The sequence below is a fragment of the Cupriavidus sp. GW822-FHT03E04 genome, from assembly GCF_058801495.1.
The window spans coordinates 113,588-167,817 of the sequence record NZ_JBXANI010000016.1; the positions used below are offsets into that span (position 1 = coordinate 113,588).

Annotated in this window: 59 protein-coding genes and 1 tRNA gene (2 of these 60 running past the window's edge); 30 read left to right on the plus strand and 30 right to left on the minus strand. The window is 65.1% G+C overall.

Annotated elements, in window-relative coordinates:
• Both AC1RQC_RS23645 and gpmA read right to left on the minus strand, forming a co-directional pair.
• Positions 1-573: the 5' end (the start) of a S41 family peptidase gene (locus tag AC1RQC_RS23645; RefSeq protein ID WP_492374370.1), read on the minus strand. It extends 1,017 nt beyond the left edge of the window; the window shows 573 of its 1,590 coding nt (coding positions 1-573); the start codon lies at positions 571-573; the stop codon falls past the left edge of the window.
• 161 nt (positions 574-734) lie between these two features.
• On the minus strand, positions 735-1,481 hold the full coding sequence (gene gpmA, locus AC1RQC_RS23650; protein WP_416047507.1) for a 2,3-diphosphoglycerate-dependent phosphoglycerate mutase: 747 nt from the start codon (positions 1,479-1,481) through the stop codon (positions 735-737).
• A 140-nt stretch (positions 1,482-1,621) separates the two neighbouring features.
• Here gpmA and AC1RQC_RS23655 point away from each other — a divergent pair, with 140 nt between their 5' ends.
• From AC1RQC_RS23655 to AC1RQC_RS23675, 5 genes are all read left to right on the plus strand, one after another.
• Positions 1,622-2,035 (plus strand): rhodanese-like domain-containing protein, encoded by a 414-nt coding sequence (locus AC1RQC_RS23655; protein ID WP_150989682.1) that lies wholly within the window; start codon positions 1,622-1,624, stop codon positions 2,033-2,035.
• 105 nt (positions 2,036-2,140) lie between these two features.
• Complete coding sequence (gene grxC / locus AC1RQC_RS23660; protein WP_492374369.1) at positions 2,141-2,398, plus strand: glutaredoxin 3; 258 nt, start codon at positions 2,141-2,143, stop codon at positions 2,396-2,398.
• A 164-nt stretch (positions 2,399-2,562) separates the two neighbouring features.
• The gene (gene secB / locus AC1RQC_RS23665) at positions 2,563-3,081 is read left to right on the plus strand and encodes a protein-export chaperone SecB (protein WP_043343340.1); all 519 of its coding nucleotides are present in this window, start codon (positions 2,563-2,565) and stop codon (positions 3,079-3,081) included.
• A 131-nt stretch (positions 3,082-3,212) separates the two neighbouring features.
• Complete coding sequence (locus AC1RQC_RS23670; RefSeq protein ID WP_492810463.1) at positions 3,213-4,229, plus strand: NAD(P)H-dependent glycerol-3-phosphate dehydrogenase; 1,017 nt, start codon at positions 3,213-3,215, stop codon at positions 4,227-4,229.
• Between the two features lie 7 nt (positions 4,230-4,236).
• Complete coding sequence (locus tag AC1RQC_RS23675; protein WP_492374367.1) at positions 4,237-5,229, plus strand: Bug family tripartite tricarboxylate transporter substrate binding protein; 993 nt, start codon at positions 4,237-4,239, stop codon at positions 5,227-5,229.
• A 21-nt stretch (positions 5,230-5,250) separates the two neighbouring features.
• Here AC1RQC_RS23675 and trmL read toward each other — a convergent pair whose 3' ends face one another.
• Both trmL and AC1RQC_RS23685 read right to left on the minus strand, forming a co-directional pair.
• Positions 5,251-5,721: a tRNA (uridine(34)/cytosine(34)/5-carboxymethylaminomethyluridine(34)-2'-O)-methyltransferase TrmL gene (gene trmL, locus AC1RQC_RS23680; RefSeq protein ID WP_492374366.1), complete on the minus strand. Its 471-nt coding sequence runs from the start codon at positions 5,719-5,721 to the stop codon at positions 5,251-5,253.
• 93 nt (positions 5,722-5,814) lie between these two features.
• Positions 5,815-6,597 (minus strand): double zinc ribbon domain-containing protein, encoded by a 783-nt coding sequence (locus AC1RQC_RS23685; RefSeq protein WP_492374365.1) that lies wholly within the window; start codon positions 6,595-6,597, stop codon positions 5,815-5,817.
• Between the two features lie 81 nt (positions 6,598-6,678).
• Between AC1RQC_RS23685 and AC1RQC_RS23690 the strand changes: the two genes are divergently transcribed.
• The 8 genes from AC1RQC_RS23690 (at position 6,679) to AC1RQC_RS23725 (ending at position 13,500) form a co-directional block, all read left to right on the plus strand.
• Entirely contained in the window at positions 6,679-7,692 is a 1,014-nt protein-coding gene (locus AC1RQC_RS23690) for a methyltransferase domain-containing protein (RefSeq protein ID WP_492828759.1), read from the plus strand.
• Positions 7,693-7,957: 265 nt separating this feature from the next.
• Positions 7,958-8,467, plus strand: coding sequence for a DUF2244 domain-containing protein (locus tag AC1RQC_RS23695; protein WP_253929796.1), 510 nt, complete (start codon positions 7,958-7,960; stop codon positions 8,465-8,467).
• Between the two features lie 57 nt (positions 8,468-8,524).
• Positions 8,525-9,787, plus strand: coding sequence for a cytochrome c oxidase subunit II (gene coxB, locus AC1RQC_RS23700; protein WP_492374363.1), 1,263 nt, complete (start codon positions 8,525-8,527; stop codon positions 9,785-9,787).
• Between the two features lie 23 nt (positions 9,788-9,810).
• Complete coding sequence (gene ctaD / locus AC1RQC_RS23705; protein WP_150989700.1) at positions 9,811-11,415, plus strand: cytochrome c oxidase subunit I; 1,605 nt, start codon at positions 9,811-9,813, stop codon at positions 11,413-11,415.
• 77 nt (positions 11,416-11,492) lie between these two features.
• Positions 11,493-11,624 carry a cytochrome oxidase small assembly protein gene (locus tag AC1RQC_RS23710; RefSeq protein ID WP_006159470.1) on the plus strand — a complete coding sequence of 44 codons (132 nt, stop codon included), beginning with the start codon at positions 11,493-11,495 and terminating at the stop codon, positions 11,622-11,624.
• Between the two features lie 17 nt (positions 11,625-11,641).
• Positions 11,642-12,256 (plus strand): cytochrome c oxidase assembly protein, encoded by a 615-nt coding sequence (locus AC1RQC_RS23715; protein WP_150989703.1) that lies wholly within the window; start codon positions 11,642-11,644, stop codon positions 12,254-12,256.
• A 34-nt stretch (positions 12,257-12,290) separates the two neighbouring features.
• Positions 12,291-12,503 carry a DUF2970 domain-containing protein gene (locus AC1RQC_RS23720; RefSeq protein ID WP_035861042.1) on the plus strand — a complete coding sequence of 71 codons (213 nt, stop codon included), beginning with the start codon at positions 12,291-12,293 and terminating at the stop codon, positions 12,501-12,503.
• Positions 12,504-12,639: 136 nt separating this feature from the next.
• Positions 12,640-13,500 carry a cytochrome c oxidase subunit 3 gene (locus AC1RQC_RS23725; RefSeq protein ID WP_006159467.1) on the plus strand — a complete coding sequence of 287 codons (861 nt, stop codon included), beginning with the start codon at positions 12,640-12,642 and terminating at the stop codon, positions 13,498-13,500.
• A gap of 161 nt (positions 13,501-13,661) precedes the next feature.
• Here AC1RQC_RS23725 and AC1RQC_RS23730 read toward each other — a convergent pair whose 3' ends face one another.
• Entirely contained in the window at positions 13,662-13,871 is a 210-nt protein-coding gene (locus tag AC1RQC_RS23730; RefSeq protein WP_492374362.1) for a twin transmembrane helix small protein, read from the minus strand.
• Positions 13,872-13,949: 78 nt separating this feature from the next.
• Between AC1RQC_RS23730 and AC1RQC_RS23735 the strand changes: the two genes are divergently transcribed.
• The 5 genes from AC1RQC_RS23735 to AC1RQC_RS23755 all read left to right on the plus strand — a co-directional run bounded on the left by AC1RQC_RS23735 (position 13,950) and on the right by AC1RQC_RS23755 (position 18,295).
• Entirely contained in the window at positions 13,950-14,711 is a 762-nt protein-coding gene (locus AC1RQC_RS23735) for an SURF1 family protein (protein ID WP_492374361.1), read from the plus strand.
• Between the two features lie 109 nt (positions 14,712-14,820).
• Entirely contained in the window at positions 14,821-15,477 is a 657-nt protein-coding gene (locus AC1RQC_RS23740; RefSeq protein ID WP_492374360.1) for an SCO family protein, read from the plus strand.
• Positions 15,478-15,484: 7 nt separating this feature from the next.
• A complete protein-coding gene (locus tag AC1RQC_RS23745; RefSeq protein WP_492374359.1) occupies positions 15,485-16,588 on the plus strand; it encodes a COX15/CtaA family protein in 1,104 nt (367 codons plus the stop codon).
• A complete protein-coding gene (locus tag AC1RQC_RS23750; RefSeq protein ID WP_492374358.1) occupies positions 16,585-17,520 on the plus strand; it encodes a heme o synthase in 936 nt (311 codons plus the stop codon). The genes AC1RQC_RS23745 and AC1RQC_RS23750 overlap by 4 nt, the downstream gene beginning before the upstream one ends.
• 148 nt (positions 17,521-17,668) lie before the next feature.
• Positions 17,669-18,295 (plus strand): SCO family protein, encoded by a 627-nt coding sequence (locus tag AC1RQC_RS23755; RefSeq protein WP_492374357.1) that lies wholly within the window; start codon positions 17,669-17,671, stop codon positions 18,293-18,295.
• A 99-nt stretch (positions 18,296-18,394) separates the two neighbouring features.
• On the opposite strand, the gene rpoH is transcribed toward AC1RQC_RS23755, so the two are convergent.
• On the minus strand, positions 18,395-19,291 hold the full coding sequence (gene rpoH, locus AC1RQC_RS23760) for an RNA polymerase sigma factor RpoH (RefSeq protein WP_220810654.1): 897 nt from the start codon (positions 19,289-19,291) through the stop codon (positions 18,395-18,397).
• 397 nt (positions 19,292-19,688) lie between these two features.
• On the opposite strand from rpoH, the gene AC1RQC_RS23765 reads away from it, so the two are divergent.
• Positions 19,689-20,564 carry a pirin family protein gene (locus AC1RQC_RS23765; RefSeq protein WP_492374356.1) on the plus strand — a complete coding sequence of 292 codons (876 nt, stop codon included), beginning with the start codon at positions 19,689-19,691 and terminating at the stop codon, positions 20,562-20,564.
• A gap of 24 nt (positions 20,565-20,588) precedes the next feature.
• Here AC1RQC_RS23765 and ybiB read toward each other — a convergent pair whose 3' ends face one another.
• The 5 genes from ybiB to AC1RQC_RS23790 all read right to left on the minus strand — a co-directional run bounded on the left by ybiB (position 20,589) and on the right by AC1RQC_RS23790 (position 25,956).
• Entirely contained in the window at positions 20,589-21,608 is a 1,020-nt protein-coding gene (gene ybiB / locus AC1RQC_RS23770; protein WP_492374355.1) for a DNA-binding protein YbiB, read from the minus strand.
• 126 nt (positions 21,609-21,734) lie between these two features.
• Positions 21,735-22,538, minus strand: coding sequence for an ABC transporter ATP-binding protein (locus AC1RQC_RS23775; protein WP_492884802.1), 804 nt, complete (start codon positions 22,536-22,538; stop codon positions 21,735-21,737).
• A 60-nt stretch (positions 22,539-22,598) separates the two neighbouring features.
• Positions 22,599-23,537: a nitrate ABC transporter permease gene (gene ntrB, locus AC1RQC_RS23780; protein WP_492374354.1), complete on the minus strand. Its 939-nt coding sequence runs from the start codon at positions 23,535-23,537 to the stop codon at positions 22,599-22,601.
• Between the two features lie 85 nt (positions 23,538-23,622).
• Positions 23,623-24,942: a CmpA/NrtA family ABC transporter substrate-binding protein gene (locus AC1RQC_RS23785; protein ID WP_492374353.1), complete on the minus strand. Its 1,320-nt coding sequence runs from the start codon at positions 24,940-24,942 to the stop codon at positions 23,623-23,625.
• A gap of 360 nt (positions 24,943-25,302) precedes the next feature.
• Positions 25,303-25,956: an ANTAR domain-containing response regulator gene (locus AC1RQC_RS23790; protein ID WP_492810476.1), complete on the minus strand. Its 654-nt coding sequence runs from the start codon at positions 25,954-25,956 to the stop codon at positions 25,303-25,305.
• Between the two features lie 208 nt (positions 25,957-26,164).
• Between AC1RQC_RS23790 and AC1RQC_RS23795 the strand changes: the two genes are divergently transcribed.
• Together AC1RQC_RS23795 and maiA are read left to right on the plus strand one after the other, a co-directional pair.
• Positions 26,165-26,866, plus strand: coding sequence for a fumarylacetoacetate hydrolase family protein (locus AC1RQC_RS23795; RefSeq protein ID WP_492884804.1), 702 nt, complete (start codon positions 26,165-26,167; stop codon positions 26,864-26,866).
• Positions 26,867-26,870: 4 nt separating this feature from the next.
• Positions 26,871-27,518, plus strand: coding sequence for a maleylacetoacetate isomerase (gene maiA, locus AC1RQC_RS23800; protein ID WP_441632303.1), 648 nt, complete (start codon positions 26,871-26,873; stop codon positions 27,516-27,518).
• An 89-nt stretch (positions 27,519-27,607) separates the two neighbouring features.
• On the opposite strand, the gene ftsY is transcribed toward maiA, so the two are convergent.
• The gene (ftsY, locus tag AC1RQC_RS23805) at positions 27,608-28,753 is read right to left on the minus strand and encodes a signal recognition particle-docking protein FtsY (RefSeq protein WP_492884806.1); all 1,146 of its coding nucleotides are present in this window, start codon (positions 28,751-28,753) and stop codon (positions 27,608-27,610) included.
• A gap of 60 nt (positions 28,754-28,813) precedes the next feature.
• On the opposite strand from ftsY, the gene AC1RQC_RS23810 reads away from it, so the two are divergent.
• From AC1RQC_RS23810 to AC1RQC_RS23830, 5 genes are all read left to right on the plus strand, one after another.
• Entirely contained in the window at positions 28,814-30,337 is a 1,524-nt protein-coding gene (locus tag AC1RQC_RS23810) for a M16 family metallopeptidase (RefSeq protein WP_492828754.1), read from the plus strand.
• A 24-nt stretch (positions 30,338-30,361) separates the two neighbouring features.
• Positions 30,362-31,723 carry a M16 family metallopeptidase gene (locus AC1RQC_RS23815; protein ID WP_492810481.1) on the plus strand — a complete coding sequence of 454 codons (1,362 nt, stop codon included), beginning with the start codon at positions 30,362-30,364 and terminating at the stop codon, positions 31,721-31,723.
• 77 nt (positions 31,724-31,800) lie between these two features.
• On the plus strand, positions 31,801-32,430 hold the full coding sequence (rsmD, locus tag AC1RQC_RS23820; protein ID WP_183032820.1) for a 16S rRNA (guanine(966)-N(2))-methyltransferase RsmD: 630 nt from the start codon (positions 31,801-31,803) through the stop codon (positions 32,428-32,430).
• Positions 32,431-32,647: 217 nt separating this feature from the next.
• Positions 32,648-33,136, plus strand: coding sequence for a pantetheine-phosphate adenylyltransferase (coaD, locus tag AC1RQC_RS23825; protein WP_043343402.1), 489 nt, complete (start codon positions 32,648-32,650; stop codon positions 33,134-33,136).
• Positions 33,137-33,205: 69 nt separating this feature from the next.
• On the plus strand, positions 33,206-33,466 hold the full coding sequence (locus AC1RQC_RS23830) for a YfhL family 4Fe-4S dicluster ferredoxin (protein ID WP_150991846.1): 261 nt from the start codon (positions 33,206-33,208) through the stop codon (positions 33,464-33,466).
• 99 nt (positions 33,467-33,565) lie between these two features.
• Here the strand turns inward: AC1RQC_RS23830 and pth are convergent, their stop codons facing one another.
• The 7 genes from pth to AC1RQC_RS23865 all read right to left on the minus strand — a co-directional run bounded on the left by pth (position 33,566) and on the right by AC1RQC_RS23865 (position 39,913).
• A complete protein-coding gene (pth, locus tag AC1RQC_RS23835; protein ID WP_043343405.1) occupies positions 33,566-34,159 on the minus strand; it encodes an aminoacyl-tRNA hydrolase in 594 nt (197 codons plus the stop codon).
• A 344-nt stretch (positions 34,160-34,503) separates the two neighbouring features.
• Entirely contained in the window at positions 34,504-35,106 is a 603-nt protein-coding gene (locus tag AC1RQC_RS23840; RefSeq protein WP_150991842.1) for a 50S ribosomal protein L25/general stress protein Ctc, read from the minus strand.
• Between the two features lie 121 nt (positions 35,107-35,227).
• Positions 35,228-36,181, minus strand: a complete 954-nt coding sequence (locus AC1RQC_RS23845) for a ribose-phosphate pyrophosphokinase (RefSeq protein ID WP_017229695.1) — start codon at positions 36,179-36,181, stop codon at positions 35,228-35,230.
• Positions 36,182-36,277: 96 nt separating this feature from the next.
• A tRNA-Gln gene (locus AC1RQC_RS23850) sits at positions 36,278-36,354 on the minus strand.
• 60 nt (positions 36,355-36,414) lie between these two features.
• Positions 36,415-37,293: a 4-(cytidine 5'-diphospho)-2-C-methyl-D-erythritol kinase gene (ispE, locus tag AC1RQC_RS23855; protein WP_492828752.1), complete on the minus strand. Its 879-nt coding sequence runs from the start codon at positions 37,291-37,293 to the stop codon at positions 36,415-36,417.
• Complete coding sequence (gene lolB / locus AC1RQC_RS23860; RefSeq protein WP_492375317.1) at positions 37,290-37,910, minus strand: lipoprotein insertase outer membrane protein LolB; 621 nt, start codon at positions 37,908-37,910, stop codon at positions 37,290-37,292. Before lolB ends, ispE begins: the two co-directional genes overlap by 4 nt.
• A 119-nt stretch (positions 37,911-38,029) precedes the next feature.
• Complete coding sequence (locus AC1RQC_RS23865; RefSeq protein WP_492810489.1) at positions 38,030-39,913, minus strand: tetratricopeptide repeat protein; 1,884 nt, start codon at positions 39,911-39,913, stop codon at positions 38,030-38,032.
• A 141-nt stretch (positions 39,914-40,054) separates the two neighbouring features.
• On the opposite strand from AC1RQC_RS23865, the gene mutM reads away from it, so the two are divergent.
• The 3 genes from mutM to mutY all read left to right on the plus strand — a co-directional run bounded on the left by mutM (position 40,055) and on the right by mutY (position 44,457).
• A complete protein-coding gene (gene mutM / locus AC1RQC_RS23870) occupies positions 40,055-40,936 on the plus strand; it encodes a bifunctional DNA-formamidopyrimidine glycosylase/DNA-(apurinic or apyrimidinic site) lyase (protein ID WP_459372766.1) in 882 nt (293 codons plus the stop codon).
• A 284-nt stretch (positions 40,937-41,220) separates the two neighbouring features.
• Positions 41,221-43,164, plus strand: coding sequence for a dynamin family protein (locus AC1RQC_RS23875; protein WP_492375320.1), 1,944 nt, complete (start codon positions 41,221-41,223; stop codon positions 43,162-43,164).
• Positions 43,165-43,287: 123 nt separating this feature from the next.
• Positions 43,288-44,457 (plus strand): A/G-specific adenine glycosylase, encoded by a 1,170-nt coding sequence (gene mutY / locus AC1RQC_RS23880; protein WP_492375321.1) that lies wholly within the window; start codon positions 43,288-43,290, stop codon positions 44,455-44,457.
• A gap of 6 nt (positions 44,458-44,463) precedes the next feature.
• Here the strand turns inward: mutY and AC1RQC_RS23885 are convergent, their stop codons facing one another.
• The 11 genes from AC1RQC_RS23885 to AC1RQC_RS23935 form a co-directional block, all read right to left on the minus strand.
• A complete protein-coding gene (locus tag AC1RQC_RS23885; protein ID WP_492375322.1) occupies positions 44,464-45,141 on the minus strand; it encodes an LON peptidase substrate-binding domain-containing protein in 678 nt (225 codons plus the stop codon).
• Between the two features lie 66 nt (positions 45,142-45,207).
• Entirely contained in the window at positions 45,208-46,125 is a 918-nt protein-coding gene (rapZ, locus tag AC1RQC_RS23890; RefSeq protein WP_492375323.1) for an RNase adapter RapZ, read from the minus strand.
• A gap of 119 nt (positions 46,126-46,244) precedes the next feature.
• Complete coding sequence (locus tag AC1RQC_RS23895) at positions 46,245-46,568, minus strand: PsiF family protein (RefSeq protein WP_459570989.1); 324 nt, start codon at positions 46,566-46,568, stop codon at positions 46,245-46,247.
• Positions 46,569-46,756: 188 nt separating this feature from the next.
• A complete protein-coding gene (gene hprK / locus AC1RQC_RS23900) occupies positions 46,757-47,728 on the minus strand; it encodes an HPr(Ser) kinase/phosphatase (protein WP_006159437.1) in 972 nt (323 codons plus the stop codon).
• 35 nt (positions 47,729-47,763) lie between these two features.
• Complete coding sequence (gene ptsN / locus AC1RQC_RS23905; RefSeq protein ID WP_006159436.1) at positions 47,764-48,219, minus strand: PTS IIA-like nitrogen regulatory protein PtsN; 456 nt, start codon at positions 48,217-48,219, stop codon at positions 47,764-47,766.
• A 384-nt stretch (positions 48,220-48,603) separates the two neighbouring features.
• Positions 48,604-48,954: a ribosome hibernation-promoting factor, HPF/YfiA family gene (gene hpf, locus AC1RQC_RS23910; protein WP_006159435.1), complete on the minus strand. Its 351-nt coding sequence runs from the start codon at positions 48,952-48,954 to the stop codon at positions 48,604-48,606.
• Between the two features lie 49 nt (positions 48,955-49,003).
• The gene (locus AC1RQC_RS23915; protein ID WP_043343436.1) at positions 49,004-50,479 is read right to left on the minus strand and encodes an RNA polymerase factor sigma-54; all 1,476 of its coding nucleotides are present in this window, start codon (positions 50,477-50,479) and stop codon (positions 49,004-49,006) included.
• Positions 50,480-50,614: 135 nt separating this feature from the next.
• Positions 50,615-51,400, minus strand: coding sequence for an LPS export ABC transporter ATP-binding protein (gene lptB / locus AC1RQC_RS23920; protein WP_150991814.1), 786 nt, complete (start codon positions 51,398-51,400; stop codon positions 50,615-50,617).
• A 46-nt stretch (positions 51,401-51,446) separates the two neighbouring features.
• The gene (gene lptA, locus AC1RQC_RS23925; protein ID WP_174425621.1) at positions 51,447-52,091 is read right to left on the minus strand and encodes a lipopolysaccharide transport periplasmic protein LptA; all 645 of its coding nucleotides are present in this window, start codon (positions 52,089-52,091) and stop codon (positions 51,447-51,449) included.
• A 54-nt stretch (positions 52,092-52,145) separates the two neighbouring features.
• Positions 52,146-52,772, minus strand: a complete 627-nt coding sequence (gene lptC, locus AC1RQC_RS23930) for an LPS export ABC transporter periplasmic protein LptC (RefSeq protein ID WP_492375332.1) — start codon at positions 52,770-52,772, stop codon at positions 52,146-52,148.
• Positions 52,773-52,787: 15 nt separating this feature from the next.
• Positions 52,788-53,771, minus strand: coding sequence for a KpsF/GutQ family sugar-phosphate isomerase (locus AC1RQC_RS23935; protein WP_492375324.1), 984 nt, complete (start codon positions 53,769-53,771; stop codon positions 52,788-52,790).
• Positions 53,772-53,922: 151 nt separating this feature from the next.
• Here AC1RQC_RS23935 and AC1RQC_RS23940 point away from each other — a divergent pair, with 151 nt between their 5' ends.
• On the plus strand, positions 53,923-54,230 hold the 5' end (the start) of the coding sequence (locus AC1RQC_RS23940; RefSeq protein WP_492375325.1) for a monovalent cation:proton antiporter family protein. 1,672 nt of this gene lie beyond the right edge of the window; the window shows 308 of its 1,980 coding nt (coding positions 1-308); its start codon is at positions 53,923-53,925; its stop codon lies beyond the right edge, outside the window.

Consider the following 54,230-nt stretch of genomic DNA (forward strand, 5'->3'; position numbering starts at 1 on the left):
CTTGACCGACTGCACGCGGATCTCCGCACGCGTGATCGACACCGGGAAGGTGCGCTCGTCGCTCTTGCGATAGATGGTCAGCGTGACCTTGGTGCCCGGCTCGCCGCGCATGCGCTTGACTGCCTGCTCCAGTGGCAGGCCGCGCACAGGCTTGTCGTCGATGCGGGTGATCAGGTCGCCGGGCTGGATGCCGGCGCGGAAGGCGGGGGTGTCTTCGATCGGGTTGATCACCTTGACGAGCCCTTCTTCCTGCGAGATTTCGATCCCCAGGCCGGCGAAGCGTCCGCGCGTGCCTTCCTGCAGTTCCTTGAAGTCCTTCTCGTCCAGATAGGCCGAATGCGGATCCAGGCTGGCGACCATGCCTTTGATGGCTTCGGTCAGCAGCTTCTTGTCATCCACCGGCTCGACATATTCGCGCTTGATCTGGCCGAAGATGTCGGCCATCAAGCGCAACTGCTCCAGCGGGAGCGGCCCCGGCGAATTCTGCGCCGTGGCCGATAGTTGCAGCGTGGCGAGCACGCCGGCAACGAGTCCGGCAGTAACAAGACTGATGTTCTTGAGCGTCTTACGCATGAGGGCTGCCTGAACGTGTGAGGATTGTGCTGTGTCGGAGCCGGCCTGGCGCATCGCACCGGCCGGATTTGTCCGACAGTATAAGAGGGAGCAGCAAAAAAGGCCTGGTCCACTGCCTGAGACGGCCGGGCGAGCCTCGCGGCGCGCGCCCGGCCTGGGCCTCAGTTTGCCTTGCCTTGGTTCGCCACGGCGGCCAGGGAGGCCGCGATCGCTTCCTGGTCGCCCAGGTAGTAATGACGCAGCGGGCGCAGGTCTGCGTCCAGCTCGTACACGAGCGGGGTGCCATTGGGGATGTTGATGCCAACGATGTCGTCATCCGAGATCTGGTCCAGGTACTTCACCAGCGCGCGGATGCTGTTGCCATGGGCGGCGATTACCACGCGCTTCCCCGCTTTGATGTCGGGGGCGATGGATTCGTTCCATAGCGGCAGCACGCGCTCGACCGTGTCCTTCAGGCATTCGGTCAGCGGAATCTGCTCGCGCGGCACTTGCGCGTAGCGCGGATCGTCGTAAGCCGCACGCGGATCGTCCGCGTCGAGCGCCGGCGGCGGGGTGTCGTAGCTGCGGCGCCATACCAGCACCTGCTCGTTGCCGAACTTGGCGGCGGTCTCGGCCTTGTTCAGGCCGGACAGCGAACCATAGTGGCGTTCGTTCAGGCGCCATTCGTTCCGGACCGGAATCCACATCAGGTCCATTTCGTCCTGCACGTGCCACAGCGTGCGGATGGCACGCTTCAACACCGAGGTGTAGGCTACATCGAAGGCCAGCCCTGCCTCGCGCAGCAGCTTGCCGCCCAGCTTGGCCTGGGCCACGCCGGTGTCGGTCAGGTCGACGTCGACCCAGCCGGTGAAGCGGTTTTCGAGATTCCACGTGGATTCGCCGTGGCGGATGAGAACGAGTTTGTACATGCTGCTTCCAAAGCGTGAGAAACCTGTGTGCGCCCTGCCACATACCGCCGCACATGTGTCAACTAGGAGACAATAGCGGGTCGCGGGCGCCAAACCGTCTATTTTATAATGCCGCCGACTCAACCCACCGGAATGCCAACGTGAATTTCTTCGCCGACTACAACAACCTTGCCTTGATCGCCCTCGCCGTCGTGTCGGGCGGCCTGCTGGCGTGGCCCGCCATCTCGCGCGGAACCTCCGGCAAGACCGTCAACCCGGCCGCCGCTACCCAGCTGATCAACAAGCGCAATGCCGTGGTTGTGGATATCCGGGAAGCCACCGAATACGCCAAGGGCCACCTGCCGCAAGCCAAGAGTGCGCCACTTTCCGACCTGGCAAGCCGTGCCGCCAGCCTTGCAAAGGACAAGTCCGTCCCCATCATCGTCGTGTGCCAGACCGGCCAGCGCTCGGGCAAGGGTCAAGCAGCCCTGAAGGAAGCCGGTTACAGTGAGATCTATTCGCTCGAAGGTGGCCTTGCCGCCTGGCAGCAAGCCGGTCTGCCCGTGGTCAAGTAAGCGGCGCAGGCAAGCGGCGCTGGGGGCACGTCCTCCGTTGCCGCCGCTGTCCCGGCTTGCGAGCACCCGACCAACCTCCGGATTCCGTTTTTCAAGGAGATGCGCATGGCCCGCGTTGTAATGTACAGCACGGTAGTTTGTCCGTATTGCCAGATGGCCGAGCGCCTTCTGAAGGCCAAGGGCGTCGAGGCGATCGAGAAGATCCTGATCGACCGCGAGCCCGGCAAGCGCGAGGAAATGATGAGCCGCACCGGTCGCCGCACCGTGCCGCAGATCTACATCGACGAGACCCATGTCGGTGGCTTCGACGACCTCTCGGCGCTCGATCGCCAGGGTGGCCTGGTGCCGCTGCTGGGCGCCTGAAGCGCAGCCTGTCTCGCCGCGGGTGAATTCGCCACCCGCGTCATGTACCATATACGTTTTCCAACCGGGTGCCGACCCGGGCCGTTCACCCTGGGCCAATCCCGCCCATGGTGCCAATGTCCCGCTCGCCTGGCCCCCAACGCCCATTTTTCCGGAAGCCTTTCATGAGCGACCAGCAGAACAATCAGCAGGAAGACCAGCCGTTCTTCAACATCCAGCGCGTGTACCTGAAGGACATGTCGCTCGAGCAGCCGAATTCGCCCGGCATCTTCCTCGAGACCGAAGCGCCGGCCGTGGAAGTGCAGGTGAACGTAGGTGCCTCGCAGCTCCAGGAAGGTATCTTCGAAGTCGTGGTGACCGGTACCGTGACCACCAAGGTGCAGGACAAGGTTGCCTTCCTGGTGGAAGCCCACCAGGCCGGCATCTTCGATATCCGCAACGTGCCGGTGGAGCAGCTCGACCCGCTGCTGGGCATTGCCTGTCCGACCATTCTCTACCCGTACCTGCGTAGCAATATCGCCGACGTGATCACCCGCGCCGGCTTCCAGGCCATTCATCTGTCGGAAATCAACTTCCAGGCCCTGTACGAACAGCGCCTGCAGGCCGCGATGGAAGAAGCGGAAACCGCGCAAGGTGGCAACAGCGGCATCGTGATGCCCGACGGCAGCCAGGCTCGTCACTGATCCTGCTGCAGGATGTCGCAAAGACGGGGCTTCGGCCCCGTTTTGTCTTTCCGGTTCGCGTCATTCGTGGCGCGCAAGGCTTAAGGCTCAGGGCTTAAGGTTTCGAGGCCGAACAAGCGAGGCAAACCGCCATGAATATCACTGTCTTCGGTGCAGGTGCCTGGGGCACCGCGCTCGCCAGCCATGCCGCCGCGGCCCACGATGTGGTGCTGTGGGGGCGTGATGCCGCCCAGCTGGCCGCTATCGGCGCCGACCGCGTCAATGCTACCTACCTGCCCGGCGTGCCGCTGTCCGGGCGGCTCGTGGTGGAACCCGATTTCGAGCGGGCCGCGGCGCATGCCGATGTCGAACCCGATGGCCTTGTGATCGTCGCCACGCCGGTTTCGGGCCTGCGCGAAATGACGCGCAGGCTGGCCGCGAGCCAGGCCGGGGGCTTGCGCATGCTCTGGCTGTGCAAGGGCTTCGAAGCAGGCACCAATGCGTTGCCGCACCAGATGGTGCGGGAAGAACTCACCGTCGCCGGCCGTCTCGCCGACACCAGCTACGGCGTGCTGACCGGGCCTAGTTTTGCCCGTGAAGTGGCGCTGGGCCAGCCCTGCGCGCTGACCGTGGCGGGCACTTCGCCGGCGCTCTCCGAGTTCGCTCAGCAGGCATTCCATCACCATGCCATGCGCATCTACGGCAGCGATGACCTGGTCGGCGCCGAGGTGGGGGGCGCAGTCAAGAATGTGCTGGCGATTGCCACCGGCGCCAGCGATGGCCTGGGCCTTGGCCTGAACGCGCGCGCCGCGCTGGTGACACGCGGCCTGGCCGAGATGACCCGGCTCGGCATGGCATTGGGAGGGCGCGTCGAAACCTTCATGGGCCTGGCCGGTATGGGCGACCTGATCCTGACCGCCACGGGCGACCTCTCGCGCAATCGCAAGGTTGGCCAGCAACTGGCGCAGGGCAAGACGCTGGCGCAGATTCTGGCCGAGCTTGGCCATGTTGCCGAAGGCGTGCGCTGCGCGCAGGCCGTGGCGGCGCTGGCCGCGGCCAAGGGCGTCGACATGCCGATCACGCGCGCGGTATGTGCCGTGCTCTTCGAGGGGCTGCCCGCCGCCGATGCGGTGGCGCGGCTGCTTCAGCGCGATGCACGCGATGAGTGAGCGCGCAATGGAAGATCGTCGCCGCGTCCTGAAGGCCCTTGCGGTCTGTGCCATGCCTGGCGTGGCTGGCACCGCGCTGGCTGCGCCCGCATCCGCCCAGCCCTGGCCCGTAAAGCCGATCCGCATGGTGGTGCCGTTCCCAGCCGGGTCCTCGCCCGACCTGATCGCGCGCCTGCTGACCGAGAAGCTGGCCCCGGCGCTCGGACAAGCGGTCGTGGTGGAGAACCGTCCGGGTGCCGGCGGCAATATCGGCACCGGCATGGTGGCCAGGGCCGCCCCGGACGGCTATACCTTGCTGCTCACCATCAATGGGCCGCTGGTCACCGCGCCCACCTTGTCGCGCCATCTCGGCTACGACCCGGTGCGCCAGCTCGCCCCCGTGTCGCTGGTGGCGACTTCGCCCAATGTGCTGGTGGTGGATGCCCGCCTGCCGGTGCATGACGTGCGGGAGTTCGTGGCCCTGGCCCGTTCCCGGCCGGGTGTGCTGAACTACGGGTCGGTAGGCAACGGCAGCGCTGCCCACCTGGCCATGGAGCAGCTCAAGGCGGCCGCCGGCATCGACCTGCAGCACATCCCCTATCCTGGGTTCGCGCAGATCACCACCGCCATGGTCGGCGGCCAGGTGCAGGCCGGCTTCATGGTGCCGGCCATCGCCATGCCGCTGGTGACTGCAGGCAAGCTGCGCATCATCGCGGTCACCACCAGCGGGCGCACCAGCCTGCTGCCCGCGGTGCCCACCGTGGCGGAATCCGGCTATCCCGGCTTCGAGGCGATCTCATGGCAAGCAGTGCTGGCCCCGGCGGGCACGCCCGCGCCGGTGATCGACCGGCTCTATCGTGAGCTGGTGGCCATCATCGGCAGCGAGGACGTGCGCGCCAAGATGCGCGCTCAGTATTTCGTGCCGGCCGGCACCGCGCCGCAATCGCTGCGCCAGACCATGGCGAGCGAGAAGGTGCGCTGGGACAAGGTGATCCACGTGGCGGGCGTGCAGCCGGAATAAGGAAGTGCGCCGGTGGCGGCCTCAGGCGCCGCCGGCAAAGCCATTCTGGCGCCAAGCTTCGAACACCACGACCGCGACGGTATTGGAGAGGTTGAGGCTGCGGTTGTCCGGCCGCATCGGCAGCCGGATGCGCTGCGCGGTGGGAAACCATTCGCGCCGCTCCGGCGCCAACCCGCGCGTTTCCGAGCCGAACACAAACCAGTCCCCGGGCTGGAAGCTGACTTGGCCGAAGGGCGTCGAGCCATGCGTGGTCAGCGCGAACATGCGGGTCGGGTCGGGTCGCTCGCTTTCCATCAGCGCGTCCCAGTTCTCGTGCACGCGCATGCTGGCGTACTCGTGATAGTCCAGGCCGGCTCGGCGCATGCGCGCGTCTTCCAGCGGAAAGCCGAGTGGCTTGACAAGGTGCAGGCGCGCACCGGTGTTGGCGCACAGCCGTATCACATTGCCGGTGTTTGGCGGGATCTCGGGTTCGACCAGGACGACATTGAACATGGGGGAGGGGCGGGCCAGGGGCGCCGCAGCCGTGAAACGCTGGGCAGCTTACCCTGCCGTGGGCCGGCTGTCACGCCGGGCCTGTGGGCTGCGCTACGGCGTGCGCAAGGCGACCACCAGCGTCACGCGCGCCGCGCCGTTGGCTTTCAGGACCCGCGCCGCTTCGCCCAAGGTGGCGCCGCTGGTCATCACATCGTCGACCAGGCCGACATGCCGGCCCGCAACGTCATGGCCGGACCCGAGGCCGAAGGCATCCTGCAGGTTGACCTGCCGCGCGGGCAGGTCCAGCGTGGCTTGGGCCGGCGTATCGCGCAGCCTCGCCAGCAGCGTCGGCGCGGCGCGCACGCCCAGCCGGCGTGCCAGCGGCCGGGCGATTTCCCAGGACTGGTTGAAGCCACGCTCGGCAAGGCGCTGCGCGGACAGCGGGATCGGCGCCAGCACATCGGGCAGGGCCACGCCGGATCTTCCGGACTCGGCCTGCCAGCGGCACGCCAGTTCGCCCCCAAGCCAGTCCGCCAGCGGCAGCACGCCGCCGAACTTCAAGGCCAGCACCAGGCCGTCCTGCGGGCTGGCGTAGTCGCCCAGCACCAGCGCGTCGTCGAAAGGCGGCGGCTCGTAGCGGCACTGGGCACAGAGCGAGGTTGCGCCTGGCCCGGCGGTGCGGCCTAGCGGCCGGGCGCAGCAGCGGCAACGCGGCAGCGGCGTTAGCAACTCTTGCGCGCAACCTGCGCAGACGGTTTCGTCCTGCACAGTGCCGCAAAGTGCGCAAGCCGCTGGCAGGAGCGTGCGCAGCAAGCGCCGCGCATGATGGCGCAGGGTGCCTTCGCCCGGGCGCGCCAGGCGGCACGGCACGGGGGCGACTGCCGCATGAGGCACGTCGGGGGCGCCGGCGGCAGGCCTGGCGGTGGACGCGTATACTTGCGATCCTGTTGCGGCGCCCGCTGGCGCGCGCACCGCATGCCCGACCGCCGCCTCACGCCGGCCGTCATCCTCATTCTTAGTTTCTTGCTGCCTGGTTTGACCGTGTCCCTGCATGACGCCGACTCCCCCGATGCCTATTTGCCGCCCACGCGGCTGACCCGCCTCGCCTTCGACCGGCGCAGCGCCGGATTCAGCCAACTGGACTTCCTGCTGGGCGAGATTGGCCAGCGCATGCAGGAGCGCATGCAGATGATCCGGCTGGCGCCGGCGCGCGCGCTCGATATCGGCTGCGGCCACGGGCGCGGCCTGGCCGCGCTGCGTGCCCAGTACCCGGATGCGCAGATCGCCGGGATGGATATTTCCGGCGCCATGCTGCGCGAGGCGGCCCAGCGCGATCCCCAGCGCCAGTCCGGGTGGCTTGGGCGTCTGCTTGGCAAGCGCCCGACCTTCGACCTGGTGCAGGGCGATCTTGCCACATTGCCCTTCGCCCCGGCCAGCTTCGACCTGTTGTGGTCCAACCTGGCGTTGCACTGGCACCCCGAGCCGCACCGGGTCTTCCCGGAGTGGCACCGGGTCACCCGCGACGAAGGCCTGGTCCTGTTCTCACTGTTCGGGCCGGATACGCTGGCGCAATTGCGCGCCGCCTTTGCCGAAGTGGACGGCGACACCCACACGCTGCGCTTCGTCGACATGCACGATATCGGGGACATGCTGGTGCACAGCGGCTGGTCCACGCCCGTGATGGACATGGAGACGCTGACGATCACCTATGAGTCGCCGCGGACCTTGCTGCGTGAAGTGCAGGCCTTCGGCGGGCTGCGCCTGCCGGCTGGCGCGAGCCAGGGAGGGCTGCGCGCTCGCCGCTGGCACGCAGCACTGCTGGCCGCGCTGGAGCGCCAGCGCAATGCCGAGGGACTGATCCCGCTTACGTTCGAGATCGTCTACGGCCATGCCTGGAAGCTGGCGCCGCGCGGCAAGCAGGCTGTCGATGAGCTCGGCCACGCCGTGGTTCCGCTCGACAAGATCGGGCGCGCGCGGCAGCGCAAGTAACGTCCGCGGCGCTGCTGCACGCATCGGCGGCGCAGTCAAGCGGCCGATGGCGAGCACCGTACTGATGCACAAAAACTTGTCGCGCGCTAGCCCCTTGGTCAAGTAGCGGCCTTGTCCGAGTAGGCGAAGCGCCCTATAATGCGCCAGTTTGTCGCAGTGGTCTCCCTGGCACAATTTGCCCGAAATCGCACTTCAATGGTGCGTCCCAGGCGCAATCGTCCAGGCGTGCATCCAGCGCAGAGTAGTTGGCGATGCAAGGTTGGCGATGCAAGACTTGGGTATCGCACTCCAGACGGCGCAAGGCAAATCCGGCGGTAGTTCCGACGGATTTGGCCCGCCGGACAAAGACTGGCTGATGAAGCGGAATTGTTCGCTGTCTCCGCGCCAGGTTGGCTGGTTTTACCTCTCAATCGTCAGTGTTTCGCTCGCCATCGCTTTGTTCTTCGCGTGGCGAGGGTCATGGCTCGTGCTTCCCTTTGCCGGGCTGGAACTGCTGGGGCTGGGCATTGCCCTGCTGGTGCACGGGCGGCATGCGTCGGACTACGAGCGCGTCAGCCTCGTCGACGGCAGGCTGGTAGTGGTTTCGGTCAGTGCAGGGCAGCTGACACGGCATGAATTCAACCCGCTATGGGTGCGGGTTGAACCGGGTGAATCATTACGGGCGCTGGTGTTGCTGCGCTCGGGCAAGAGCGCTGTGCGGGTGGGGTGTTTTCTGGACCCGTACAAGCGGCGAAAGTTCGCGCAGGAGCTCGCATCGGCTTTGCGCTGCCTCTGAGAGGCAGCGGGGGCCGGCGAGTCACAGATTTGAATCTGTAAATTGGGTAGATAACAAATGAAAATGTGGAAGAAGGCATCCGCAGCGTGTCTGGTGGGGGCATCCCTGCTCACCAGCTACGCAGCCCTGGCAGTGGAAGACATGCCAGGTGGCCCCGCCGTGCGACAGCTCAATCTGACCGAGCCGGTCACCAAGATCGCCGAGCAGATTCACTGGCTGAACTGGATGATGCTGATCATGTGCACCGTGATCTTCATCGGCGTGTTCGGGGTGATGTTCTACTCCGTATTCAAGCACCGCAAGTCCAAGGGCGCGAAGTCGGCTTCCTTCCACGAAAGCATCACCGTCGAGGTGATCTGGACCATCATCCCCTTCCTGATCGTCATCGGCATGGCCCTGCCTGCCACCAAGACGGTCGTGGCGATGAAGGACACCACCAACGCCGACATCACCATCAAGGCCACCGGCTACCAGTGGAAGTGGGGCTACGACTACCTGAAGGGCGACGGCGAAGGCATCTCCTTCGTGTCCACCCTGACCACCCCGCGCGAACAGATCAACAACGAGGCCCCCAAGTCGAACACCTACCTGATGGAGGTGGACAACGAGATGGTGGTGCCCGTGAACAAGAAGGTCCGCATGGTGCTGACGGCCAATGACGTCATCCATGCCTGGATGATCCCGGCCTTCGGCGTCAAGCAGGATGCCATTCCCGGCTTCGTGCGCGACACCTGGTTCAAGGCCGAGAAGGTTGGCGTGTACCGTGGCCAGTGCGCCGAGTTGTGCGGCAAGGAACACGCCTTCATGCCGATCGTCGTGCGCGTCGTCTCCGACGCCGACTACGCCAAGTGGGTCGACGGCAAGAAGAAGGAGCTCGCCGCCAAGGCGGACGATCCCAACAAGACCTGGACCCTGGACGAGCTCAAGGCCCGTGGCGAGAAGGTCTACACCGCCAACTGCGCGGTCTGCCACCAGCCTAACGGCAAGGGCGGCGGCGCCTTCCCGGCTCTCGACGGCTCCAAGATCGTCAACGGCCCGGACGCAGGCCAGATGCATATCCTGCTGGAAGGCAAGGGTGCCATGCCGGTGTGGAAGCACCTCTCCGATACCGAGCTCGCTGCCGTCATGACCTACACCCGCAACAACTGGGGTAACAAGACGGGTGAAGTGATTCAACCGAGCGATTTCGTGAATGCGCGTGCCGGCAAGTTCCGCGAAGGCGGCGGCGCACCTGGCGCGAGCGGCGACGCCGCGCCCAAGACGGAAGACAAGCCCGCTGCCAAGCAGGCCAGCGCCGCGGGCGACCGCGCCGCAGGTTGAACAGGATTTCAGGAGTTTTCGCGATGAGTACTGCTACCCCGGACGCGCTCGCCCACCCGCACGACCACGCGCATGACGATCACCACGATCAACCGCATGGCTGGCGCCGTTGGCTGTTTGCCACCAACCACAAGGACATCGGTACGCTGTACCTGCTGTTCTCGTTCACCATGCTGCTGTCTGGCGGCGCGCTGGCACTGCTGATCCGTCTCGAACTGTTCGAGCCGGGCCTGCAGTTCTTCCGCCCGGAACTGTTCAACCAGTTCACCACCATGCACGGCCTGATCATGGTGTTCGGCGCGATCATGCCGGCCTTCGTCGGCTTTGCCAACTGGATGATCCCGCTGCAGATCGGCGCATCGGACATGGCGTTCGCGCGGATGAACAACTTCAGCTTCTGGCTGATGCCCCCGGCAGCGCTGCTGCTGGTGCTGTCGTTCTTCGCACCGGGCGGCGCCACCGCCGCCGGCTGGACCCTGTACGCGCCGCTGTCGGTGCAGATGGGCCCCGGCATGGACATGGCGATTTTCGCCATGCACATCATGGGCGCGTCGTCGATCATGGGCTCGATCAACATCATCGTCACGGTGCTCAATATGCGCGCACCCGGCATGACGCTGATGAAGATGCCGATGTTCTGCTGGACCTGGCTGATCACCGCCTACCTGCTGATCGCCGTGATGCCGGTGCTGGCTGGCGCCATCACCATGGTGCTGACCGACCGTCACTTCGGCACGAGCTTCTTCTCGGCTGCCGGCGGCGGCGACCCGGTGATGTACCAGCACATCTTCTGGTTCTTCGGCCACCCCGAGGTCTACATCATGATCTTGCCGGCGTTCGGGATCGTCTCGCACGTCGTGCCGACCTTCGCCCGCAAGCGCCTGTTCGGCTATAGCTCGATGGTCTACGCGACCGCTTCGATCGCCATCCTGTCGTTCATCGTGTGGGCTCACCACATGTTCACGACCGGCATGCCCGTGACCGGCCAGTTGTTCTTCATGTACGCCACCATGCTGATCGCGGTGCCGACGGCTGTGAAGATCTTCAACTGGATCGCCACCATGTGGCGTGGCTCGATGACCTTCGAGACTCCGATGCTGTTCGCGATCGGCTTCATCTTCGTGTTCACCATCGGTGGCTTCACCGGCCTGATGCCGGCGGTGGCCCCGATCGACATCCAGTTGCAGGACACCTACTTCATCGTTGCCCACTTCCACTACGTGCTGGTGGCGGGCTCGCTGTTCGCGATGTTCTCGGGCTTCTACTACTGGGGTCCGAAGTGGAGCGGTTTCATGTACAACGAAACCCGCGGCCAGATCCACTTCTGGGGCTCGATGATTTTCTTCAACATCACCTTCTTCCCGATGCACTTCCTGGGCCTGGCCGGCATGCCGCGTCGCTATGCCGACTACCCGACCCAGTTCGCGGATTTCAACGCGATTGCATCGATTGGCGCACTGGGCTTCGGCCTGATGCAGGTGTATTTCTTCTTCTTCGTGGTGCTGCCGTCCTACCGTGGCGGCAAGGCAGCCGGGGACAAGCCTTGGGATGGCGCCGAGGGCCTGGAATGGACCGTGCCGTCGCCGGCCCCGTTCCACACCTTTGAAGTGCCGCCGCAAGTCAAGTAAGCCGCAGTCAGGCAAGCCGCAATAAGCACGGAAGGATGGGCACTGCCCGTCCTTCCGCGCCACGCAAGCAAGGTGTTATGCAGGATCCAAACAAAAGTCCATCGCAGGCAGACCGCAAGGCCTCCAATCGTCGTCTCGGCCTGATCCTTTTCTCGATCGTGATGGTTTTCTTTTTGGGTTTCTTCGCCAAGATGATCTTTCTTGGCTGAAGCTGCAGGGTATTGAGATGAGCGCGAACCAGCAGTCAAGCAATGCCACCGACAAGAAGTTCAACCGCGGGATGATGCTGCGGCTGTTGGTGGTGGTGGCGTTGATGTTCTCGTTTGGCTATGCGCTGGTGCCGCTGTACAAGAAGATCTGCGAGATCACCGGCTTGAACGTGGTGACCACGCGGGACCTGTACGGTGGCCAGGTCAAGAACACGCAGGTGGACAAAACCCGCACGATCACGGTCGAGTTCGACTCCAATGCGCGCGGGCCCTTTGCCTTCCGTCCGGTCAAGAGCAGCATGGAAGTGCACCCGGGCGAGATGACCACCATCGTCTACGAAGTGGCGAACGGCCAGGCACGCGATATCTCGGCGCAGGCCATCCCGAGCTACCTGCCCAAGCTGGCCACGCAGTATTTCAAGAAGATCGAGTGCTTCTGCTTCAAGGAACAGACGCTCAAGGCGAAGGAAGCACGCGAGATGCCGGTTGTGTTCGTGATCGATCCGGACCTGCCGAAAGACGTGAAGAACATTACGCTGTCCTATACCTTCTTCGAGATCGGGACGCCGGTGGCGCAAGCGCCGCAAGGTCCCCTCGACGCGCAGCCAGCAGGCGCGGGCAAGGGCATTTGAGTTTGCAGGCGAGGCAAGTTGCAGGGGAAAAGCCGTGGATGAGATGAAGGACGCGGTCAAGCGCAAGCTGTCATTTGCGCAGACGCTGCGCGCGGTGTTCTGGTCGTTTATCGGCCTGCGCAAGGGCAGCGAGCATGAGCGCGACATGGCACAGCTCAACCCGGTCCATGTGATCATTGCCGGCCTGATCGGGGTAGCCATCCTGATCGCGGTGCTGATCACGGTCGTGCGTGTGGTGGTAGGGTGAGGCCACGCAGCGCAAGGCACGGGGCAGGGCAGGAGTAAGTAAAAAGAGCAGGGCAAAAGCATGCCGCCGGCCCCGTCAGGGCTGGATGTGCGGATAACGATTACTGAATCAGAGACTCTGAGCTGGAGAAAAAAGAATGAGTGCGAACCGCGCAAACGCTCCGTACTACTTCGTACCGGGCCCCTCGCGCCATCCGATCACGGCTAGCTTCGGCTTGCTGCTGACGGCTGGGGGTGCTGCTGGCTGGGTAAACGGGCAGACCTGGGGGCCTTACCTGTGCGGCCTGGGCCTGCTGTGGTTCCTGTTCGTGCTCAAGAGCTGGTTCGGCGAGGCGATCAACGAATCCGAGACGGGCAAGTACGGCAAGAACATCGACCTGTCCTTCCGCTGGTCGATGGGCTGGTTCATCTTCTCCGAGGTGATGTTCTTCGCGGCGTTCTTCGGCGCGCTGTTCTACGCCCGCAACATTGCCATGCCGTGGCTCGGCGACCTGAACAACAAGATCCTGTGGCCCGACTTCGCCGCCGTATGGCCGAACCTCGGACCGGCCGGTGTCGTGGAGAGCTTCCAGACCATGGGCCCGTGGCCGATCCCCACGATCAACACCGCCTTGCTGCTGATGTCCGGCGTGACGCTGACCTGGGCGCACCATGCGCTGCTGGCCAACAAGCGCAGCCAGCTGATCCAGGGCCTGGTGCTGACCATCCTGCTGGGCGCGGTCTTCATGTGCTTCCAGGTGTACGAATACCACCACGCGTATTCGGAGCTGAACCTCAAGCTGACCTCGGGCATCTACGGTTCCACCTTCTTCCTGCTCACCGGCTTCCACGGTTTCCACGTGACGCTCGGCGCGATCATGCTGACGGTGGTGCTGGTGCGGGTGCTCAAGGGCCAGTTGACGCCCGACCATCACTTTGCATTCGAAGGCGCTGCCTGGTACTGGCACTTCGTCGACGTGGTGTGGCTGTTCCTCTACATCGTGGTGTACTGGCTGTAAGACACCCGATTGCAGTGCCCGCCGCCCACGCCGGCGGCATCGCGGGGGAGGTTCTCCTCCTTCGCGAGGAACAACAAAAAACAAGCGCCGCAGGGGAAGTAGCCAGCCTGCGGCGCTTGATTTTTGTGGTTTGAACCTGGCGTAGCCGGGCCGTGCCGGCTTCAGGGCGCCATGCGGATGCCCGTGCTCTGTATCCATCCCATCCAGTGCGAGAACAGGATGAAGACGAACAGGGCCACCGAGAAGCCGACCCGGAACATCAGCGAGCGCATCATGTTTGGCGTCCTGCCGCGGTCGCGCATCATGAAGAACAGGGCGCAGGCCAGGCTACCGATGATGAGGAAGAACGCGATGAGGATGACGATGCGCATGGAGGGCCCGCAAGCGCGGGGTCTGCTAGGGATAGAGTGCCATTATCGCATCGGCGCGCGTGGCAACGCCCTCGGGAAATGCCAGGGAGGCCGCACGTGAAGCTGTGGCGCGCACTGAGCCCGCTGCCCACCATCGCCGCGCTGGTGGTGATCGCGCTCACCTGTGCCTTGGGCAACTGGCAGCTGAATCGGGCCCATGAAAAAGTGGCGCGGGCCGCGCGCCTTGAGGCGCTGGCTGCCCAGCCGCCGCTGGAGATCGGGCGCAGCCTGGTGGATGGCGCGCTGGCGGAGCGGCGTGTGCACGTGCGCGGGCGCTTCGATGCAGCGCATACGGTTTTGCTGGACAATCGCCCCCACGGCAACGGCACCGATAGCCGTGCCGGATTCATGGTGCTGACGCCGCTGCGGGTTGCCGGGGGCGATGCGGCCGCGCCGGCCGTGCTGGTGCTGCGCGGCTGGCTGCCTCGCGACGCGCAGGATCGTACCCATATCGCGCCGTTCCCGACGCCGCAAGGCGAGGTGGAGCTGGACGGCACCGCGCTGGCGACCGTGCCCAGGGTCTTCAGCCTGGGCCAGGGCGCGAATGCCGAGGCCGGCCAGAAGATCCGCCAGAATGTCGATCTCGCCGCTTATGCAGCGGAGCTTGGCGTGCCCCTGCAACCCTTTGTGCTGGAACAGCGCAACGACAGCGGCGACGGGCTGGCGCGCGACTGGGCGCCAGCGGACATCGGCGCGGATCGCCACTATGGTTATGCCTTCCAGTGGTTCGGGCTGGCGGCGCTGACCCTGGTGCTACTGGTGGCGTTGAGCTGGCGGCGCGCGGCCCGCATGACGGCTTGAGCATTCACGCGGGTGGCACCCGTATCACCCACGAACCACAGCGGCGCGTTGCGGTCAGATGAGCGCAACCGCCCCTGACGACAGACAGACGACAGACAGACGAAACACTATGCAACAGCCAGATCCCGCTTCGGCCCAGACCGCCCGCGCCGCGCCGCAAGACTCGCGCATCGACGCCCGCACCCGTCGCGGCCGCATCCAGATGCTGCTGCTTCTGCTGGTGTGCGCTTCGCCTGTCATCGCTTCCTACCTGACGTACTACGTGTTCAAGCCGGCGGGCGGATCCACCAACTACGGCACGCTGATCGAGCCGCAGCGCCCGATGCCCGCGATACAGATCGGCAATGAGCGTGCCGAGTCCGTGCCGCTGGATAGTTTCAAGGGCAAGTGGCTGCTGGTGACGGCGGACGGCGCGGCGTGCGACGAAGCCTGCGCCAAGAAACTGTTCACCATCCGCCAGATCCGCGCGGGGCAAGGCCAGGACCGCGAGCGCATCGTGCCGGTGTGGCTGATCAGTGACGAAGGCCCGATCGATTCCCGCCTGTCTGCTGCCTACAACGAGCCCTATGCCGGCGTGCGCTTCCTGCGCGCCAACCGCGAGGCCATGCAGAAATGGCTGCCGGCGGAACCGGGTGCCCGGATCGAGGACAGCCTGTTCCTGATCGACCCGCTGGGTAACCTGATGATGCGCTTCCCCAAGGAGCCGGACCCCAAGAAGATGAGCTCCGACCTGAAGAAGCTGCTCAAGTACTCTCACATCGGGTGAGGCGCGCATGCTGCTCCAACTCGCCATCATCGGCGTCCTGATCGCGCTGTTCCCCTTGAGCTACGTGCTGGTCAAAGGGGACCGCAACAAGTATCGCAAGCTGGTCTGGATCACCGCCTTCCTGACGCTGGACCTGATCATGTTCGGCAGCTTCACGCGGCTGACGGACTCCGGCCTGGGCTGCCCTGACTGGCCGGGCTGCTATGGCCACTCCAACCCGCACGCGGCGCAGGAACCTATCCGCGCCGCCGAGACGGCCCTGCCCAGCGGGCCCGTGAGCATCACCAAGGCGTGGATCGAGATGATCCACCGCTACTTCGCCATGGCGGTCGGCGTGCTGATCATCACGCTGATGGTGCTGGCCTGGGTCAAGCGGCGCGAACTCAAGCAGTCGCCCTGGTTCGCCACCGGGGTGCTGCTGCTGGTGTGCGTGCAGGGCGCATTCGGGGCCTTTACGGTCACACTCAAGCTGCAGCCCATCATCGTGGTCACGCACCTGATGCTCGGCATGAGCCTGCTGGCAGCGTTGATCTGGCTGGGCTCGCGCAACGATCCACCCTTGCGGGTGGCGCCGCAGGCGGCCGGGCTGCGCTGGCCGGCGCGCATCGCGCTGGCCTTGCTGGTGCTGCAGATCTTCCTGGGCGGCTGGGTGAGCACTAACTATGCTGTGCTGGCGTGTACCGACTTTCCGCTGTGCAACGGCCAGCTCGTGCCGGACATGGACTTCCACCACGGCTTTACGCTGTGGCGCCAGCTCGGCATGACCGCCGACGGCGACTACATCCCGCACTCGGCCCTGGTGGCGATCCATTGGGTGCATCGCGGCTTCGCTTTCGTCGTGCTGGCTTTCCTGGCCTGGTTTGGGCTGCAGGCACGCCGCCATGGTGGCCTCACGCGCAGCGCGGGCTGGTTGCTGGGCTTTCTCGCGCTGCAACTGGCCACAGGTCTGTCGAACATCGTGTTCGACTGGCCGCTGGGCGCCGCGGTGGCGCATAACGGCGGCGCGGCGGTCTTGCTGCTGCTCCTGGTTCGCCTCAACTACAATATAGGGCTCGCGGCCCGGTCCGCTGACATTGCTACCGACGTGCCGGCCGCCGCGCGCGCCACATGAAAGACAAGAACTCTCCAGTGGTTACAGCTACCCACACACATCCCCTCGGGCGGGTTCGCCACCTGATCCGCCAGTACGCCGCCCTGACCAAGCCGCGGGTGACGCAGCTTGCCGTCTTCTGCGCCATCATCGGCATGTTCCTCGCCACGCCCGGCATGGTGCCGTGGCCGGTGCTGATCGGCGGTGCCGCCGGCATCTGGCTGTTGGCAGGTGCCGCTTTCGCCATCAACTGCCTGGTGGAGCAGAAGGTTGATGCGCTGATGCGCCGCACCGCGTGGCGCCCGTCGGCCACCGGCGAGATCACCACCATCCAGACGCTGGTGTTCTCCGCCGTGCTGGGTGGGGCAGGGATGTGGCTGCTGCACGTCTACACCAACGACCTGACCATGTGGCTGACCGTGGCCACCTTCGTGGGCTACGCCGTGGTGTACACCATCCTGCTCAAGCCGGCCACGCCGCAGAACATCGTCATCGGCGGCCTGTCCGGCGCCATGCCGCCGGCGCTTGGCTGGGCGGCGGTCGCGGGCGACCTGCCGGCGGAAGCCTGGTTCCTGGTGCTGATCATCTTCACGTGGACGCCGCCGCACTTCTGGGCCCTGGCCCTGTATCGCCGCGCCGACTACGCCAAGTCCGGCCTGCCGATGCTGCCGGTGACGCACGGCGAGCGCTTCACGCTGCTGCATATCCTGCTGTACACGCTGATCATGATCGCGGCCACGCTGCTGCCTTTTGTGTACGGCATGTGCGGCTATATCTACCTGGCGGCCGCGCTGATCCTGGGGGGCGGGTTCCTGGCCTACTCGTGGAAGATGTATCGCAACTACTCGGATGCGCTGGCGCAACGCACCTTCCGCTTCTCGATCCTGTATCTCTCGCTGCTGTTCGCCGCGCTGCTGGTCGATCACTACTTCAAATTCCTGCCGCAGGCCTGAGCGGGGCGCGCAGGCTTGCGGCATCTTGTCGCGGCCTGCGCGCGTGGCGGCCACGATCGGCGATACTGCGTGTCATCTGTTAATGTGACCTTGTCGCGCCTAGCCGCCTGCCGGGCGGCGCCGGCTCGCCAACACCACCCGAACTCGCATGCCAAACCATTTCCCTTCAGGCTTTCTCCCCACCTTCGCGGCCTTCCGCCGGTTTTGCCTGCTGGCCCTGTGCGCGCTGCTGCTGGCGGCATGCGGCCAGCAGAAGGCTTCCTTCAAGAACGTCGATATCACCGGCGGCAGCGAGTTCGGCAAGGACTTCGTCCTTACCGACCACAACGGCAAGGTGCGCTCCATTGGCGACTTCAAGGGCAAGGCGGTAGTGATGTTCTTCGGCTATACGCATTGCCCTGACGTGTGCCCGACCACCATGGCCGAGCTCAAGGCGGTGATGGAACAACTGGGACCGGACGCCGACAAGGTGCAGGTGTTGTTCGTTACGGTGGATCCGGAGCGTGATACGCAGGCGCTGCTGGCGCAGTATGTGCCGGCCTTCGATCCGCGCTTCCTGGGCATGCGCCCGGCCGACGATGCCGCGCTGCAGAAGGTTGCGAAGGACTTCAAGGTGTTCTACGCCAAGGTGCCGGGCACGTCCCCGAATAACTACACCATGGATCACTCGGCGGGCAGCTATGTGTTCGACCCGAGCGGCAAGCTGCGCCTGTTTATCCGCCACGGCCAGGGGCCGGAGCCGATCGTGCACGACCTCAAGCAACTGCTGTCCTGATGCTGTCATGAGGCGGGCCGCCGGCGCGAAGCCGGCAGGCAAAATAAAACAGGGCCGGTCGCGAGACCGGCCCTGTTCTACTTTTGGTGCGCTTAAGCCTTAGGCAAAGGCCTGCAGCGCACCCTTCATCTTCTTCATCGCCGCGGTTTCGATCTGGCGGATGCGTTCGGCGGAAACGCCGAATTCGTCAGCCAGTTCGTGCAGCGTGGAGCCGCCCGAGCCGTCGTCGTTGACCTGCAGCCAGCGCGCCTCGATGATGCGGCGGCTACGGTCGTCGAGCTTGGACAGCGCTTCTTCCAGGCCTTGCACCTGCAGGCGGTCGTGGCGCTGCGCCTCGATCACGCGGGTGGGCTCGTTGTGGTTGTCGGCCAGGTAGGCGATGGGCGCGAAATCCTCTTCGCCATCGTCGATCTGCCCTTCGAGCGCCAGGTCGCCGCCCGACAGGCGGGTTTCCATCTCCATCACTTCTTCCGGCTTGACGTTCAGCTCGCGCGCAACCGCGTCGATCTGTTCCGGCGTGAAGGTATGGGCACCTTGCTTGTGGCTGCGCAGGTTGAAGAACAGCTTGCGCTGAGCCTTGGTGGTAGCCACCTTGACCATGCGCCAGTTCTTCAGCACGTATTCGTGGATCTCGGCCTTGATCCAGTGCATCGCATAAGACACCAGCCGCACGCCCTGATCCGGGTCGAAGCGCTTCACGGCCTTCATCAGGCCGATATTGCCTTCCTGAATCAGGTCTGCATGGGGCAGGCCATAGCCGAGGTACTGGCGGGCGATGGACACCACCAGGCGCAGGTGCGACAGCACCATGCGGCGCGCCGCATCGACGGAGTCGTGCTCGCGCAACTCGCGCGCGAGCCGCTGCTCTTCCTCGGGGGTAAGCAGGGGAATACGGTGGACAGCCTGGATATAGCTGTCGATATTTCCCAGCGTTCCGGGAAAGGTCAGCGCAAACGTCCCGGCGCCTTGTGGCACCGCAGGCAGACGGTTGGTCATTTGGGTTTGGTCAGCAGATAGGACTGCGTTCACTCGATGGCTCCTTTCGCATCCGGCGGGTGGGTTGCCCGCGTGTGCGGCCCTTTTCGGGGTCTCGCACTGCATTGCAACACATATTAGCACTCAAGCCGGGGGACTGCTAAGTTGGAGTGCCAATAGGGTTGATAGTTCCTGATAATCGAATGGTTCTTCTACATAGTATTTTATTCCGACATCTTGCAGGATGTGACGAGGCCACTATCTCACGCGGGTACGCGAACGATCCGACAGTGGTTAGAGGGCTGATGCCCCTGCCGGTTCTGTCGCCAGTTGAGATGCTGTGTTTCGCTAGCAGCTACACTCTTTTCATTTGTCTCAGTGGCGCTGAGCGTCAGCATCGACCAAATCGGGGAATATCATGTCTGCTATCGAGCACTTGCTAAAGCCGCACACCCGTGACCTCGGCGACTTTGCCGTGAGCCGTCTGCTGCCCGCCGCGGCAACCCAGACTGTCGGCCCATTCATCTTCTTCGACCACATGGGCCCGGTGGCCATGCCGCCAGGGGAAGGCGCCGATGTGCGCCCGCATCCCCACATCGGCCTGGCCACGGTCACCTACCTGTTCGAGGGCGAGATCCTGCACCACGACAGCCTCGGCAGCAAACAGGTCATCAGGCCGGGCGACGTGAACTGGATGACGGCTGGCAGCGGCATTGCGCACTCGGAGCGCTCGCCCCAGTCCGCCCGCGATGCCGGGCCGCGCCTGCACGGCATCCAGACCTGGGTGGCGCTGCCCAAGGAGCACGAGAACGTCGAGCCGTCCTTTCATCACCATCCGGCCGCGACGCTGCCCAAGCTGGAGCGCCCTGGCGTACGCATGACGGTGATTGCGGGCGATGCATTCGGCGCCGAGGCGCCGGTGAAGGTGTTTAGCCGCACGCTCTATGTGGCCATTGAGCTCGAGGCGGGCGCCAGCCTGGAGATTCCGGCGGAGCACGCCGAGCGCGGCATCTACCCGGTGGACGGCACCATCGCCCTGGACGGCGAAGTGTTGCCCGAGCGGCACCTGGCGGTGCTGGTGCCGGGCCAGCCGGTGACGTTGACGGCGCAGGTGGCGTCGCGCGTGATGCTGCTCGGCGGCGACCCGACCGATGGCCATCGCTTTATTTTCTGGAATTTCGTTGCCAGCACCAAGGAAGCGATCGAAGCAGCCTCCCAGCGCTGGGAAGATGACCAGTTCCCGCGCGTGCCGGGCGAGAACGATCGCATTCCGCTGCCACAGCGCAAGCGCTAAAGGCGCCTGCCTGGCGGGCGACGCTCAGACCGGGCTGGCCCAGGCCACGCGCGTGCCTTGCTGCAGGCAGTCGCGGATGGCGTCGATCTGCGTGGCGATCGGGGCAGGCACAGGCGCCTCGCCGTCCAGCACGAGGCGGATCCAGGCCGCGGTCTGGTCCACGTCACTGCCGGGCGGCAATTCCGGTACTTCAACGATAGAGCCCGACGTCGGGTCGACCAAGGTGCGTTGATGCCCGTCGTGCAGCCAGTCGATGCGGCTGTTGCGCCGGGCGTCCGCCACCACCTCGCCCTCTGTGCCTCGCGCCAGCAGCACATTGGCGGGCTCGCGCGAGAAATAATCGGTCAGGGTTTCGCGGTACTCGGGGTGGGTGTAGCTATACAGCCGCAGCGCCTCGGCCGGGCCGTGCGCGCCCACAGGCTGCAACATCTTGACCACCGTATGCGCAGAGTTGCGCAAGCCGATCTGCATGCGCTTGTCCAGCATCCGGGCCAGCGCCGGCGACAGCACGTCGATCGGCAGCACTGCCAGCGGGCCGGGCTGGGCATCCCTGCCGCGCAACTGGGATTCAGCCTGCGCCACGGAGCTGCAAGGCACGATGCCCAGCGCCTCGAACAGCGAGATGCTGGTGACGCGCCCGTTGAACTGGCGGGAGCCGTGCACCAGTACCGGAATGCCCTCGCGCGCCAGCAGCAACGCCAGCAGTGGCACCAGGTTAGGCTGTTTGCGCGCGCCGTTATAGCTGGGGATTGACACCACGACGCGGTCCGCCGGGCCGGCCAGCGGCAGGCAATGCGCGTGCGCGGCATCGAGCATCCCGGCCAGCTCGTGCGGGGCCTCGCCCTTGATGCGATAGGCCATCAGCACCGCGCCCAGCTCGATATCGGCCACGCGGCCTGCCAGCATGGCATCGAACAGCGCCTGGGCATCTTCGCGCGGCAGCGCGCGCGCGCCGTTGACGCCCCGGCCGATTTCCTTGATGTACTTCGCGGCAGCGAAAGCAGGGGCGGCGGGGGCCGCGGGGGAGGTAGGCGTGGTGGTCATGGCGGGTTGGGACTATGTGGTTTGAAGTCCATGATAGCGGAGCGGGCCGGCCGTGCCCATGACAGCCGCAATGCCGGCTCGGCTTCGCCCCTGGCGCGGCAGTGGCAGGCCCGTCATCGCCCCCGCTCAGGCGGCTTCCTTCAGGGCGGGATTGCGCTGCTTGCGGTACAGGAAGTCCAGCACTGCCGTGCGGCATGCGTGGTAATCCTTGTCCTCGGCCAACGCCATGCGCTCGCGTGGCCGCGGCAGGTCCACCTTCAGCACTTCGCCGATGGTGGCCGCGGGGCCGTTGGTCATCATGACGATGCGGTCGGCCAGCAGCACCGCTTCATCCACGTCGTGGGTCACCATCACCACCGTGCTGCGCGTCTTCGCCACGATCTTGATCAGTTCGTCCTGCAGGTGTGCGCGGGTGAGCGCGTCCAGCGCGCCGAAGGGCTCGTCCATCAGCAGCACCTTGGGCTCCATCGCCAGCGCCCGGGCGATGCCCACGCGCTGCTTCATGCCGCCCGAGATCTCCTGCGGATACTTGGCTTCGGCATGCGTCAGGCCAACCAAGGCCAGCGTGTCGTGCGTGCGGGCCTTCAGTTGCGCCTTGCTCTCGCTGGCGCCGAACACGCGCTCCACGCCAAGATAGACATTGTCGAAACAGGTCAGCCAGGGTAGCAGCGAATGGTTCTGGAACACCACCGCCCGATCCGGGCCGGGGCCGGCGATCTCGCGCTCGGCGCAGATCAGCGCGCCGGCGCTGGGCCGGTCCAGCCCGGCCAGCAGGTTAAGCAAGGTGGACTTGCCGCAGCCCGAATGGCCGATCAGCGTAATGAACTCGCCGCTGGCGATAGTCAGGTTGACATCGCGCAGGGCGACGAACGGCCCCTTCCTGGTCTTGAAGGTCTGCCCGACATTCTCGATACGGACGAACTTTTCCATGAGCTTCTCCTTGGGCGCCAGGGCGCGGGTAGCGACTTGGCGTCTTTGCGACTTAGCGTCTTAGTTGCCGTAGCTGAAGCGCTTGGCCAGGCTGAGCAGCGCATATTCGAGCAGCAGCCCGACCACACCGATGATGAAGATCGCGATAACGATGTGTTCCACCTTCAGGTTGTTCCACTCGTCCCACAGCCAGAAGCCGATGCCGGTGCCGCCAGTGAGCATTTCCGCGGCCACGATCACCAGCCAGGCGGTACCGATGGACAGCCGCACGCCGGTGAGCATGTACGGCAGCACGGCGGGCAGCAGCACGCGGGTGAACACCTTCCATTCGGAAAGGTCGAGCACGCGCGCCACATTCAGGTAGTCCTGCGGCACGCGGGTCACGCCCACCGCGGTATTGATCACCATCGGCCAGATCGAGCAGATGAAGATGGCCCAGATCGCCGCCGGGTTTGCCGACTTGAACAGCAGCAGGCCAATGGGCAGCCAAGCCAGCGGCGAGACCGGGCGCAGCAGGCTGATGATGGGCGCCATCATCGCGTTGAGAAAGGCGAAGCGGCCCAGCGCGAAGCCGGCCGGGATGCCGATCAATGCGGCCAGCCCGAAGCCCGCCGCCACGCGCGCCAGCGACGCCAGCACGTTCCAGCCGATGCCCTGGTCATTGGGGCCGTTGCGGTAGAACGGGTCGGCGAACAGCGGCACGGCGGCATGCCAGGTGGCGGCCGGCGTAGGGATGGCGGGGATCATGGTGGCGATGCCGTGCCACATCAGCAGGAACAGCGCAAAGCCCGCGACGGGCGGCATCACCTTGAGCACCACGGCGGTGATGGCGTCGCGCCGCGCCGCGCGGCGGGCCTCGGCTTGCGCGGCGAGCGCGCGGAGCTGGGCGCGTTCATGGGCTTGCGTGTCGCCAACCACGGCTAGCTCGGCGGTGATGCCGGCATCGGCGGGGGCGGCTTGGTTGGCGGCATGCGGGGCCGGCTGGGCTAGTGCATTCACGTCAGGCTCCTTCGGTAGCCGGCGTGTCGCCACGCCGGCGTTCAAGCGGCAATCAAAATCGGAATCACGCCGGGGCGCGTGCGCTTCAGGCCTTGATCTTGAAACCGTCGGCGTAGGCCTTGGGGTCCTTGCTAGCGTCCCACACCACGCCGTCGATCAGCTTCGCGGTACGGAAATCGCTCTTGGGCAGTGGCACCTGCGCGGCCGCAGCGGCCTGTTTGTAGATGTCGATGCGGTTGACCTTCTTCGCCACCTCCAGGTAGTCAGGGTGATCCTTGAGCAAGCCCCAGCGCTTTTGCTGCGTGAGGAACCACATGCCGTCGGAGAGGAAGGGATAGTTGGCGGCGCCGTCCTGGTAGAACTTCATCGAGTCCGGGTCGTCCCAGGTTTTGCCCAGGCCGTTGTCATAGCGGCCCAGCATGCGGTCCAGGATGATGTCCATGTCGGTGTTGACGTAGGACTTGGCGGCGATGGTCTCGGCGGTCTTGCGGCGGTTGGAGGCCGATGCGTCGATATACTTCGAGGCGTCGAGCACGGCGGCCACCATCGCGCGTGCCGTGTTGGGATACTTCTGCACGAACTCTGCCGTGGTGCCCAGGGTCTTTTCCGGGTGATCCTTCCAGATCGCCTGCGTGGTCTCCGCGGTAAAGCCGATCTTGTCGGCGATGGCGCGCGCCCCCCACGGCTCGCCCACACAGAAGCCGTCCATATTGCCCACGCGCATGTTGGCCACCATCTGCGGCGGCGGCACGGTGATGGCCTTGGCGTCCTGCATCGGGTTGATGCCGTTGGCGGCTAGCCAGTAGTACAGCCACATGGCATGGGTGCCGGTGGGGAAGGTCTGGGCGAAGGTGTACTCGCGCTTTTCCTTCATCATCAGCGCCTTCAGGCTGGCGCCGTCCTTGACGCCTTTCTCCGCCAGCTTGGATGACAGCGTGATGGCCTGGCCGTTGTGGTTCAGGTTCATCAGCACCGCCATGTCTTTCTTGGGGCCGCCAATGCCAAGCTGCACGCCATAGATCAGCCCGTACAGCACATGCGCTGCATCGAGTTCGCCGTTGACCAGCTTGTCGCGCACGCCGGCCCAGGAGGCTTCCTTGGTGGGCGTGATCTTGATGCCGTACTTCTTGTCGAAGCCGAGTGTGCCGGCCATGACGACCGAGGCGCAGTCCGTCAGCGGGATGAAGCCGATCCGCACCTCCGGTTTTTCCGGCGCGTCGGAGCCTGCCGCCCATGCGCCAGCGCGTACCAGGGGATCGACCAGGGTGATCACGCTGGCGCCAGCGATGGTGGCCAGGGCGCGGCGCCGTCCGTTGCTGGCGGGCACCGCATCGGCTCCCGTGGTGCTGGCGTCGGTGGCAACTGCTGCATGCAGCGACTTGGCAATCTTCAGGCGAGAGGGCATTGACACGGCTCCAAATAAAAAGCGTCCTGAACTGCTCCGCTTTCGCCAGAAATGCGGGGGGCAGGTCAGGACGCCGTTGTCCCGTGATGCGGCGCGGCCGTCGTTGGCGGCGCACATCGGTATGTGATCGGCCGTCGTTGGCCGATGCTTCGATTATGCAAGCCGCGTGCCAAGGGTTGGGAGGGCTGTTGTCGGGGTCTGACTGCCAGCGAGGGTGGACAAGGAGCCAGAAGCGGGCGCGCCAAAGCGGCGTCCGTGCGCTGCCGGTGCGTGAAAGGTGATGCGGTCGCGCCATCCTTGTGCATTGCACCAAGCGCGTGCGGGGCGCATTGAGGCGCCCGATCATGGTTTGTTCCGGGCTTAGCTCATCACATCGATGACCCGCCGCGCCGCCTCGACGAGCTTGATGCCGCGCTCCATCGCCATGCTGCGCAGCCGCTTGTAAGCCTCGTCCTCGGTCATGCCGCGCTCCTTCATCAGCAGGCCCTTGGCACGCTCCACTTCCTTGCGCTCGGCTAGCTGCAGCCGCGTGGCATCCAGCTCCGCGCGCAGTTCCTGGTCCAGTTCGAAGCGCGCATAGGCCACATCCAGCACGGTCTTGACGCGATCGGCGCGCAGGCCGTCGACGATGTAGGCGGTGATCCCTGCGCTCAGCGCGGCCTTGATGCGCTGGGCGTCGTCGTTGTCCGTGAAGAGCACGATGGGGCGCGGCGCGTGCTGGGTCGACACGCACACATGCTCGACTGTATCGCGCGCAGCGGACTCCGAGGCGATGATGATCAGGTCCGGCTGCCGCGCGACGATTGCGTCGGGCAGCCGCAGGTCGGCATCCACCGTTTCGATGTCTGTGAAGCCCGCAGAGACAAGCCCGGCGCGGATCGTCTCGATATTGAGCGGATCCTCATCATGCGGATCGCGCACCAGCAAAATGCGCAGCGCGCGTGAACCCGACGCGGCGGGCGCGGGGCTGGCAGGACTCGTCGGGGTGGAGGGGGCAGGGGGGCGTCTGTTCATGGCGTCACTTGGAATGCCTCTTGCCATGCAAGATTCGCGCCGAGATGCCTTTCATTGTATTGCGGGGTTTCCCGGATTCAATGGTTGCCGGCGCACGCGGCCAGAACCGCCGGTGTATGCTATTGCCCTGCTGCGCGGCAGGGCGTCTACTGGCGATGCCAGCATGCTGGCGCGTAGTCTAAAACACAGAATATGCTTGGAGAGATGGATGACCGAATTCGTATTTGCCCCGCCGGCGCCCAATGGCGTGCCCGTGCGCGGCAGCAGCACTCAGTTCCCGGTGCGCCGGGTCTACTGCGTGGGCCGCAACTATGCCGCCCATGCCCGTGAAATGGGTTCGGATCCCGACCGCGAGCCGCCGTTCTTCTTCTGCAAGCCTGCCGACGCCGTGAGCTATGTGGCTGACGGTACCGAAGGCGCCTTCCCCTATCCGCAGGGCACCAGCAATTGCCACTATGAAGTGGAGCTGGTCGTTGCCATCGGCAAGGGCGGCAAGGACATCGCCGAGGCGGATGCCGCGAGCCACGTGTTTGGCTACGCGCTCGGCCTCGATATGACGCGCCGCGACCTGCAGAACGAATCGAAGAAGACCGGTCGCCCCTGGGAAACCGGCAAGGCCTTCGACAAGTCCGCCCCGATCGGCCCGATCGTGCCGGTGTCCGCCATCGGCCATCCGGAGAAGGGCGCGGTCACGCTGTCCGTCAACGGTGTGGAGAAGCAGCGCGGCGACCTGTCGGACCTGATCTGGTCGGTGCCCGAGATGGTGTCGTATCTCTCCAAGCTGTTCGAGCTGCAACCCGGCGACCTGATCTACAGCGGCACGCCCGAAGGCGTGGGCCCGGTGGTCAAGGGCGATGTCATGCTGTGCAAGATCGAAGGCGTGGGCGAGCTCAGCGTCAAGGTAGTCTGAGTCCATGCTCAAGCTTTACAGCTACTTTCGCAGCTCCGCCTCGTACCGGGTGCGCATTGCCCTGCAGTTGAAGGGCCTGCCTTACGAGTACATGCCGGTGCATCTGTTGCGCGACGGCGGCCAGCAACTGCTGCCGGCCTACCGGGCGCTGAACCCCGATGCGCTGGTGCCGACCCTGCTGGACGATGATCACGTATTGATCCAATCCGTGGCGATGGTCGAGTACCTCGACGAGACGCATCCCGAGCCGCCTCTGCTGCCGGGCAGCGCGCTCGACCGCGCCTACATCCGCGCGCTGGCGCTGGAGGTCGCGTGCGAGATCCATCCGCTGAACAACCTGCGCGTGCTGAAGTACCTCAAGCACACGCTGGGCGTGGCGGAGGAGGCCAAGGACGCGTGGTATCGCCACTGGGTCGAGCTGGGTTTCGAGTCGGTCAATACCAACCTCGTGCGCTCGGGCAAGGCAGGGCGTTTCTGCTTTGGCGATACGCCGACGCTGGCGGACATCTGCCTGGTGCCGCAGGTGTTCAACGCGCAGCGCTTCAATATCGACGTGGCCCGCTACCCGGCCATTGCCAAGGTGTTCGACTCCTGCATGGCGCTGCCTGCGTTCCAGCAGGCCGAGCCCAAGGCGCAGCCGGACGCCGAATAAGCTGCCACGCCAGGTTCGGCAGGCCGCAAAAAGCAAGAAGCCCCGCAAGCGATTGCGGGGCTTTTTTACTGGCGAGCCGGGTGGGCTGCTCAGCCGAGCAGTGCGTCGGCGAATTCCTCGGCCTTGAAGGGCTGCAAGTCTTCGACCTTCTCGCCCACGCCGATGAAGTAGACCGGCACCGGGCGCTGGCGCGCGATCGCGGCCAGGATGCCGCCCTTGGCGGTGCCGTCGAGCTTGGTCACGATCAGCCCGGTCAGGCCCAGCGCATCGTCGAACGCCTTGACCTGGGACAGCGCGTTCTGGCCGGTGTTGGCGTCGATCACCAGCAGCGATTCGTGTGGCGCGTTCGGCATCGCCTTGGCGATGACACGCTTGACCTTTTTCAGCTCTTCCATCAGGTGCAACTGCGTGGGCAGGCGGCCCGCGGTATCGGCCATCACGATATCGATGCCACGTGCGCGTGCCGCGTTGACCGCGTCGAAGATCACCGCGGCCGGGTCGCCGCTCTCCTGCGATACCACGGTGACGTTGTTGCGCTCGCCCCAGATGGTCAGCTGCTCGCGCGCGGCGGCGCGGAAGGTGTCGCCCGCGGCCAGCAGCACGGACTGGTCATAGCTCTGGAAGTGCTTGCACAGCTTGCCGATGCTGGTGGTCTTGCCGGCGCCATTGACGCCCGAGATCATCATCACCAGCGGCTGCTCGCGCCCCAGCGACATGGTCTTCTCGAGCGGGCGCAGCAGGTCGGTCAGCAGTTCGCGCAGCGCGGCCTTGACGCCTTCGGAGGTATCGATGCGCTCGTTCTTGACCCGGCGGCGCAGCGCGCTCAGCAGGTGCTCGGTAGCCTCGACGCCGGCGTCGGCCATGATCAGGGCAGTTTCCAGGTCCTCGAACAGGTCTTCGTCGACCTTGACGCCAACAAACAGCGTGCCCAGATTGCGGCTGGTCTTGGATAGCCCGGTGCGCAAGCGCTGCATCCAGCCGCGCTTGGCTTCGGCGGAGGCGGCCGGCGGCGGGGTCAGGACCAGTTCCTCGGCAGCGGCCGGAGTCATGCTCTGGACTGGCTGGATGGCGGTTGGCCGGACGGGAACGACGGCGGCCGGGGCAGGCCCGGCCGCGGGAATGGGGCTTGGTGCGCTGGCGGGCGCCGCGGTCGGTGTGGCGGCGGGCGCCGGGCTTTGCACCTCGGGCGGCGCACCGGCCGGTTCGGCCTTGCGCTTCTTCCAGAAACTAAACATTGGGAAAGGGGTCAATACCCCGGTAGAATCAATCGCCAAAATTCTAGCAGACGGGGTCGCATGAACCATTGTGCTGTCAGGTCCAGGTCGGGCGCCGCCCGTACCGCTTCGCTTCTTGCCGGCGCCGGCGCTGTTCGCCCGGCCGCTTTCTCCCGGCGCCTCGTTCCCACCCTTTTGTTGATCGCGATGCCCTGGTTCGGCGCTGCCTATGCGCAGACCGCCGTGGCGCCGCCGTTGCCGACTGGCCAGGCCACCGCCGCGCAAACCGCCGCGGCGCAGGCCGATACCACCGAGTTCAAGCTGTCCAACGGCATGCGGGTCATCGTCAAGGAAGACCATCGCGCGCCCACCGTAGCCCACCAGATCTGGTATCGCGTAGGCGGCATGGACGAGGTCAGTGGCACCACTGGCGTGGCGCACATGCTTGAACACATGATGTTCAAGGGTACACCAAAGGTCGGGCCGGGCGAGTTTTCCAAGCAGATCGCCGCATTGGGCGGGCGCGAGAACGCCATGACCAACCGCGACTTCACGCTCTATTACCAGCAGATCAGCAAGCAGTACCTGCCGAAGATGATGGAGCTGGAAGCCGACCGCATGGCCAACCTCATCATCAAGAAGGATGAGTTCGAGCGGGAAATGAAGGTCGTGATGGAAGAGCGGCGCCTGCGCACGGACGACTCCGCGCGCGGCACCGTCTACGAGCAGTTGCTGGCCACCGTCTACACCGCCGGGCCCTACCGGCATCCCGTGATCGGCTGGCCGGCCGACCTGGTCAACATGCGCGTGGAAGACGTGCAGGCCTGGTACAAGAACTGGTACGTGCCCGACAACGCGATGCTGGTGGTAACGGGCGACGTCACGGCGGCCGAGGTCAAGGCGCTGGCGGAGCGCACCTACGGCAAGCTCAAGGCCCGCCCGCTGCCGCTGCGCAAGGACCAGCAGGAGCCGGCGCAGAAGGGCATCAAGCGGATCTGGGTCAAGGCCCCGGCCGAGAACCCCTACGTGGTCTTGGCGTACAAGGTGCCGCGCCTGCACGATGTCGAGAAGGACGTCGATCCCTACGCCCTGGAGGTCCTCTCTGCCGTACTGAATGGCTATGACAACGCCCGCCTGACGCGCGACCTGGTGCGCGAGCGCCGCATCGCCGACGACGTCAACGTGGGCTACGACAGCATCAACCGCGGCGAGTCCCTGATGGTGCTCGACGGTACGCCGGCCACTGGCCATACCACCGAGGAGATCGAGCGCGCGCTGCGCGACGAGATCGCCCGTATTGCGCGCGAAGGCGTCTCACCCGCAGAGCTCAAGCGGGTCAAGGCGCAGGTGGTGGCGGCGCAGATCTACAAGCGCGACTCGGTGTTCGGGCAGGGCATGGAGATCGGCGTGGCCGAGATCGCCGGCATTTCCTGGCGCCAGCTCGACCGCATGCTCGACAAGATCAAGGCCGTCACGCCGGAACAGGTGCAGGCGGTGGCGGGCAAATACTTCAATGACGATAACCTGACCGTGGCGACCCTGCTGCCGCAGCCGATCGACCCGAACAAGGCGAAGGCTCCGGCCGCCGCCGACTCGCTCCGCTGAGCTCTCTAGAGGACAGGACCCAAGATGCCTCTCTTTGCCCCGACGATCCCGTCGCCACGCCTGTTGCGCCGCCTGGCAGGCGCGGCTTGCGGTGCGCTTGCCCTGATCGCCTCGCAGGCCGCGCTGGCTGCGATCCCGATCGAGCAGTGGACCACTTCCACCGGCGCCCGCGTGTATTTCGTGCGCAGCCCGTCCATTCCCATGCTCGACGTCAATATGGATTTCGACGCCGGCAGCCGCTACGACCCGGCCGGCAAGGCCGGCCTTGCCACGCTCGCCTCGGCCCTGCTCGACAAGGGCGCGGCCGCGCAGGATGGCCAGCCGGCCCGCAATGAAGCGCAGGTGGCTGATGCCTTCGCCGACACCGGCGCTGACTTCGGCGGCGCCGCCAGCAGCGATCGCGGCGGCATCGGCCTGCGCACGCTGACCTCCGAGCCGGAGCTCAGCCAGTCGCTCGCGCTGGCCGGGCAGCTGATCAAGGCGCCGTCCTACCCGGATGCCGTGGTGGCGCGCGAGAAGCAACGCCTGATCACCGCCATCCGCGAGGCCGATACCAAGCCCGGCGTGATCGCCGACAAGATGGTGTCGCGTGCGATCTATCCGTCGCACCCGTATGGTGTGTCGCCGACCGAGGCCAGTGTCGAATCGATCACGCGAGCCGATATCGAGCGCTTCTGGCGGGATAATTTCGCGGCGTCGCGTGCCGTCTTGACGCTGATCGGCGCCATCGACCGCAAGCAGGCTGAGACCATTGCCGAGCAGCTGACGCGCGGCCTGCCGGCTGGCGCCACGCCGCCCACGATGCCCCCCGTGCAGCTCAAGATCCCGGCCAGCGAGCAGCGCGTGCCGCATCCGGCGCAGCAGGCCACGGTAGCCATCAGTCAGCCCGCCATCGCGCGTGGTGATCCCGACTACTTTGCCCTGCTGGTGGGCAACTACGTGCTCGGCGGCGGCGGCTTCAGCTCGCGCCTGACCGACGAGGTGCGGGAAAAGCGCGGCCTCACCTACGGCGTCGACAGCTACTTCGCGCCGGCCAAGCAGGCAGGGCCCTTCGGCATCGGCTTGCAGACCAAGAAGGCACAGACCAACGAAGCGCTGGCGCTGGTGCGCAAGGTGCTGGCGCAGTACGTGGCGCAAGGCCCCACCGACACCGAACTGAAGGCCGCCAAGGACAATCTGGTCAACGGCTTCCCGCTGCGCATCGACAGCAATCGCAAGCTGCTGACCAATGTGGCCAATATCGGCTGGTATGGGCTGCCGCTGGACTACCTTGACACCTGGACCGCCCAGATCGGCAAGGTCACCCGTACCCAGGTCCGCGAAGCCTTCCAGCGCCACGTGTTCCCGGACGCCATGGCGACTGTCATCGTGGGTGGACCGGAATAACGCAGTGACAGGCGCGGGCGCCGGGAGGCGTTTCCGGCGCCCGCGCTTTTCCGCGCCGCAGGCTCTACAATCACGGCATGAATTCGCGTACCCGATCTCCCTCGCCCGCAGCCAGCGGGCGATCCCCATCCCCCTCGCCGCGGCAGTCTCCTGCCCAGGTCCGCATCATTGGCGGCAAGTGGAAGCGCACGCCGCTGCCCGTGCTCGATGCCGAAGGCCTGCGTCCCACCCCTGACCGCGTGCGTGAGACCCTGTTCAACTGGCTTGGACAGGACATGTCAGGGCTGGCTTGCCTCGACCTGTTTGCCGGCTCCGGCGCACTGGGTTTCGAGGCTGCCTCCCGGGGTGCCCAGCAGGTCACCATGGTCGAAGCCAATCCGCGCGTGGCCAAGCAGCTGCGCGACAACCAGTACCGGCTCGACGCCCAGCAGATCCGGGTGGTGCAAGGCGATGCATTCGCGACCGCGGCACAGATGCCGTCGGCCAGCTTCGACGTGGTGTTCCTCGATCCGCCCTTTGCCGAAGACTGGCTTGGCCCCGCGCTGGAGCATGCGGCGCGGCTATCACGTCCAGGCGGCGCCGTGTATGTGGAAACGGATCGCGCCCTGATCGGCCCCGACGCGCCCGTGCCGGCTGCGCTGGAGATCGTGCGGCATGCGCGGGCTGGCGCGGTGCACTTCCATTTGCTGCAGCACAGGAACCTTTGAAGGGCCAGTGGCCGCGAGCATTGTGACCGGTCACCTGAACGCAAGATGCGGCGGCGCGGCAAAACCGCGATGTGGCGGCTTGCAAGTGCCGCGTTTAGAGTTACACTACGCCGCTGTCGCCAACGCTCGTCACGCAGCCTTGGCTCCAGCCCTCACCATAGTGGGCGGGGTCGATCGGTCCATCCAGGACCGGCGGCGGGCAGAACAAGGAGGAAGCATGGTCGTCGCGGTCTATCCCGGCACTTTCGACCCAATGACCCGGGGCCACGAGGATCTGGTGCGCAGAGCATCCAATATCTTCGATGAGCTCGTGGTCGGGGTGGCGCATAGCCCCAACAAGCGCCCGTTCTTTTCGCTGGAAGAGCGCATAGGCATTGCCCGTGAAGTCCTGGGCCACTATCCCAATGTGCGCGTCGAAGGTTTCTCCGGCCTGCTCAAGGATTTTGTCCGCAAGAACAATGCGCGCGTGATCGTGCGGGGTTTGCGCGCGGTATCCGACTTCGAGTACGAGTTCCAGATGGCGGGCATGAACCGTTACCTGCTGCCGGACGTGGAAACCATGTTCCTGACGCCGTCCGACCAGTACCAGTTCATCTCCGGCACCTTCGTGCGCGAGATCGCGGTGCTTGGCGGCGATGTCAGCAAGTTTGTGTTCCCCTCGGTCGAACGCTGGCTTGCGGAAAAGATCAGCAGCAAAACGGAATAAGATAGAGTCTTGCAACATGTCGGCCGCGGCCAGTCGGGCGCGGGACATGCTGGGTTCAAAGGAAACACCATGGCACTATTGATCACCGACGACTGCATCAATTGCGACGTTTGTGAGCCGGAGTGCCCAAACGAAGCCATTTCGATGGGGCCCGAGATCTATGAGATCGACCCCAACAAATGTACCGAATGCGTTGGGCACTTCGACGAGCCGCAATGCCAGCAGGTTTGCCCTGTGGCTTGCATCCCGCACGATCCCAACCGCATTGAGACGCGCGAGATCCTGATGGATCGCTACCGTCTCCTTACGGCGGCCAAACGGGCAGCCTGAGCTACCACCGCGGCTGGCGGCACGAAGTTCGCAGCACAAAAAGCCCCATGACCTTCGCGGTGATGGGGCTTTTTGTTTGGGCGCGCGCGTTCAGCGGTTTCAGCGGTTCGTATGCAGTTCCAGCATGGCGCGTTCGGACTCGCCTTTGGCCAGCAACCCAAGCGGTGCGATGCTGCGGTCGATGGCCTCGTCGATGGCCTGCTGCTCCTCGCGGCGCGGCGGCTTCAGCACAAAATTGATCACATCCTCGCGCTCGCCGCCGCCACCGGCCGAATTGCGCGGATGGCCGACACCAATGCGCAGGCGCCAGTAGTCCTGGGTGGTCAGGTGTGCGGAAATGTCCTTGAGGCCATTGTGGCCGCCCGCGCCACCGCCACGCTTGAGCTTGACGGTGCCCGAGGGCAGGTCCATCTCGTCATGGGCCACCGCGATCTCGTCCGGCAGGATCTTGTAGAAGCGCGCGAGCGATACCACGGACAGCCCGGAACGGTTCATGAAGGTGGACGGCTTGAGCAGCCAGATCTCCTGGTCCCACAGCCGGGCACGCGCTGCCAGCCCGTGGAAGCGGCCTTCCACGCGCAGGGTGACGCCGCCCATGCGGGCCAGCTGGTCGACCAGCCAGAAGCCGGCATTGTGGCGCGTGGCTTCGTATTCCGCCCCGGGGTTTCCGAGGCCGACGATGAGTTTGATCATGCGTTGTACTTCTTGGTTGATGGGGCTCGACGCACGAGGCGCGGGGCGGCTGGCAACGGCTTGGCTGCAACTACAACTGCAAAGTCAAAATCAACTGCAGTTTCACCACCCCTGCGGGGCGGCGACCTACTTTTTTGTCTTGCCAAAAACGTAGGCAAAAAAGGCGCGCCATACGGCCTTGGCACACCTTGACGGCTCGCTTCGCATCGCGCATGGGTGTGCTGCCAGAAGCCAAGCATACGCGAACCTCGGGACGAAAAAAAACCGCCGGACGCGCCGGCGGTTTTTTCTTGCGGCTGCGAGAGCCATCCTGTTGCACGGCCCAAAGGCCGCGTTCAGGGTACTCAGGCAGCAGGCGTTTCGCCTTCGGCAGCTTCCGACACGCCGCCGGCCGGCAGCGAGATGCTGGCGATAGCGGGGTTTTCGTCACCGTGGGTGATGGCGCTCACGCCCTTCGGCAGCTTCACGTCGGACAGGTGCAGGGTCTGGCCCAGTTCTGCATTGCCCAGGTCCACTTCGATGAACTCAGGCAGGTCGGCCGGCAGGCACGACACTTCCAGTTCGTTCAGGATGTGGTTGACGATGCCATGGCCCAGCTTCACGCCCGGGGCGTTTTCCTGGTTCATGAAGTGCAGCGGCACCTTGACGTGGATCTTGTCGGTGGCCGACACGCGTTGGAAGTCAACGTGCAGGACCAGCGGCTTGAACGGGTGCATCTGGAAAGCGCGCAGCAGGGCCTTTTCAGCCTTGCCTTCCACTTCGAGGTCGAGAATCGACGAGTGGAATGCTTCTTTCTTCAGCGCGTGGAACAGTGCGTTGTGATCGAGTTCGATCATCTTGGGTTCGGCTGCGCCGCCATAGATGATGCCGGGGGTCTTGCCGGCGTTGCGCAGGCGGCGGCTCGCACCCGTTCCCTGTACGCTACGCTCGAAGGCTACTACTTTCATGATGACTCCAAATGTAAGAGGGCTGTCCGCGACCAGACAGCCCGATGAACCTCGTCACGTGCCGTAGTAGGGGTCTTACTCCCCAAAAACAGCCGCAAACGCGGTAAAGCCTTGAATTCTATCAGGAATCGGCAAACAGCGACATGATCGAGTCGCCCTTGACGATCCGGGTAAAGGTCTCTGCCAGCAGCGATGCGGTCGAGAGCTGGCGAATCTTGCCGGACTGGATGGCATCGTCGCGCAGCGGAATCGTGTCGCACACCACCACTTCATCCAGTTCGGAGTCGGCGATGCGGGCAGCCGCGCCACCGGACAGGACCGGGTGGGTACAGTAAGCGAATACCTTCAGCGCGCCGCGTTCCTTGAGCACCTGGGCCGCCTTGCACAGGGTGCCGCCGGTGTCGATCATGTCATCCATGATCACGCAGTTGCGGCCGTCGACTTCACCGATGATGTTCATCACCTCGGCCACGTTGGCCTTGGGGCGACGCTTGTCGATGATGGCCAGGTCGCAATTCAACTGCTTGGCCAGCGCACGGGCGCGCACCACGCCGCCGACGTCGGGCGAGACCACCAGCAGATTGCCGTAGTTCTTCTCGCGCAGGTCGCCCAGCAGAACCGGGGAGGCGTAGATGTTATCAACCGGGATATCGAAGAAGCCCTGGATCTGGTCGGCGTGGAGGTCCATGGTCAGGACCCGCTCGACGCCGGCAACTTCCAGCATGTTGGCGACCACCTTGGCCGAGATCGCGACGCGCGCCGAACGCGGGCGGCGGTCCTGGCGGGCATAGCCGAAGTAGGGCATGGCGGCAGTGATGCTGCGTGCCGAAGCGCGCTTGAGCGCATCGACCATCACCATCAGTTCCATCAGGTTGTCGTTGGTCGGCGCGCAGGTGGACTGCAGCACGATGACGTGCTTGCCGCGAACATTTTCCTGGATTTCAACTTGGACTTCGCCGTCGGAGAACCGACCGACCTGGGCCTTCCCGAGCGGGATGCCGAGGTGCTGAACGACAGCCTCCGCGAGTTTGGGGTTGGCGTTGCCGGTAAAAACCATCAAGCCTTCGCTGCTCATTCGGTGCACCTGTCTTGCTACTGGAGGGGGAACGATTGCTGCCGGCTAGTGCCGGCAGCTTTTCGTGCAGGTCCGTAAGGACACTGTAGGATGTAATGGCAGGGGAAGAAGGATTCGAACCTTCGAATGCCGGAATCAAAATCCGGTGCCTTGACCAACTTGGCGACTCCCCTACACAACCGGGTACGTCCATCGTCACATTCAACTGCATGCGACGCCGAACGAAAAACTCTTTATGCGAGCGTTGCGAGTGGGTGTTGCGATAGACTCTTCGCACACCTGCCATCCCATTCGGGAGGCAACCGGTCTAGTACCTGCTGCGCAGTTTGCTCGTCGTTAAATCGTGCAAACACGCAGGCTCCGGAACCGGTCATCCTTGCATGTGGACTGTACTGTCTCAACCATTCAAGGGCTCGGGCAACTTCGCCGAACTTCACTGTTGCTATCGCTTCCAGGTCGTTGCGACCGAAACCGAACTTGTTTGTGCATCCAGTGAAGTCCGCTATTATGGTGATCGCCGTATCCCTTGTCAAGCGCTTGTCCGAAAAAATTGCAGCGGTCGGAACATGCTGCCGCGGATGGATGATCACGAACCAGCTTTCAGGCAATTCAACCGTCGTCAGTTCCTCGCCTATCCCTTGCGCGAACGCGTTTTCCCCATGCACAAAGAACGGCACGTCGGCACCTAGTGAAAGGCCGATGCGCTTGAGTTCGTCGCGTCCCAGGCCCAGGCCCCAAAGATGATTCAGTGCCAGCAGCGTGGTCGCCGCGTCCGATGAGCCGCCGCCGATGCCGCCGCCCATCGGCAGCCGCTTGGCAATGGCGATGTCCGCGCCAAAGCGGGTGCCGCCAGCTTGCTGCAAGGCCTGCGCGGCGCGCACGATCAGGTCGCTCTGCGCCGGTACGCCCGGCACGTCGTTGATGCGCTCGATGCGGCCATCATCGCGGCGGAAAAAGTCGAGCGTATCGTTCCAGTCCACCAGTTGGAAAACCGTCTGCAGCGTGTGGTAGCCGTCCGCGCGGCGTCCGGTCACATGCAGGAAGAGATTCAGCTTGGCGGGCGCCGGGCAGTCGCGCAGCGCAGGCGGAGGCAGGGTGCGGGCCGTGCTCATTGTGCTTGCTCCGGATCGATGACCAGGCGTACCGAGAGCGGGTTGGCTGCGCCGTCGCGCGCGAGGTCGATGCGGCGCGGGCTCGCCGTGGCCGGCGTGGATGGCGTTGTGGGCGTGGCTTCCTGCCATGCCACGTAGCGCACGGTCCAGCCGTTCTGCGCCAGGGTGGCCAGCCGTCCGCTGTCGTCACGCGTGGTGCGCGCCGGGCTGCCGGGTGCGGGGCGCGCGTGCAGCCAGTCGCGCAGGCCTGCCACCGGCAGCGAAAACCCAAGTGCTTCCTCCAGCAAGGTATCGACTTCGGGCGCGTTGCGTGGTGGCTGGTTGGGCAGGTCGAGCGTGGCCCCGGAAGGCGTGGAGGTGACCACCGCCAGGGTCTGGCCCAGCGGCGAGATCAGGTCCAGGCGCACATTGCGGCCTTGCTCATGCCATTGGAAGCTGCCCTGCACGCCTTCATCGCGGCCATAGCGCACGTAGTTGGCGGCGAAGCGGCCGCTGAGGTCGCGAGCCTGGGCGGTCTCGCCGGCATCGAACTGCCGCGTGGGCGTGATGCTGGCGCAGGCGGCGAGCCATAAGGGGGCGCTCAGGCAGAGCAGGGCAAGGCGTCGGGATCTGGGCATGGCGTTTGGCGTGCGCGCCGGCGCCGCTGGGCGCCGGGCTGCCGGCCCGGCGCGAGGGCCGGGCGGCGGATGATTGCGGGTGATCGGAATGCCGCGTGACGGCTGCGTACGGCAGGATGCTACTTGGACAGCGCGGAGAGCGGGACGTTATAGCGGCGCAGGGTGTCGATCAGGATGACGTTATCCGGCTCGATCTTGGCGGCTTCGGTCCAGGTCTTGCGTGCCTCGTCCTGCTGGCCGAGTTGCCACAGCACCTCGCCGAGGTGGGCGCCGATTTCGGCCTCGGGTGCCTTGGCGTAAGCGTTGCGCAGCAGTTCGGCGGCCGGCTGCAACTGGCCCAGGCGGAACTTGACCCAGGCCAGGCTATCCATGATGTAGGGATCGTCCGGACCCAGCGCGGAGGCCTTTTCCAGCAGCTTGAGGGCCTCGGGCAGGCGCACGTTGCGGTCCGCAAGCGAATAGCCCAGCGCGTTGTAGCCCTGCTTGGCTTCCGGCTGCATGGCGATCACGCGGCGCAGCAGCTTTTCCATGCTGTCGTAGCGCTTCTCGCGCTCATCGAGCATGGCGAGTTCATAGACCCAGTCCGAGTTGTCGGGCTCCGCCGCGGCGCGTTCATCCAGCACCTTGCGGGCGCGGTCATAGGACTTGGCGTCGATCAGCATGCCAACTTCGGCCTGGCGGATAGCGGTCATGCGCTGCGCGCGCTGGTCGGGCTCGGGTATATCCTCGGCATCGGCCAGCATGTCATTGAATACCGCCTGGGCGTCGTCGAGCTTGCCCATGCGGCCTAGCAACTGCGCGCGCTTGACGGCTGCAGCCGGCGCGAGGCGGGCGTCGTCGATGCGGTCGAGCCAGGCTACGGCTGCCGGGTAGTCCTTCTTTTCCTCGGCGATCTGCGCCAGGTACTGGTAGGCGATATCCGGGCTGGCCGCCGGCACTTGCTCGGCGAGCTGCAGGTATTCCTTCAGGTACAGCTCGGCTTCGTCGTAGCGCTTGGACTGCAGGCTGGTGAGGCCGAGGGCGAGCGGCACGCGCGGATCCTTCGGCGCAATCTTGCGCAGCGTCTCGAACTCCGAGCGCGCGGCTTGCAGGTCGTTTTGCTGCAGGTAGAGGCGGGCCAGCGTGATGTGCCCGTTGACCGAGGCCGGGGCCTTGTCGACGAACGCCTTGAGCCCGGCAATGGCCTGGTCCGGCGCGCTGTCGGCGCGCAGCTCGGCAGCCATCAGCGCGGCGCCTTCGAAGTCGGGACGGATCTTCTGGGCCTCGTCGAGCTCCGCCAGGGCGCCAGGAATATCGTTGGCGGTTTCCTTGGCGCGCGCGAGGGCAAGGTGAGTCTCGGCCGACTTCAGGTCGTTGGCCACCAGGCGCTGCAGCAGCGCGGCCGCGCCGGCGGGATCGCTGGTGCGCGAAAGCTGCTGCTGCATCTGCAGGATGGCCTCCGGCCGCTGGCTCGGCGGCACGCCATTGAGCTGCAGGGCCAGCAGGGGTTCGGCTTCGTCCCATCGGCCGCTCAGGACCAGCAGGGTCGACAGCACTTGCCGCGCGCCGGCGGAGGTGGGCGCAAGCTCTGTCCACAGCCGCGCGGCGTCAAGCGCTTGCTGGGCGCTGCGGGCATTGAACGCGATCTCGGTGGCGCGCTGGGCAAAGCGCGGGTCGTGCGTATTGCGCGCCAGCTCCAGGTACGTCTGGTACGCGGGGCCGACCACGCCGCGCTGGGCGGAGATTTCAGCGGCCAGCACGCGGTAGAGGATGTCCGCGGTCAGTGGCACCGCCGGCAGGGGCATCTTCGGTGGCAGCGGGTTCGAGCGGATTGGCGTGGTGGCCTCCGCGGCGACCTTCATCGCGGGCTTGCCGTCCGCGGGCGCGGCGTGGCTGGCGAGCGGCGCCAGGGCGCAGACTGCCACCGCGGCGGCAGCCGTGGCCGCGAGCCTGTGACGCAGCGGCCGCCGGGGGAAGAGAAGTTGAGCGGTGGTCATCGGGGTACGGTCCAGGCGGTCCGACATGTGGGTGGGTGCTCCAGCACTCAAAGGCGATGGGGAAGGTAAAGGCATTGTAGCCTGCCGCTACAATGCTTTGCTTATCCGCATGGCACCGGCACGGCTGGGGTCTCTGGCGGTTTGAGTGGCACAAAAGGGAGAGGTTCGATGCCTGAGTTGCCGGAGGTCGAAGTGACCCGGCGCGGCTTGCTGCCGCATGTGGTTGGGCGGCGCATTGCCGAAGTGGTGGTGCGCCATCGCGGCCTGCGCTGGCCGGTCGAGCCGGATCTGGAGTCGCAACTGGCCGGGCGGGTGATCGCGCGCATCGAGCGGCGTGGCAAATACCTGCTGCTGGAGTGCGTGCGCCCGGACGGCGAGGCTCCCGGATGGCTGCTGATCCACCTTGGCATGACCGGCACGTTGCGGGTGTTGCCGCAGGCGCCGCCGCCGGGCACGCACGATCACCTTGACCTGGTCCTTGCCGACCCCGACGGTGCGGGCGATGCACAGCCCGGCGCAGCCACCAGCCTGGTGCTGCGCTTTCGCGATCCGAGGCGCTTTGGCGCGGTGCTGTGGAGCCTGCTCGAAGAGTCGCAATTGCCGACCCATCCGCTGCTGAGCAAGCTCGGCATCGAGCCTTTCGACCCACGCTTCGACGGGGCCTGGCTCTATCGCCTGGGACGCGGGCGCAGCGCGGCCATCAAGACCGTGCTTCTCGCGGGCGACATCGTGGTGGGCGTGGGCAATATCTATGCATCGGAAAGCCTGTTTGCCGCAGGCATCCGCCCCACCACGCCGGCCGGGCGCTTGTCTCTGGCGCGTTGCGAACGCCTGGCCGAGGCCGTGCGCGACACGCTGGCCCGCGCGATCGAGCGCGGCGGCAGCACTTTGCGCGACTTTGTCGGCAGCGATGGCAGCAGTGGCTATTTCCAGCTGGATTGCGCCGTGTACGACCGCGCCGGCCATCCATGCCGGGTCTGCGGCACCACCATCCGGCAGATCGTCCAGGGGCAGCGCTCGACGTTCTACTGCCCGAGCTGCCAACGTTGAGTGCGGCGGCGCCGGGCCTGCGGCTCTCGTTGCGCAGGCCGTACGAGAGTGATGATTGCCCATCTTCTTGCGAATGTGGCGCCAACCCGATGGCCCGGCGCAACAGGGAGGGCGGCGGGCGACTCGAATTTCACAAAAATCCGCCGTAAACCTGTATCTTGAAGATACGTAAAAAAGTGTTACAAAGACACCATGTCACCGCCCGAGTGCCGGCCATCGGACATCAAGATGTCAGGCCTGCAGCGCCGTCGCGGGGGCTTTTCGCCAAGCCGATCCCAGTGCCAATGACAACCCTCGCCCTTCAATTCGAACAATACGGCGCCTGGAGAACCGGGGTACTCCATTCCCTGGCCGAATTCCGCTCCTGGCTGCAGCAGCACGATCTCTACGACGCCCAGGCCGACGAACGCGTCCAGCGCATCCAGGGCGTGCTCAAGAGCGACCGGCTCAAGGTGGCGTTCATCGCGGAATTCTCGCGGGGCAAGAGCGAGCTGATCAACGCGATTTTCTTTGCCGACTACGGCCGTCGCATCCTGCCGTCTTCCGCCGGGCGCACCACAATGTGCCCGACCGAGCTGCGCTACGACGAAGCCGAGGCGCCGTGCATCCGGCTGCTGCCGATCGAGACGCGCCTGCAGGAAGCCTCCACCGCCGATTTCCTTGACGTCGATGCGCACTGGCACACCGTGCCGCTCGACCCCTCGTCGCCCGATGGCATGCTGGATGCGTTCCGGCACGTGGTCGAGACCAACCGTGTCACGCGCGAGATGGCCGAGTCGCTTGGCCTGTACAACGAGAACGATCCCGACGCCGCCTACGCGCTCGATGCCGACGGCATGGTCGAGATTTCCCGCTGGCGCCACGCGGTCATCAACTTCCCGCATCCGCTGTTGCGCCAGGGCCTGGTCATCCTCGACACGCCGGGCCTCAACGCGATCGGCACCGAGCCCGAGCTGACGCTGCGCCTGATCCCGGATGCGCATGTCGTGGTGTTCATGCTGGCGGCCGACGCCGGCGTGACCAAGAGCGACCTCGACCTCTGGCGCAGCCATGTGAGCGCAGGCCACCGCAAGGGGTGCCTGGCGGTGCTCAACAAGATCGACGGCCTGTGGGACCCGCTCAAGTCGCCGGCCGAGACCGCGGCCGAGATCACGCGCCAGGTCACCACCAGCGCTCATGTGCTGGGCATCGACGAGTCGCGCGTCTACCCGGTGTCGGCGCAGAAGGGCCTGGTGGCCAAGGTCACCAACGACGACGACTTGCTGGCGCGCAGCGGCCTGCCGCAATTCGAGCACGTGCTGTCTGACCAGCTGATCCCGCAGCGGCGCGAGATCGTCGCCGACCAGGTGCAGCGCTCGGTGGAGGAGATGGCGCGCGGCGCGCAGCAACTGCTGCAAAGCCGCCGCCGCAGCATCGTCGAGCAGTTGTTCGAGCTGCGCGGGCTGCGCGGCAAGAACCACGCGATGGTCAAGCACATGCTGATGCGCGTGCAGTCGGAGAAAGAAGAGTTCGAGCAGAGCATCGCCAAGTTCCAGGCGCTGCGGCTGGTGTTCGGGCGCCATAGCGCGGACATCATCAAGAGCCTGCAGCTGCGCGACGTGCGCCGCACCATGCGCGAGCGCCGCGAGCAGATGAAGGAGCGTTTCTTCTCGCGCGGCATGCGCGAGGACATGGACGCCTTGTTCGCGCGGCTTGGCGAACTGGTCAGCGAGGCGGACCAGAAGATCGCCCAGCTCCACCAGCTCACCGACAGCATGTACCGCCGCTTCAATGCCGAACATGGCTTTACGCTGCCTGCGCCGATCCAGTTCGTCACCGCGCGCTACGTCAGCGAATTGCAGCAGACGCTGGCGTTGGCCCACACGCACTTCGGCGCCATGAACATGCTCACGCGCTCGCGCCCGCAGCTGGTGCAGAGCGCGTTTTCCACCATCGCCACCCGCGTGCTGGAAACCTTCCGCGATCTGAACCGCGATATCGAGATCTGGCTCAAGTCGGTGATGACGCCGCTGGAGGCGCAGGTGCGCGAGCACCAGAAACAGTTGCGCCGCCGGGTCGATTCGATCGAGCGCATCCACGAGGCCACCGACACGCTCGAGAGCCGCATCGCGCAGCTCGAGGAAGTGCTCAACGGCCTGGATGATCGCAGCGGGCGCATCGAATCCTTCTCCAGGCAGATTCTGCAGCCGGACGCCAACGAGGGGCAGCCCAGGGCGTTCGCGGCCTGAAGCGCGGCCGGCGCAAGTCCGGCGGCGAATGCAGGTGGCGAGGGCTGGTGGCGGCGAGGCGGTATCATGACGCGCCGCCGCTTCCGGCGCTGTTGCTGTGTTGCCTTACCCGTCACGTACCCGATGCCCCGCAAGCCCGCTGCTTCTCCTGCCGTTTCATCCGATCTTTCCCCCGCCGTGGTTCCTGCCGATTTCGCCGCGCGCGTGGTGGGCTGGCAGCGCTTGCACGGGCGCCATGACCTGCCGTGGCAGAACACCCGCGACCCTTACCGTATCTGGCTGTCCGAGATCATGCTGCAGCAGACCCAGGTCAGTGCGGTGATCGAGTATTTCCAGCGTTTCGTCGGCCGGCTGCCAACCGTGGCCGCATTGGCCGAGGCCAGCGCGGATGAGGTGATGGCGCTGTGGGCCGGGCTTGGCTACTACTCGCGCGCGCGCAACCTGCACCGCTGCGCCAAGGCCGTGATGAGCGAGCATGGCGGTGTGTTCCCGACCGACCCCGAGGTGCTGGTGACGCTGCCCGGCATCGGCCGCTCCACCGCGGCAGCCGTGGCCGCGTTCAGCGCCGGCGTGCGCTCGCCGATCCTGGATGGCAACGTCAAGCGCGTCTTTGCCAGGTTCTTTGGCATCCATGGCCATCCCGGCGTCAAGGCGGTGGAGAATCGCATGTGGCAGCTTGCCGATGCGGTCCTGCCCGCCAAGGGGCCGGCGCAAGCCGAGGACATGGTGTCCTACACCCAGGGCGTGATGGACCTTGGCTCCACTGTCTGTTCGCGCGGCAAGCCAGCCTGCCTCGCCGCCGCCGCGTCGTGCCCGCTGGCCGGCGACTGCGTGGCGCGCCGCGACGGGCTGACCGGCGTGCTGCCCACGCCGAAGCCGCGCGCCGCCATTCCCGAGCGCAGCACCGTGATGCTGCTGGTCCGCCGCGGCCGCGAGGTCCTGCTCGCACTGCGCCCGGACAGCGGCATCTGGGGCGGGCTGTGGAGCCTGCCCGAAATGCCGGTCGATACCGTGCCCTTCGATGCGGAACTGGCCGAAGACGCTGCGCTGGAACGCGCCCGCGAATTCGGCAATCCCAGCACGGCCAATATGGTCGGCGAGCTCACCCACGTCTTCACTCACTTCCGCCTGCTGATCCGTGCCATTCGCGTCGACGTCACCGGCCTCACCGCGCGCGATGCCGCCAACGGCCCCGCACTACGCTGGCTGTCACTGGACGATCTGGATGCGGTAGGCACGCCCGCGCCGGTGCGCAAGCTGCTGGAGGCGCAAGCCCAAGGGGGATTGTTTTAACGTTGCTTAGAGGATGTGGTGCTGGTGCATGTATTTATGCACGATCTCGATCCGCATGCCCGCGTCCGGCAGCGCCATCAGCATCTGCTTGGCCTTGAGCGGCACCGGCAAGAACTCGCACAGCCGATTGGCCACCCAGCTGGGGTCATCCCACAGGAACGGCTCGCAGAAAGGCAGCTCGCCCGGATGCTCGGCATGGAGCGAGGCAACGATACGCCGCAGCACGGCCAGGCATTCGCCCAGCAGTTCGAGCTTGCAGTCGATGATGTCGGGCGGCAGCAATTCCGCCTGGCCGACCAGCAAGCCGTCCGGGCTCACGCTGTGGCCCAGCAGCCGGAAGCGCTGGCGGCCGCGCGCGCTGATCAGCAGCACACCCAGTTGTTCCATATTGCAGTCGATGATGTCGGCCAGGCAGCCGATCGTCTCGGGCATGGTGGGCTCGTCCGGGCGGGCGACCTCATTGCCGCTGGCGATCAGGCAGACACCGAAGGGCGTGCGATCGCGCATGCAGGCGCGCACCATGTCCACATAGCGCGCTTCGAACACGCGCAGTGGCAGCAGCCCATCGGGAAAGAGTACGGTATGCAGCGGAAACAGCGGCAGGCTATCCAACGTAGGCCCCGCCGAGGTGCTGTGCGGGGCGGCGAACGATGCGGATGAGCCGGGCGTGGCGGGTGAGGACATGCTGAGCCAGCAAAGGTTTCGGGCGAGGATTGCCGAGCCTGACCGCGAAACCTGGCGGTGCGGCGTTTAGCCGCCCGGCGCGAGCTCGCGGTGTCTCACCAGCACATTACCATGGGCGCGAAAATAGTTGGCAAGTCTTTCCGCGATGTACACGGAGCGATGCTGCCCCCCAGTGCAACCGATTGCGACGGTCAGGTAACTGCGATTGTCAGCGATGAAACTTGGCAGCCACTTTTCCACATAGGCGCGTATGTCCTCGGCCATGGCCAGCACCATCGGCTGGCTCTGCAGAAAGTCGATCACGGGCTCGTCGCGGCCGGTCAGTGGGCGCAGTGCCAGGTCGTAGTAGGGGTTGGGCAGCGAGCGCACGTCGAACACCAGGTCGGCGTCGCTGGGCACGCCGTGCTTGAAGCCGAACGACTCGAACAGCAATGTGAGCTTGAGGTCATCGCCGCGCACGAATTCCTTGATCCACGCGCGCAATGTATTGGTGCGCACATTGCTGGTGTCGATGCGGTGCGCAGCCTCCGCCAGCGGGCTCAGGAGCTCGCGCTCCATCTCGATGGCCTCGATCAGCGAGGTGTCGTTGAGTGCGGTCTCGGCGGCACTATCGGCGAGATTCTCGTTCCTGGGATTGGCCGAGAGGCCAGCCATGGCTGCGCGCATCGACAGCGGATGGCGCCGTCTCGTCTCGGAATAACGCTGCACCAGCGCATCGGTATTGGCGGTCAGGAAGACCACCCGGACCTGGTGTTCGGAGGCGAGGTCGCGCAGCGTGCCGGGCAGCTCGTCCAGCGATTCACGGCTACGGATATCGGTGGCGACGCCCAGATGGGTGTAGCCCTGCGCCGCCAGGTACTGGGCCAACTCCGGGATAAACTGCGCCGGCAGGTTGTCGACGCAGTAGTAGCCCGCGTCTTCCAGTACGTTCAAGGCAACGGATTTGCCGGAGCCGGAGATCCCGGTGATAAGTATGATGCGCATAGCACGACAAGCATAACATCAGGTGATGACGCCGTCATGACGGCGCCGTGCCAGAAAAAATGGCGAACCGAAGAGGTTCGCCATTTTTACACGTCCGCGCCGCAAGTGATGCCGGTAGCTTACTTGGACAAGCAGTCGCTCATGAAGGCCTTGCGCTCGTCGCCCTTCTTGCCGGTGGCCTGGGCGTTGCAGGTCTTCATCTTTTCCTGCTGGCTGTTCTTGGCGGGTGCGGCCGCGGGCTTATTGGACAGGCAATTGCTCATGAAGGCCTTGCGCTCATCGCCCTTCTTGCCGGTGGCCTGCGTGTTGCAAGCCTTCATCTTGTCCTGCTGGGTGTTAGGTGCCGCCGGTGCCGCGGGTGCAGCGGCCGGTGCATTCTGGGCGAAGGCGCCGGTGGCAAAAAGCGGGGCTACCAGCACGCACATCGCGATCAATTTTTTCATGCTTGCTCTCCTGGCTGTGGAAAACTTCATGGCTGCTGGCCTGTCGGCTCGGCAACTCCGGGCTGGGCCCAATGCCCATTACTGCACAAAACGGCCTATGCCCCAATCGCGTTGACCATCGAAGCGCGGCCGGATGTAAGCAATTGAAAACGGCCCCGTCGTGGTCGCATGGCGTGGGCCCGCCAAACCTAGAGTAGCCGGCCCTGACCCCGCGATGCGACATCGGCCTGCATCGCGGCGCGCTGGCGGTCCATGAAGTCGCGCAGCGTGTCGATGCCGCGCAGGCGCAGGATGGTGTTGCGCACGGCGGCCTCGACCAGCACGGCGAGATTTCGGCCGGCCGCCACCTGGATCTTGACCATGTGGATGGGCAGGCCGAGCACGTCGAGATACTGGGAGTCCAGCGGCAGGCGCTCGAATTCGCCATCGTTGCGGCGAACCAGTTGCACCACCAGCTTAAGCTTCATCTTGCGGCGTACCGCAGTCTCGCCAAAGATGGTCTTGATGTCGAGCAGGCCCAGGCCGCGCACTTCCAGCAGGTTCTGCAGCAGCGGCGGGCAGCGGCCCTCGATGAAGTCCGGCCCGAGGCGCACGAAATCGACGGCATCGTCCGCGACCAGCCCATGTCCGCGCGAGATCAGTTCCAGGCCGAGCTCGCTCTTGCCCAGGCCGGATTCGCCCATCACCAGCACACCCATGCCGAGGATGTCGAGGAATACGCCGTGCATGGTCACGCGCGGCGCGGAAATGCGCGACAGATAGAGGCGCAGGTGGTCGATCACCGCGGCCGAAGACACCGGCGTGGTGAACAGCGGTGTGGACGAGCGCGTGCAGCGCAGTTCCAGGTCGGGCGGCGGCTCCATGCCGTCGGCGATCACCAGGAACGGCGGCTCCAGCAGGATCAGCTCGCCCATCTGGCGCTTGCGCATCTCGTCATCGAGGCGCTGGTAATACGTGATTTCGGGCTTGCCCAGCACCTGGATCCGGTTCGGGTGGATCAGGTTCAAGTGGCCGACGAGATCGGCCGCGGACGTGGCTTCACGCGCGAACTCGACATCGAAGGCCCGGTCCGCGCCCTCCAGTCCTGCTACCCAGGAGAGTTTGATATCGGCTGCGTTGTCGTCGAAGATCGACTGCGAGGTGACGCCAGTGAGTTCCATTCGGGTGCTTTCAGGGACGGGCTTTCAGTGCCGGATCAAGGGTGCCATTGCGTCAGCAACTGGTGCACGTCGTCGGGGGTGGGCAGGGTAGCCAGTCCTTCGCGCATCTCGCGGTCGGACAGCAACTGGGCGATCTCGGAGAGAATTTCCAGATGCTGCTGGGTGGCCTGTTCGGGCACCAGCAGGAAGATCAGCAGCGCGACCGGCTTGCCGTCGGGCGACTCGAAGGGGATCGGCTCGGCCAGGCGCATGAAGGCGGCCAGTGGCTGCTTCAGTCCCTTGATGCGGCCGTGGGGGATCGCAACCCCCGCGCCCAGGCCGGTGGACCCGAGCGACTCGCGGGCGAACAGGTTGTCGGTCACGGTCGCGCGCGCTACGCCATGGTTGTTCTCGAAGAGGAGCCCGGCCTGTTCGAACACGCGCTTCTTGCTGGTGACGCTGACGTCGAGGTTGATGTTGCCGGGTGGCAGCAATTTAGCCAAACGATTCATGTGGAATGCGCAGGGTTTTCTAGTAAGCAGGCCCGGGGCCAGGAGGCGTCCCACCGGGCGGAAAGAGGTAAAAAAACCAAGGCCCGAGGTTTCCACCGGGTGTCCCCCCATGCCGGTGTCGGGCGTCTGGCCATTATAGAGCAGGCCCGCTTCCGCTTTGTGCATTGCAATAGCCGATGCGCTCAAGCGGTGCTGCATGCACCGGAATGGCTAGGCCGGTCAACCATGTATTGCACAGCATACACTGGTACATATGCGTTGCGGAATCCCCTGTGTGGCCCGATCGGGTAGGCTGCAACGAAAAAGCCGCGCTCTGGGCGCGGCTTGATTCCATTTTTCAAGGGACTGACACCGACGGCCCGGTATGTGGGCCGCCAGGCACGGTCATTGCTGCATCTGCGATGCGGCCATCTGATACTTGACCGCTTCACGGTCGTGGCTCTGCACGCGATCCTTGTGGCGAATCACCTGCCGGTCGAGCTTGTCGACCAGTGCGTCGATAGCGGCATACAGGTCTTCATGATGCGCTTCGACAAAGATGTCCTTGCCCTTGAGATGTAGATTGATTTCCGCGTACTGCCGCCGGTCCTTTTCTTTTGTATTGTCGACAGAGAGCAGCACACTTACGCCAATGACTTGATCGAAATGCCTGACGATACGCTCCAGTTTCGTTTCCACGTACTCACGCAGAGGGGGCGTGATGTCCAAGTGGTGTCCACTGATCTTGAAGTTCATAGCGTTTCTCCTTCTGAAAGAGCTGCATCAGGCAGGCGATGCAGCTCGGCTACAAAGTCTTACGGAGATTGACCGCGGGAATCTTGAGCGCTTCGCGGTATTTGGCAACGGTACGCCGTGCTACCACAAAGCCTTGCTCGCCGAGCAATTCGGCAATCCGGCTATCGGACAAGGGGTTCCTAGCGTCTTCGGCTCCTATCAATTGCTTGATCAACGCACGGATTGCCGTTGATGAGGCCGCGCCGCCGGTTTCTGTGGATACGTGAGAGCCAAAAAAATACTTCAGCTCGAAAGTCCCCATCGGCGTTGCCATGTATTTATTGGTAGTCACCCGAGAGATGGTGGACTCGTGTAAACCCAGTGTATCGGCAATCTCCCGCAAAACCAAGGGGCGCATCGCAATTTCACCGTGGGTGAAGAAGTTCTTTTGACGTTCGACAATGGCTTGTGCGACGCGCAATATCGTGTCGAACCTTTGCTGGATATTCTTGATCAACCAGCGTGCTTCCTGCAGCTTTTGCTGCAGTCCGGCCGCGCCTGCATCGCCTTTTGCACCGCGCAAAATCTGCGCGTACATGTCGTTGATGCGTAGCCGCGGCATCACATCCGGGTTGAGGTGGGCGATCCATCCGCCGCTCAATTTTCGAACAAAAACATCAGGCACCACGAAGTCCGCTTCTGGCCGGCTGTAGGCATGGCCGGGATAGGGCGCGAGCGAGCGGATCAGTTCATGTGCGGCCTTGAGTTCCGGTTCGTCCACTTGCAGCGCCTTTTTAAGGCGCGTGTAATCGCGCACCGCCAGCAGCTCGAGGTGGTTGGTGACGATGCTCAGCGCCAGTTCGCGCTGCGGATGCTTGAGCCTGCGCAATTGCAGCGCCAGGCACTCGGCGGCGTTGCGTGCCCCGACGCCCGGCGGATCGAAGCTCTGCAGCAGCGTGAGCACAGCCTGGATCTCGTCGACCTCGAACTCGAGCTCCTCCGGCAGCTCGCTGCAGATTTCCTCGAGCGTGGTGCTCAGGTAGCCGTCATCGTCCAGGGACTCGACCAGGAAGATAGCCAGCCCTTTGTCGCGCAGGGAAATCTTGAGCGGCGCCAGCTGTTCCATGAGGTGTTCACGCAGCGTGGGCTCGGCGTCGCGCAGCTGCATCGGGGTTTTTTCGTCGTCTTCGCCTTGCGGGCGGCGGGCGAAGTCGTCCAGGCTCCAGTCGCTGCCGTAATCCTCATTGCTGTCAGAGTAGCTGTCGTCGGCTTCGGGCGCGCCATCGGGGCGGTTCTCGCTGGTGCCCTGGCCATCGGCGGGCGCTGGCGCGGGCGCGCTCTGCAGGTTCACCGAGCCGTCCGAAGACACGCGCAACGGGCTGTCCAGCCAGTCGTTCTCACGCTCGAGCAAGGGGTTCTCGGTCAGCGCCTGTTCCACTTCCTGCTGCAGTTCAAGCGTGGACAGTTGCAGCAGCCGGATCGACTGCTGGAGTTGCGGCGTAAGCGCGAGATGCTGCGAGAGGCGGAGCTGTAGCGACGGTTTCATGCGACCTATTTTATGCCCAACTTCCGTACTGATGGAACGGAAATTGCTATCGCTGGTGTCGCTATGATCGTTTGAAGGATAAAAGGCGACACCGAAGCCGCCCGGGGGGCGATGCGCGGCAGGCGCCGCGCGCCCTTACATGCGGAAGTTCTCGCCCAGGTAGACCTTGCGCACCGACTCGTTGGCGATGATGTCCTCAGGCTGCCCGGACGCCAGCACCGCGCCTTCGCTGATGATGTAGGCGTGGTCGCAGATGCCTAGCGTCTCGCGCACGTTGTGGTCGGTGATCAGCACGCCGATATTGCGTGCCTTGAGGAAGCTGACGATGCGCTGGATTTCGCCAACCGCGATCGGGTCGACGCCGGCGAAGGGCTCGTCGAGCAGGATGAAGCGCGGCGCGGAGGCCAGCGCGCGGGCGATTTCCACGCGGCGGCGCTCGCCGCCGGACAGCGACAGCGCCGGGTTGTCGCGCAGGTGGGCAATCTGCAGGTCATCCAGCAGGGTGTCCAGCCGGCGCTCGATCTCGGCCTTGCCCAGGGGTTTGCCATCGTTGAGCTGCAGCTCCAGCACTGCGCGGATGTTTTCCTGCACATTGAGCTTGCGGAACACGGAGGCTTCCTGCGGCAGGTAGGACAGGCCCATGCGTGCTCGCTCATGGATGGCCAGGCCGCTGATGTGTTTGTCGTCGAGCACGATATCGCCTTCGTCCAGCGCCACCAGCCCCACGATCATGTAGAACGACGTGGTCTTGCCCGCGCCGTTGGGGCCCAGCAAGCCGACCACCTCGCCGCTCTTCACGTCGAGCGACACGTCCTTGACCACGGTGCGCGAGCCGTAGCGCTTCTTCAGGTGGCGCACGACCAGCGTGCTGCTGTCCTTCAGGGTGGCGGGCTGGGACGGTGCGGTTTGGGTAGCGGTCATGAAGGTGAAGTCAGAATCCGTGGATCAGGGACGTGGCGGCGTCAGGTCAGGGGTTGACGGGGGCAGTTGCCGGCTTGAGCGGCAGCGGATTGGCTGCGGCACCGCTGGCGGGCTGCTCCTGGCGGGGCGACAGCACGGCGCGCACGCGGCCCGACGGGCTGCCCGCGGTCGCGTTCTCGGCGCCGCCGCTGGCCGTGTAGAACTCGTTGCGGCTGTCATAGGTGATCACCGCGCCGCGGATCTCGTCGACCAGCTTGGCGCCGGCCAGGCGGGCCATGCGGGCGCGCCCGATCAGCTTGGACAACTCCTGCTTGCCGTCATATTCGATGCGGTCGCCCCAGCCATCGATGTACTCGTCGACGTTGTCGCGCTTCTGGCGGATATAGGCTTGCTTGCCGCCCTTGGAGGTCGCGACCGCGTACTGGTAGCCCTCGGGATCGGTACGGACTTCGGCTGCGTCGGATTTGAGCACCATGGTGCCCTTGGTCAGCACCACGTTGCCAGTCAGTACATAGACCTGCTTGACGTCATCGTAGCTGGCATTGTCGGCCTCCAGGACCAGCGGCTTTTCGCGGTCGGCCTTTTCGGCGCTGGCGGGCGCGGCCAGCGTGAGGCCCAGGACGGCGGCCAGCGTCAGCAAAGCGGCCGTGCTGCGGCGCAGACAGGACGAAGTCGTCGGGAATGGATTCATGTTGGCGTGATGGCGGTTGACGCGGGCGGTTGGTGCCCGCGGGCGGCTTCGGGGCTACTTCGTGGGACTCGCCGGCGGCGGCCCCGTGATGATGGTGCCGCGTACGTTACCCAGCAATTGTACTTCGCGAGTGACATTGTTGAAGACCAGGCCGTTGGCGGTCATCACCGACGGGCCGCGGGTCAGCTTGACAGCCTTGTCGGTCTTGACGATGTCATCGTTCACCAGCACCTGGAAATACTCCGAGGCGGCCGTCATCTGCGGATCCTTGGCGGGGTCGGGGCCCTGGGTACGCACGATGAAGGCATTGCCGAACAGGTCGATGACCGAGCCTTCCGCGTTCATCGTGCCGCGATCAGAGTGGCCGGTGACGGGCGGACGGTCGATTTCATAGGAGCGCATGGCCGGGCGCGTCACTTCGTAGGTCTGGTCGTCCTCGAAGTGGATCATCTTGTCGCCGGTGAAGCGCAGCTTGGTGTTGCCGTCCTCGGCAAGCTCGGTCGCGGAAAAACGGATCATGTAGTAATCCGGTTCATGCTTCTTGCCTACCGGCCCGGTGTCCGCTTCTTTCGGGGAGTTGACCTGCACCAGCCAGAAGGTGCTGCCCGCCACCAGTGCCATCAGCAGCAGGGGCAGGGCTCGCATGGCAAGCCGGCTCAGGGAGGACAGGATTTCCCGCATAGGCATGGGCTGGCCTCAGATGACCTTGGCGCGGGTCAGGTCGTGGATGTGGAGCGCGCCGACCAGGCGCCGCTCTGCGTCGACCACCAGCATCTGGTTGATGCGGTTCGCCTCCATCACCTGCACGGCTTCCACGGCCAGCTGGTCCGGCCCGACGGTATGCGGTGTGCGGTGCATGACCTCGCTGATGGGTACGGTCTTCCAGTCGCGCGGGGTTTCGAGCAGGCGGCGCAGGTCGCCATCGGTGAAGACGCCGATCAGGCGGTCGTCCGGGTCCACCACCGCGGTCATTGCCATGCCTTTGCGGGTGATTTCCATCAGGGCCTGTGCCAGCGGCGTGCTCTCGCGTACCTTGGGCACCGCGTTGCCGCTGCGCATGACGTCGCGCACGTGGGTCAGCAGCTTGCGCCCGAGCGCGCCGCCCGGATGCGAGCGGGCAAAGTCTTCCTCGCCGAAGCCGCGGGCATCCAGCACCGCCACCGCGAGCGCGTCGCCCATCGCCAGTGCGGCGGTGGTGCTGGCGGTCGGGGCCAGGTTGAGCGGGCAGGCTTCTTTTTCCACGCCGGCATTGAGGTGCGCGTCGGCCAGCTGGGCCAGCGTGGAGGCGGGGTTGCCGGTCACGGAGATGAGCTTGGCGCCGATGCGCTTGACGATCGGGACAATCGAAAGCAACTCGGCGGTCTCTCCGGAATTGGAAAAGGCGATCAGCACATCGTCGCGCGTGACCATGCCCAGGTCGCCGTGGCTGGCCTCGGCCGGATGCACGAAAAACGCGGGCGTGCCGGTCGAGGCCAGCGTGGCCGCGACCTTGCGGCCGATGTGGCCCGACTTGCCGATGCCGGACACGACGACGCGCCCGCTGCAATTGAGCGTCAGTTGCACGGCTTGCGCAAATCCGTCGTCCAGGCGGCCTGCGAGGGCAGCGACGGCGTCGGCTTCGATCTGGAGGGTTTCGCGAGCGAGCCTAAGTGCTCGATCCGCATTGAAATTAGCTATCATGGCGACGAAGTATACCAACGAATGCGATGGCGCTTGGGCTGTTCCTGGGATCGGGCGGCCGGGGCGGCCATCGCGCTTGCCGTAATCCGCCGGCAGGGCCGCCCGCACCGGGCCGGCCCGGTGCCCGGCGCGGCGTACCCTGACCCTGTCGATGCACTCTCCGCTGGACCTTACCCTTGTCCTGCTGGCCGCCGCCGTGTTTGGCGTGGTCGCGTTTCGCATGTTGCAGTTGCCGCCGATGCTGGGGTACCTGGTCGTGGGCATCCTGATCGGGCCGCATGCGCTCGGCCTGGCCAGCGATACCGCGCAAACCAAATACCTGGCCGAGTTCGGCGTGGTCTTTTTGATGTTCTCGATCGGCCTGGAGTTCAGCCTGGGCAAGCTCAAGGCGATGAAGCGGCAGGTGTTCGGCCTGGGCGGCTCGCAGGTGGTGCTGTCGCTCCTGGCCGTGATTCCGGC

Bases quoted from the DNA above. Each gene is read 5' to 3' on its own strand.
- gpmA (WP_416047507.1), bottom strand. From the start codon at position 1,481: ATGTACAAACTCGTTCTCATCCGCCACGGCGAATCCACGTGGAATCTC.
- grxC (WP_492374369.1), top strand. From the start codon at position 2,141: ATGGCCCGCGTTGTAATGTACAGCACGGTAGTTTGTCCGTATTGCCAG.
- secB (WP_043343340.1), top strand. From the start codon at position 2,563: ATGAGCGACCAGCAGAACAATCAGCAGGAAGACCAGCCGTTCTTCAAC.
- AC1RQC_RS23670 (WP_492810463.1), top strand. From the start codon at position 3,213: ATGAATATCACTGTCTTCGGTGCAGGTGCCTGGGGCACCGCGCTCGCC.
- AC1RQC_RS23675 (WP_492374367.1), top strand. From the start codon at position 4,237: ATGGAAGATCGTCGCCGCGTCCTGAAGGCCCTTGCGGTCTGTGCCATG.
- trmL (WP_492374366.1), bottom strand. From the start codon at position 5,721: ATGTTCAATGTCGTCCTGGTCGAACCCGAGATCCCGCCAAACACCGGC.
- AC1RQC_RS23690 (WP_492828759.1), top strand. From the start codon at position 6,679: ATGCCCGACCGCCGCCTCACGCCGGCCGTCATCCTCATTCTTAGTTTC.
- AC1RQC_RS23695 (WP_253929796.1), top strand. From the start codon at position 7,958: ATGCAAGACTTGGGTATCGCACTCCAGACGGCGCAAGGCAAATCCGGC.
- coxB (WP_492374363.1), top strand. From the start codon at position 8,525: ATGAAAATGTGGAAGAAGGCATCCGCAGCGTGTCTGGTGGGGGCATCC.
- ctaD (WP_150989700.1), top strand. From the start codon at position 9,811: ATGAGTACTGCTACCCCGGACGCGCTCGCCCACCCGCACGACCACGCG.
- AC1RQC_RS23710 (WP_006159470.1), top strand. From the start codon at position 11,493: ATGCAGGATCCAAACAAAAGTCCATCGCAGGCAGACCGCAAGGCCTCC.
- AC1RQC_RS23715 (WP_150989703.1), top strand. From the start codon at position 11,642: ATGAGCGCGAACCAGCAGTCAAGCAATGCCACCGACAAGAAGTTCAAC.
- AC1RQC_RS23725 (WP_006159467.1), top strand. From the start codon at position 12,640: ATGAGTGCGAACCGCGCAAACGCTCCGTACTACTTCGTACCGGGCCCC.
- AC1RQC_RS23730 (WP_492374362.1), bottom strand. From the start codon at position 13,871: ATGCGCATCGTCATCCTCATCGCGTTCTTCCTCATCATCGGTAGCCTG.
- AC1RQC_RS23735 (WP_492374361.1), top strand. From the start codon at position 13,950: ATGCCAGGGAGGCCGCACGTGAAGCTGTGGCGCGCACTGAGCCCGCTG.
- AC1RQC_RS23740 (WP_492374360.1), top strand. From the start codon at position 14,821: ATGCAACAGCCAGATCCCGCTTCGGCCCAGACCGCCCGCGCCGCGCCG.
- AC1RQC_RS23745 (WP_492374359.1), top strand. From the start codon at position 15,485: ATGCTGCTCCAACTCGCCATCATCGGCGTCCTGATCGCGCTGTTCCCC.
- AC1RQC_RS23750 (WP_492374358.1), top strand. From the start codon at position 16,585: ATGAAAGACAAGAACTCTCCAGTGGTTACAGCTACCCACACACATCCC.
- AC1RQC_RS23755 (WP_492374357.1), top strand. From the start codon at position 17,669: ATGCCAAACCATTTCCCTTCAGGCTTTCTCCCCACCTTCGCGGCCTTC.
- rpoH (WP_220810654.1), bottom strand. From the start codon at position 19,291: ATGACCAACCGTCTGCCTGCGGTGCCACAAGGCGCCGGGACGTTTGCG.
- AC1RQC_RS23765 (WP_492374356.1), top strand. From the start codon at position 19,689: ATGTCTGCTATCGAGCACTTGCTAAAGCCGCACACCCGTGACCTCGGC.
- ybiB (WP_492374355.1), bottom strand. From the start codon at position 21,608: ATGACCACCACGCCTACCTCCCCCGCGGCCCCCGCCGCCCCTGCTTTC.
- AC1RQC_RS23775 (WP_492884802.1), bottom strand. From the start codon at position 22,538: ATGGAAAAGTTCGTCCGTATCGAGAATGTCGGGCAGACCTTCAAGACC.
- AC1RQC_RS23785 (WP_492374353.1), bottom strand. From the start codon at position 24,942: ATGCCCTCTCGCCTGAAGATTGCCAAGTCGCTGCATGCAGCAGTTGCC.
- AC1RQC_RS23790 (WP_492810476.1), bottom strand. From the start codon at position 25,956: ATGAACAGACGCCCCCCTGCCCCCTCCACCCCGACGAGTCCTGCCAGC.
- AC1RQC_RS23795 (WP_492884804.1), top strand. From the start codon at position 26,165: ATGACCGAATTCGTATTTGCCCCGCCGGCGCCCAATGGCGTGCCCGTG.
- maiA (WP_441632303.1), top strand. From the start codon at position 26,871: ATGCTCAAGCTTTACAGCTACTTTCGCAGCTCCGCCTCGTACCGGGTG.
- ftsY (WP_492884806.1), bottom strand. From the start codon at position 28,753: ATGTTTAGTTTCTGGAAGAAGCGCAAGGCCGAACCGGCCGGTGCGCCG.
- AC1RQC_RS23810 (WP_492828754.1), top strand. From the start codon at position 28,814: ATGAACCATTGTGCTGTCAGGTCCAGGTCGGGCGCCGCCCGTACCGCT.
- AC1RQC_RS23815 (WP_492810481.1), top strand. From the start codon at position 30,362: ATGCCTCTCTTTGCCCCGACGATCCCGTCGCCACGCCTGTTGCGCCGC.
- rsmD (WP_183032820.1), top strand. From the start codon at position 31,801: ATGAATTCGCGTACCCGATCTCCCTCGCCCGCAGCCAGCGGGCGATCC.
- coaD (WP_043343402.1), top strand. From the start codon at position 32,648: ATGGTCGTCGCGGTCTATCCCGGCACTTTCGACCCAATGACCCGGGGC.
- AC1RQC_RS23830 (WP_150991846.1), top strand. From the start codon at position 33,206: ATGGCACTATTGATCACCGACGACTGCATCAATTGCGACGTTTGTGAG.
- pth (WP_043343405.1), bottom strand. From the start codon at position 34,159: ATGATCAAACTCATCGTCGGCCTCGGAAACCCCGGGGCGGAATACGAA.
- AC1RQC_RS23840 (WP_150991842.1), bottom strand. From the start codon at position 35,106: ATGAAAGTAGTAGCCTTCGAGCGTAGCGTACAGGGAACGGGTGCGAGC.
- AC1RQC_RS23845 (WP_017229695.1), bottom strand. From the start codon at position 36,181: ATGAGCAGCGAAGGCTTGATGGTTTTTACCGGCAACGCCAACCCCAAA.
- ispE (WP_492828752.1), bottom strand. From the start codon at position 37,293: ATGAGCACGGCCCGCACCCTGCCTCCGCCTGCGCTGCGCGACTGCCCG.
- lolB (WP_492375317.1), bottom strand. From the start codon at position 37,910: ATGCCCAGATCCCGACGCCTTGCCCTGCTCTGCCTGAGCGCCCCCTTA.
- AC1RQC_RS23865 (WP_492810489.1), bottom strand. From the start codon at position 39,913: ATGTCGGACCGCCTGGACCGTACCCCGATGACCACCGCTCAACTTCTC.
- mutM (WP_459372766.1), top strand. From the start codon at position 40,055: ATGCCTGAGTTGCCGGAGGTCGAAGTGACCCGGCGCGGCTTGCTGCCG.
- AC1RQC_RS23875 (WP_492375320.1), top strand. From the start codon at position 41,221: ATGACAACCCTCGCCCTTCAATTCGAACAATACGGCGCCTGGAGAACC.
- mutY (WP_492375321.1), top strand. From the start codon at position 43,288: ATGCCCCGCAAGCCCGCTGCTTCTCCTGCCGTTTCATCCGATCTTTCC.
- AC1RQC_RS23885 (WP_492375322.1), bottom strand. From the start codon at position 45,141: ATGTCCTCACCCGCCACGCCCGGCTCATCCGCATCGTTCGCCGCCCCG.
- rapZ (WP_492375323.1), bottom strand. From the start codon at position 46,125: ATGCGCATCATACTTATCACCGGGATCTCCGGCTCCGGCAAATCCGTT.
- AC1RQC_RS23895 (WP_459570989.1), bottom strand. From the start codon at position 46,568: ATGAAAAAATTGATCGCGATGTGCGTGCTGGTAGCCCCGCTTTTTGCC.
- hprK (WP_006159437.1), bottom strand. From the start codon at position 47,728: ATGGAACTCACTGGCGTCACCTCGCAGTCGATCTTCGACGACAACGCA.
- ptsN (WP_006159436.1), bottom strand. From the start codon at position 48,219: ATGAATCGTTTGGCTAAATTGCTGCCACCCGGCAACATCAACCTCGAC.
- hpf (WP_006159435.1), bottom strand. From the start codon at position 48,954: ATGAACTTCAAGATCAGTGGACACCACTTGGACATCACGCCCCCTCTG.
- AC1RQC_RS23915 (WP_043343436.1), bottom strand. From the start codon at position 50,479: ATGAAACCGTCGCTACAGCTCCGCCTCTCGCAGCATCTCGCGCTTACG.
- lptB (WP_150991814.1), bottom strand. From the start codon at position 51,400: ATGACCGCTACCCAAACCGCACCGTCCCAGCCCGCCACCCTGAAGGAC.
- lptA (WP_174425621.1), bottom strand. From the start codon at position 52,091: ATGAATCCATTCCCGACGACTTCGTCCTGTCTGCGCCGCAGCACGGCC.
- lptC (WP_492375332.1), bottom strand. From the start codon at position 52,772: ATGCGGGAAATCCTGTCCTCCCTGAGCCGGCTTGCCATGCGAGCCCTG.
- AC1RQC_RS23935 (WP_492375324.1), bottom strand. From the start codon at position 53,771: ATGATAGCTAATTTCAATGCGGATCGAGCACTTAGGCTCGCTCGCGAA.